Origin of the sequence: Paenibacillus sp. FSL W7-1279, from assembly GCF_037969845.1 — a bacterium.
Taxonomy (GTDB): Bacteria; Bacillota; Bacilli; order Paenibacillales; family Paenibacillaceae; genus Paenibacillus_AQ.
Map to the genome: position 1 here is coordinate 7033187 of NZ_CP150215.1, position 57671 is coordinate 7090857.

General features: G+C 51.2%; 49 protein-coding genes (1 of these 49 cut by a window edge). 14 read left to right on the forward strand and 35 right to left on the reverse strand.

What is annotated here, in order from left to right; all coding sequences use genetic code 11:
* From MKY82_RS31880 to MKY82_RS31895, 4 genes are all read right to left on the reverse strand, one after another.
* A protein-coding gene (locus tag MKY82_RS31880; RefSeq protein WP_220687275.1) for a TetR/AcrR family transcriptional regulator crosses the window boundary here: on the reverse strand, positions 1–87 show its 5' end (the start). Its footprint begins 507 nt before the window's first position; only the first 87 of its 594 coding nucleotides appear in the window; it begins with the start codon at positions 85–87; its stop codon lies off the left edge, out of view.
* Between the two features lie 248 nt (positions 88–335).
* A complete protein-coding gene (locus MKY82_RS31885) occupies positions 336–929 on the reverse strand; it encodes a DUF4352 domain-containing protein (protein ID WP_339295062.1) in 594 nt (197 codons plus the stop codon).
* Between the two features lie 131 nt (positions 930–1060).
* Positions 1061–2422: an FAD-dependent oxidoreductase gene (locus MKY82_RS31890; RefSeq protein ID WP_071218829.1), complete on the reverse strand. Its 1362-nt coding sequence runs from the start codon at positions 2420–2422 to the stop codon at positions 1061–1063.
* Positions 2423–2910: 488 nt separating this feature from the next.
* Complete coding sequence (locus MKY82_RS31895; RefSeq protein WP_194539976.1) at positions 2911–3390, reverse strand: glutathione peroxidase; 480 nt, start codon at positions 3388–3390, stop codon at positions 2911–2913.
* Positions 3391–3681: 291 nt separating this feature from the next.
* Between MKY82_RS31895 and MKY82_RS31900 the strand changes: the two genes are divergently transcribed.
* Positions 3682–4218: a hypothetical protein gene (locus tag MKY82_RS31900; protein ID WP_220687273.1), complete on the forward strand. Its 537-nt coding sequence runs from the start codon at positions 3682–3684 to the stop codon at positions 4216–4218.
* Between the two features lie 24 nt (positions 4219–4242).
* Here MKY82_RS31900 and MKY82_RS31905 read toward each other — a convergent pair whose 3' ends face one another.
* The 3 genes from MKY82_RS31905 to MKY82_RS31915 form a co-directional block, all read right to left on the reverse strand.
* Positions 4243–5496 carry a hypothetical protein gene (locus MKY82_RS31905; RefSeq protein WP_339295063.1) on the reverse strand — a complete coding sequence of 418 codons (1254 nt, stop codon included), beginning with the start codon at positions 5494–5496 and terminating at the stop codon, positions 4243–4245.
* 933 nt (positions 5497–6429) lie between these two features.
* Positions 6430–6780, reverse strand: coding sequence for a DUF3243 domain-containing protein (locus MKY82_RS31910; RefSeq protein WP_339295064.1), 351 nt, complete (start codon positions 6778–6780; stop codon positions 6430–6432).
* 94 nt (positions 6781–6874) lie between these two features.
* Positions 6875–8569, reverse strand: a complete 1695-nt coding sequence (locus tag MKY82_RS31915; protein WP_194539980.1) for a DEAD/DEAH box helicase — start codon at positions 8567–8569, stop codon at positions 6875–6877.
* Positions 8570–8762: 193 nt separating this feature from the next.
* On the opposite strand from MKY82_RS31915, the gene MKY82_RS31920 reads away from it, so the two are divergent.
* Complete coding sequence (locus MKY82_RS31920) at positions 8763–9329, forward strand: hypothetical protein (RefSeq protein ID WP_194539981.1); 567 nt, start codon at positions 8763–8765, stop codon at positions 9327–9329.
* On the opposite strand, the gene MKY82_RS31925 is transcribed toward MKY82_RS31920, so the two are convergent.
* The 12 genes from MKY82_RS31925 to MKY82_RS31980 all read right to left on the reverse strand — a co-directional run bounded on the left by MKY82_RS31925 (position 9326) and on the right by MKY82_RS31980 (position 22073).
* On the reverse strand, positions 9326–10996 hold the full coding sequence (locus MKY82_RS31925; protein ID WP_220687269.1) for an AarF/ABC1/UbiB kinase family protein: 1671 nt from the start codon (positions 10994–10996) through the stop codon (positions 9326–9328). The genes MKY82_RS31920 and MKY82_RS31925 overlap by 4 nt on opposite strands.
* Positions 10997–11314 (reverse strand): phasin family protein, encoded by a 318-nt coding sequence (locus MKY82_RS31930; RefSeq protein WP_071218823.1) that lies wholly within the window; start codon positions 11312–11314, stop codon positions 10997–10999. It abuts the gene before it with no gap.
* 274 nt (positions 11315–11588) lie between these two features.
* On the reverse strand, positions 11589–12254 hold the full coding sequence (locus MKY82_RS31935) for a PepSY domain-containing protein (RefSeq protein WP_339295065.1): 666 nt from the start codon (positions 12252–12254) through the stop codon (positions 11589–11591).
* 121 nt (positions 12255–12375) lie between these two features.
* On the reverse strand, positions 12376–13038 hold the full coding sequence (locus MKY82_RS31940; protein WP_194539983.1) for a PepSY domain-containing protein: 663 nt from the start codon (positions 13036–13038) through the stop codon (positions 12376–12378).
* 88 nt (positions 13039–13126) lie between these two features.
* Positions 13127–14479: a HAMP domain-containing sensor histidine kinase gene (locus tag MKY82_RS31945; protein ID WP_339295066.1), complete on the reverse strand. Its 1353-nt coding sequence runs from the start codon at positions 14477–14479 to the stop codon at positions 13127–13129.
* Positions 14476–15174, reverse strand: a complete 699-nt coding sequence (locus MKY82_RS31950) for a response regulator transcription factor (protein ID WP_194539985.1) — start codon at positions 15172–15174, stop codon at positions 14476–14478. The genes MKY82_RS31945 and MKY82_RS31950 overlap by 4 nt, the downstream gene beginning before the upstream one ends.
* Before the next feature lie 36 nt (positions 15175–15210).
* A complete protein-coding gene (locus MKY82_RS31955; protein ID WP_071218819.1) occupies positions 15211–15849 on the reverse strand; it encodes a ThuA domain-containing protein in 639 nt (212 codons plus the stop codon).
* A 110-nt stretch (positions 15850–15959) separates the two neighbouring features.
* Positions 15960–16775, reverse strand: a complete 816-nt coding sequence (locus tag MKY82_RS31960; protein WP_339295067.1) for a uroporphyrinogen-III synthase — start codon at positions 16773–16775, stop codon at positions 15960–15962.
* 227 nt (positions 16776–17002) lie between these two features.
* Positions 17003–18985 carry a methyl-accepting chemotaxis protein gene (locus MKY82_RS31965; protein ID WP_220687263.1) on the reverse strand — a complete coding sequence of 661 codons (1983 nt, stop codon included), beginning with the start codon at positions 18983–18985 and terminating at the stop codon, positions 17003–17005.
* A 248-nt stretch (positions 18986–19233) separates the two neighbouring features.
* Positions 19234–20694 carry a catalase gene (locus MKY82_RS31970; RefSeq protein ID WP_220687262.1) on the reverse strand — a complete coding sequence of 487 codons (1461 nt, stop codon included), beginning with the start codon at positions 20692–20694 and terminating at the stop codon, positions 19234–19236.
* A gap of 189 nt (positions 20695–20883) precedes the next feature.
* Positions 20884–21702: a winged helix family transcriptional regulator gene (locus MKY82_RS31975; protein ID WP_194539989.1), complete on the reverse strand. Its 819-nt coding sequence runs from the start codon at positions 21700–21702 to the stop codon at positions 20884–20886.
* On the reverse strand, positions 21678–22073 hold the full coding sequence (locus MKY82_RS31980) for a transcriptional repressor (protein WP_071218814.1): 396 nt from the start codon (positions 22071–22073) through the stop codon (positions 21678–21680). Before MKY82_RS31980 ends, MKY82_RS31975 begins: the two co-directional genes overlap by 25 nt.
* A 201-nt stretch (positions 22074–22274) precedes the next feature.
* On the opposite strand from MKY82_RS31980, the gene MKY82_RS31985 reads away from it, so the two are divergent.
* From MKY82_RS31985 to MKY82_RS32000, 4 genes are all read left to right on the forward strand, one after another.
* Positions 22275–23288 (forward strand): D-alanyl-D-alanine carboxypeptidase family protein, encoded by a 1014-nt coding sequence (locus MKY82_RS31985; RefSeq protein ID WP_220687261.1) that lies wholly within the window; start codon positions 22275–22277, stop codon positions 23286–23288.
* A 114-nt stretch (positions 23289–23402) separates the two neighbouring features.
* Entirely contained in the window at positions 23403–24098 is a 696-nt protein-coding gene (locus MKY82_RS31990; protein ID WP_071218812.1) for a response regulator transcription factor, read from the forward strand.
* Positions 24091–25188: a HAMP domain-containing sensor histidine kinase gene (locus MKY82_RS31995; RefSeq protein ID WP_194539991.1), complete on the forward strand. Its 1098-nt coding sequence runs from the start codon at positions 24091–24093 to the stop codon at positions 25186–25188. Before MKY82_RS31990 ends, MKY82_RS31995 begins: the two co-directional genes overlap by 8 nt.
* Positions 25189–25302: 114 nt before the next feature.
* Positions 25303–26415 carry a diguanylate cyclase gene (locus MKY82_RS32000; RefSeq protein ID WP_194539992.1) on the forward strand — a complete coding sequence of 371 codons (1113 nt, stop codon included), beginning with the start codon at positions 25303–25305 and terminating at the stop codon, positions 26413–26415.
* On the opposite strand, the gene MKY82_RS32005 is transcribed toward MKY82_RS32000, so the two are convergent.
* From MKY82_RS32005 to MKY82_RS32020, 4 genes are all read right to left on the reverse strand, one after another.
* Complete coding sequence (locus tag MKY82_RS32005; protein ID WP_194539993.1) at positions 26412–27362, reverse strand: aldo/keto reductase family protein; 951 nt, start codon at positions 27360–27362, stop codon at positions 26412–26414. The two genes, MKY82_RS32000 and MKY82_RS32005, sit on opposite strands and share 4 nt — an antisense overlap.
* Before the next feature lie 80 nt (positions 27363–27442).
* A complete protein-coding gene (locus MKY82_RS32010) occupies positions 27443–28552 on the reverse strand; it encodes a Ger(x)C family spore germination protein (protein WP_339220419.1) in 1110 nt (369 codons plus the stop codon).
* Complete coding sequence (locus MKY82_RS32015) at positions 28549–29658, reverse strand: GerAB/ArcD/ProY family transporter (RefSeq protein WP_194539994.1); 1110 nt, start codon at positions 29656–29658, stop codon at positions 28549–28551. The genes MKY82_RS32010 and MKY82_RS32015 overlap by 4 nt, the downstream gene beginning before the upstream one ends.
* Positions 29651–31012: a spore germination protein gene (locus MKY82_RS32020; RefSeq protein WP_339220421.1), complete on the reverse strand. Its 1362-nt coding sequence runs from the start codon at positions 31010–31012 to the stop codon at positions 29651–29653. Before MKY82_RS32020 ends, MKY82_RS32015 begins: the two co-directional genes overlap by 8 nt.
* Before the next feature lie 209 nt (positions 31013–31221).
* Here MKY82_RS32020 and MKY82_RS32025 point away from each other — a divergent pair, with 209 nt between their 5' ends.
* Positions 31222–32775 carry an FAD-dependent oxidoreductase gene (locus MKY82_RS32025; RefSeq protein ID WP_194539996.1) on the forward strand — a complete coding sequence of 518 codons (1554 nt, stop codon included), beginning with the start codon at positions 31222–31224 and terminating at the stop codon, positions 32773–32775.
* A 173-nt stretch (positions 32776–32948) separates the two neighbouring features.
* A complete protein-coding gene (locus tag MKY82_RS32030) occupies positions 32949–33137 on the forward strand; it encodes a hypothetical protein (protein ID WP_071218804.1) in 189 nt (62 codons plus the stop codon).
* Between the two features lie 125 nt (positions 33138–33262).
* Here MKY82_RS32030 and MKY82_RS32035 read toward each other — a convergent pair whose 3' ends face one another.
* The 10 genes from MKY82_RS32035 to MKY82_RS32080 all read right to left on the reverse strand — a co-directional run bounded on the left by MKY82_RS32035 (position 33263) and on the right by MKY82_RS32080 (position 46944).
* Entirely contained in the window at positions 33263–33715 is a 453-nt protein-coding gene (locus tag MKY82_RS32035) for a hypothetical protein (protein WP_194539997.1), read from the reverse strand.
* Between the two features lie 189 nt (positions 33716–33904).
* Positions 33905–35776, reverse strand: a complete 1872-nt coding sequence (locus MKY82_RS32040; protein WP_339295068.1) for an ABC transporter ATP-binding protein — start codon at positions 35774–35776, stop codon at positions 33905–33907.
* Positions 35773–37500, reverse strand: a complete 1728-nt coding sequence (locus tag MKY82_RS32045) for an ABC transporter ATP-binding protein (RefSeq protein ID WP_339295069.1) — start codon at positions 37498–37500, stop codon at positions 35773–35775. The genes MKY82_RS32040 and MKY82_RS32045 overlap by 4 nt, the downstream gene beginning before the upstream one ends.
* An 11-nt stretch (positions 37501–37511) precedes the next feature.
* A complete protein-coding gene (locus MKY82_RS32050; RefSeq protein WP_071218800.1) occupies positions 37512–38072 on the reverse strand; it encodes a MarR family transcriptional regulator in 561 nt (186 codons plus the stop codon).
* Positions 38073–38194: 122 nt separating this feature from the next.
* The gene (rsgA, locus tag MKY82_RS32055) at positions 38195–39307 is read right to left on the reverse strand and encodes a ribosome small subunit-dependent GTPase A (RefSeq protein WP_339295070.1); all 1113 of its coding nucleotides are present in this window, start codon (positions 39305–39307) and stop codon (positions 38195–38197) included.
* A 398-nt stretch (positions 39308–39705) separates the two neighbouring features.
* The gene (locus MKY82_RS32060; protein WP_339295071.1) at positions 39706–41994 is read right to left on the reverse strand and encodes an ATP-dependent DNA helicase; all 2289 of its coding nucleotides are present in this window, start codon (positions 41992–41994) and stop codon (positions 39706–39708) included.
* Between the two features lie 147 nt (positions 41995–42141).
* Positions 42142–42936, reverse strand: a complete 795-nt coding sequence (gene pdaA, locus MKY82_RS32065) for a delta-lactam-biosynthetic de-N-acetylase (RefSeq protein WP_339295072.1) — start codon at positions 42934–42936, stop codon at positions 42142–42144.
* A 146-nt stretch (positions 42937–43082) separates the two neighbouring features.
* Complete coding sequence (locus tag MKY82_RS32070) at positions 43083–44126, reverse strand: oxidoreductase (RefSeq protein WP_339295073.1); 1044 nt, start codon at positions 44124–44126, stop codon at positions 43083–43085.
* Between the two features lie 196 nt (positions 44127–44322).
* Entirely contained in the window at positions 44323–45912 is a 1590-nt protein-coding gene (locus tag MKY82_RS32075; protein ID WP_339296731.1) for a catalase, read from the reverse strand.
* Positions 45913–46053: 141 nt separating this feature from the next.
* Positions 46054–46944 (reverse strand): LysR family transcriptional regulator, encoded by an 891-nt coding sequence (locus MKY82_RS32080; protein ID WP_071218794.1) that lies wholly within the window; start codon positions 46942–46944, stop codon positions 46054–46056.
* A gap of 126 nt (positions 46945–47070) precedes the next feature.
* Here MKY82_RS32080 and MKY82_RS32085 point away from each other — a divergent pair, with 126 nt between their 5' ends.
* The 6 genes from MKY82_RS32085 to MKY82_RS32110 all read left to right on the forward strand — a co-directional run bounded on the left by MKY82_RS32085 (position 47071) and on the right by MKY82_RS32110 (position 54842).
* A complete protein-coding gene (locus tag MKY82_RS32085) occupies positions 47071–47442 on the forward strand; it encodes a CidA/LrgA family holin-like protein (RefSeq protein WP_100541038.1) in 372 nt (123 codons plus the stop codon).
* Positions 47439–48128, forward strand: a complete 690-nt coding sequence (locus MKY82_RS32090) for a CidB/LrgB family autolysis modulator (protein ID WP_071218792.1) — start codon at positions 47439–47441, stop codon at positions 48126–48128. Before MKY82_RS32085 ends, MKY82_RS32090 begins: the two co-directional genes overlap by 4 nt.
* Before the next feature lie 269 nt (positions 48129–48397).
* Positions 48398–50257 carry an LTA synthase family protein gene (locus tag MKY82_RS32095; protein ID WP_339295074.1) on the forward strand — a complete coding sequence of 620 codons (1860 nt, stop codon included), beginning with the start codon at positions 48398–48400 and terminating at the stop codon, positions 50255–50257.
* A gap of 814 nt (positions 50258–51071) precedes the next feature.
* Positions 51072–52424: a hemolysin family protein gene (locus MKY82_RS32100; protein ID WP_194540006.1), complete on the forward strand. Its 1353-nt coding sequence runs from the start codon at positions 51072–51074 to the stop codon at positions 52422–52424.
* A gap of 150 nt (positions 52425–52574) precedes the next feature.
* A complete protein-coding gene (locus MKY82_RS32105; RefSeq protein WP_194540007.1) occupies positions 52575–54164 on the forward strand; it encodes a PTS sugar transporter in 1590 nt (529 codons plus the stop codon).
* A 123-nt stretch (positions 54165–54287) separates the two neighbouring features.
* Positions 54288–54842: a hypothetical protein gene (locus MKY82_RS32110; protein ID WP_339296732.1), complete on the forward strand. Its 555-nt coding sequence runs from the start codon at positions 54288–54290 to the stop codon at positions 54840–54842.
* Between the two features lie 110 nt (positions 54843–54952).
* Here the strand turns inward: MKY82_RS32110 and MKY82_RS32115 are convergent, their stop codons facing one another.
* A complete protein-coding gene (locus MKY82_RS32115) occupies positions 54953–55987 on the reverse strand; it encodes a hypothetical protein (protein ID WP_339295075.1) in 1035 nt (344 codons plus the stop codon).
* A gap of 182 nt (positions 55988–56169) precedes the next feature.
* The gene (gene fumC / locus MKY82_RS32120; RefSeq protein ID WP_194540010.1) at positions 56170–57558 is read right to left on the reverse strand and encodes a class II fumarate hydratase; all 1389 of its coding nucleotides are present in this window, start codon (positions 57556–57558) and stop codon (positions 56170–56172) included.
* Positions 57559–57671 lie beyond the last annotated feature (113 nt).

Below are 57671 nucleotides of genomic sequence, written 5' to 3' on the forward strand. Positions count from 1 at the left end.
TGTTGCCGCATACCCGCGCTGGATGAACAGTTCCTTCGCTTTATCCAGAATCATGTCGCGCTTTCGCTGCGCTTTTTCTGAAGACATCGATGTAAGCACTCCTTGCTTGGAAATAATAGTGCGGAATTCACGTACCAAAACCTGGTTCTCTTAATAAAAATGAATCTGTGAAGATGATGAACACCATTCACAGCAATAAAACCGACTGTACGGTTTAATCATACTGAAAACATTCCCGCATGTAAAGCAGCATCTTCACAATCACATAGAAAAAAGGACCTTGCCTAAGCAAAATCCTCTCATCATTCGTACATCCGAAACCAATATTATTTTTTTTATTCCACTGCCCAAATGGCTCTTCCTTCTTTCATCGGATCGCCATAACTCAGCTGCAGTCCCTTAACCCCCTGCTTCACTTCGTACGGTATTTCACCTGTCAGCTCGCCGCCTGGGGCAACGGTGCCGTCCAGCATTTTCACGTCATCCGTAATGGGAACCGTATAGTTAAGATCGCTCGAATCCGTCAGGGAAAAAGACAGCGCGGAAGAGATGACCAGCGGCTCCTGGCCATTGTTCTTCACGGTAATGTCAACCACCTTAAACGTATGGCCGGGCTGGGGCTTCAAATATTCATCACCCTCGGATTCACGTACGCCGTTTAGCGTAATGACCGTGCCGTGATAATCCACCGTATCGCCCACTGCGGCAGGTTCGCCGATCGGCTTCACCTCTGCGTTGTCGGCCGGTTGGTCCTCACCTTGGGGTTCTGCAGTCGGCTGTTCTTCAGACGTCCCCGTCTGATCTGTCCCCCCACTGTCCACAACAGCCGGCGGAGTCTCTGCAGGCGGATCAGCCTGATCATTGGAACAAGCCGCCGTCAGCAGCATGGAGAACAATGCAGCTGTGGCCAGCATTACTTTTTTATTCATACTTTATCCTACCTCCTGAAAGTCGAAATCTACATGTCCGGATATTTTCCAATTCGCTGTCAAAATCCATAATCCTTCAAAAACAAGAAAAAGACCCCCAAATCAGGGAGTCTTCTTGGTGAATCGATTACTTACGAATGCACCGGTGTTTTTGTTTCGACCGCCGGCAATGCCTGCAGTCCAGCCGTGTTAAGGAAATTCCACGGTTTATTGTAATGCGGCTGGAAGAAGAAGTCGATGAAGGCCAATTGATCAATCGTCATTCGATTCTGTATGCATACCGACAGCGTGTTAATGGATTGCGTCATATCCACTTTGGAAATAACCTGTGCACCAAGCATCCGGCGGCTGTCTTGCTCATATACCACCTTCAGCGTAACCTCTTCGAAGGTAGGCATGAATTCCGGACGGTAATGATCCGTAATGGTGACCGTCTCCACCTTCAAGCCTTCGTCCTTGGCGGCTCCTTCGGTTAATCCCGTCGACGCAATGTTGTGTTCGTATATTTTCAATCCCGACGTACCTTGCGTTCCCATATATGGGGTTGTTGGCGACACAAGATTGCGTGCAACGAGCGTACCCATCCGGACTGCGTTCGTAGCCAGTGGAATGTACATCATTTTACCGGTCGGGTTATAGTGCACGGAGCAGCAATCGCCTGCTGCATATACATCCTGCTTGCTGCTTTGCATATATTGATCCACAACGATGGCGCCATTTTTCAGCATTTCCACCTGCCCCTTCACCAGCTCCGTATTCGGACGGAAGCCGATGCAGAGGATCACGAGATCCGTGTCGATCTCACCTTTGTCGGTGATGACCTTGTTCACCTTGCCATCCTTGCCTTGGAAAGAAGTCACGGTCTGGCCCAGAGCCATCTCAATCCCTTTTTCACGGAAGGATTCCTCGATCTTGCCGCTAAATTCAGGATCCAGATATTTGTTCAGAATGCGGTCGGCACTATCAATCAGGGTAACCTGCTTGCCGTTCTGTTGGAAGGCTTCGACCAGTTCTACGCCGATGTAACCGGCGCCGACAACCGTAATGTGTTTCGCTTCCTGCGCTTTTTCAATGATCGCATTGGAATGATTATAGTTTTTGCAGAGCAGAATATTATTCAGATCGATGCCTTCAAGCTTCGGTACGATTGGCCATGATCCGGTTGTGATAATCAGTTTGTCATAGGCATCATCAAAAATTTCTTCTGTAACCAGGTTCCGAACTTTCAAGCTTTTCTTATCCGTATCCACCGAAATGATCTCATGCTTCATCTTGGTTTCAACGCCCAGCTCGTCGAGCTTTTGAGGTGAAGAGTAGAACAGACCGTCAGGGTCTTTTACAACGCCTCCGACGTAAAGCGCGATGCCGCAGGACAGGAATGAGATGTTATCATTGCGTTCATAAACGGTGATCTGTGCTTCCGGGTAAAGTTTGGCGGTATTCACGATGGCGGACGTTCCTGCATGGGTACAACCGATAACTGCTACTTTCATGGTTTTTCCTCCTCCAAGTATGAAGCTGTATATTTGATTAAGATGAGCACTTTTGCCTGGATTCATGCTTGGTAACGCTTGTTGAGCATGAATGTGATGACTGGTAATATTATTTGTGAATGTTTTCACTTCATGCTTTTATTATAATGTGATTAATTTCACAGTTCAATAGGTAATTGCGTTATTCACACATTGTTCATATTTTCACATAATTGGAATGATAAAAGAGGTTGACCTAAAGAACATGATGTTCTCATCGCCAATACTCAAGATTAGATCAAGAATACAGGTTCCGTATCAGGGTAAGCTATAAGGGTCCAGCCTCATGAAATTCAAGCGCGTTCCCCCTATCCTATACGTTCTGCCTTGGAGGATCTTGCTTGGACTGTTCTAACGGAATGTGCCATGAAAATAAAAAAAGACTGTTCTCCCCAGCGGAATATCCCCGAAGAAAACAGCCCTGTTGATGTAATCGTTACTTTCTGCCACTAGCCAAGCAGAGATTCAATGGCGCCCTTCATCGATTCCGGCGTATCTCGCGGTTCGAATCGCTGAACCACCTTGCCCTCGCGGTCTACCAGAAACTTTGTGAAATTCCAAGCGATCTCTCCGCCTTCGTTCGGTCCTGGCTGCTCGGATTTCAAATATTGAAATAACGGATGCGTTTCTTCCCCGTTCACGTCAATCTTCGCAAAGATTGGGAAATTCACGCCATAATTCAATTGACAGAATGATTCGGCCTCTTCACTTGTACCCGGCTCCTGTCCGCCAAACTGATTGCACGGGAAACCAAGAACCTGCAGTCCTTGCTGGCTATATTGGTCATACAGCTGCTGAAGCTCTCCATATTGCGGCGTAAGTCCGCACTGACTTGCCGTATTTGCAATAATCAGAACCTTGCCCGCATACTGATCGAGCGAGACTTCCTGACCCTTGGTATTTGTTGCATGATATTCGTAAACTGACATCTTCGAATCCCTCCCGGCTTGTTTTGAATGGATGGCATGCTTCCAAGCTCTACAGCCTAGCCAATCTCCTTCCATCATATCGAATAAATCGCCTTAAACCAAATTTTAGTCCAACGCCTCTACCCCACAGCCCGGAAATCCATTATGATGAATGTATGTATAACCTCTTCAATCAAAATTTGCATAGGCTAATAACAGCTGTTTAATCAGCAAGTTAGCAGGGTAATGATTTAAGGTTTGGAGACATATTGCAATATTCCGTATTTCAACAATTGTAAGTGAGGAAAAGAAATGAAACTGTATCCCGAAATGTTTATATCCCCATGGCATCTCATTGTGATTGTGCTGGCACTGATTGCCTTCATCGGCTTAATCAAAGGGGGGTATGACCGAAAGACCGTGCTTCGCAGCACAGGGTTATCGACGCTGGCCTTCTATTTTATACTGACGATCCCCATTGGTCTTATCACCCAGGAATCGCTTTACAAAGAAGAAACGATGCTGACCGATTTGGATCAGAATTTTGAGGACAAGAAGGCGGGTTCCGAGCTCCAAAGCTTTGAAGACTACATCGTGGTCCATGCTGGCGCCTATAAAAACGAGGATGATGCGGACATTGAGATCTATGCCGGCAACTACCATGATAGCCAAACATTTCATGGTCACATCACCCTTTACGTGTACGATAAGAACGATGATGAAGTCTTTACCGAGATGTACAAGAACGTGACCCTCGCCCCCGGCGAGAAGAAGAAGCTCGACACCGCCTTTACCAGCCAGCCTATGGAAACCTACAGATACCGATACGAAACGCACCCCCAAATGTGAAAGGTGCGTTTTCTCGTTTTCGTATTAAGTTGACAGATGGTCTCCGGGCTGGATCCCCGGCTTATCGTTTTCAGGAAGAGGCTGATACGCCCCCGGCATCGGCGGCAGATTCTTCGCATCCCGACCTTTACGCACATGCCGTATGCCCAAATAGAAGAGACCGACCACAGGCAGTGACAGCATCGCTATAGCAAGGAGTATGCTGGACATTTGGTACGAGGGATCCGTTTCGATCTCGGAGAAATCCAAAAACATAAACGATATAAAGGTAATCAACGAGAACATGATGATCTGTAGCCAGCACATCCATTTCACCAGGAAGAAGAACAGGATCGCGGAGATTGCAACAAGTAAAATGGGAACTAACGGCTGTTCCGGGTCCGCGTTACCCAGCTCTGCCTGGCGCGTCAGCCAATAACCGATAGCGAACTGAACCGGAAAAATCAGCCAAGCCAGCAAACCGGTTCCACGGAAAGCCGATCTTCGCTTTTGCAGCGCCTCTTCGTATTCGAGGAGTTTCATCTCGTATTCCAGCTGATTAAGCTCCTCTTCCGTCAATTCCCGGTCTTTCTCCTCATTTTCCTGTACCAGACGGTCCAGGTAAGGCCGGAATTGCCGCTCCATATTGCCATCAAATTCGGCACGCTCTAAATCCTCGTCCTCGCGAAGCAAAGACGCAATCGTTTCATCCCCAAGATCATGAATGATGATAGAAGTCAGATATAAAGGAATGTCCCTTCTGCCGATAACCTCCAGCCACCGGTTGGCCTCCATCGGATCCGTGAAAGGAATGGCCACGGCCCGTTCCGTCTGCCCTTCTCCCGCGACCAAATATATAATCGGCATTAACTCCGCCATAGGCACGGATTCGGTCATTTTGCTCTTCTTATAAGCATAACTGAATTGAAAGATGTATCGCCCATAGTATATTTCCTTGATGTCACCGATCCTAAGGCTGCCCTTCAGGGAGTCTTTCGTTTCCGGGTCCCATCTCTCATATTCAATAACATCTTCGTATAACAAATACTCGTCCAGATGCGTATTGTTCCAGATATGCCCTTTCAGGCTTCTGGACAGACGAATCATCATGAAGATACCGGCGGGTATGGCAACCAGACTCATCCAGGTCCAGACATTGGCCCAGAGGTACAGCAGCATCAAGGGACCCAGTGTCAGCGCCAGGCCAAGCAGTATTCCCAGCACGTGCATTTCAAATGTAATCACCCAATAAAAAGGCTGCATTTTGGGCTTTCTCTGCTCATGAATCACCAGAGACATTCAGGCAACTCCCTCCTACTATTCTTTCATTTGTTTCTATGGCTCACATGTAACGAGGACATTGGAGATCAAGATGGAGCAGTTCGCAGGATGTACCAAATAGTATGTTAGGCCAACGGTTGAGCGTGCGTCCGGCAGCTCGACAAAAGAGCTGTAATTGTAAGTCTTGCCGGGCGATGGATCAGCTTCCCGCGTTTACTCGCAGTCTAACCTAACGGACTCAGGAGACCTTATTTCGCAAAAAATGGGGTTTTAAGCGAATCGAACGGACAGGAGATCCGTTATTCATCTGGAAAGACGATATTTTGGCTGTTTTCAGGCCAAATAACGGCTCTGGTGTCCGCTATAACGATAAATGGACCTCATTACAGGGAAATAACGTATCTGATGTCCGTTAGCCTCGGCGTTCAGTGGGGTTCTGGTCATCGTCATAGCGATTTCGTTGCACCTGAGTACCATTTCATTGCACCAAGATACCACATCGTTTCACCTGGATACCATATCATTGCACCTAGATACCATATCATTGCACTTAGATACCATATCGTAGCACCTAGGTACCTACCATATCGTTGCATCTAGATACCTACCATATCGTTTGCACCTAGATACCATAACATTGCCCCAGATACCATTTCATTGCACCTACCTAGATACGTCGCACCCAATACCACATCATTGCACCTAGATACCATAACGTTGCCCTAGATACCATATCGTTGGACTTAGATACCATATCGTTGCACCGCACCTCGATATGATACCGAAGGCGGAGGCGAATCAGCACGTCTAGCTTGCATGCATATTATGTATTGAAGTTAATATCCACCCCTACATCCCTACATCCTTATAAGTATGTTAATTACTACTCTTGAACCCAAAAATCCTTCCACGGCAAGTCAGCCGGGAAGGATTTCCATCTCACGCTTTGCCTTATTGAGCCGTTCGTTTCTGAGCCAGCTTCACAAGCAGATGAGCCAGCTGATGCTGCTCCGCTTGGGTTCCGACCTTCCATAACTCCTGAAGAAGCTTCTCTTCGGAATTACGGGGCTCCTCGTTTGCAGCCAGATAACCAGCCACCTTTTCTGCTGCCCGCGCCAGCTGCTCTTCATTCAACCCAATGCTCTCGGCAAGCTGAATTCGCTTGTTCAAATAGGATTGGAAGGCATCAAAATCGGCCAGGATTCTCTCCTTCTCCCCATAATCAATCCGGTCCATTGCGTCACTGACCTTACTCACATCCAGCTCACCTTGCTTGTTCACTACATGATTATGTTCAGACATGGTAACGCCTCCTTGTCATTGACTGGGTAACGCTCTCTACTTAAACGGGATCTTCCGGATTGAAACAGATGCTTCCTAAAATTCTCTGGACCTTCTAGCGGCTGCGTCCACCGCGCCGGCCACCACTCTGGCCTCTTGCAGCGCGGCCTTCAGAGGATCGGGTACCGCCCTGTCCGCCGCGACCGCCTTGATTTCCACGCCCCTCGGTTCTGGACGGTCCACGGCTGCTGCCGCCGCGTGTTCCGGCCTGTGATCCACGGCCTTCGCCTGCATTTCCGCCGTCACGACTGCCACTGCTGCGACCTCCAGCCGATAATGGTCCGCGGCCTTCGCCTGCACGCCCACCGTCACGACTACCGCTGCTGCGGCCTCCAGCCGCAGATTGTCCGCGTCCCTCGCCTGCACGGCCGTCACGGCTTCCTGCCCGTCCGGATCCACGTTCATCTCTGCGTGACGATCCGGCCCTTCCTCTGCTCTGCTCGCTTCCGCGGCTCCGCCCGGAACCCGTACCGCGATCCGCCCGGCTTCTGCCTTGGCCGCGTTCTTGATCGGATTCAAGTGAAGAGATATTTCTAGCTTTTCCCGCTCTGCCCGTATCCCTGCCTGAGCCGCCGGTGCTTTCCCGAAGGCCTCCAGCACTGGAATCATAGCGGACTCGCTTCAAGCGCAGGGAAATTCCTTCCTCGATGCGCTGTAGATCGTTAAGATCCTTACCGGCAGCAAACGTGATAGCCATCCCGTTCCCACCGGCCCGTCCGGTCCGTCCGATACGATGGATGTAACTTTCAACATCATGAGGCATATCGTAGTTAAAGACATGCGTCACGCCCTCGACGTCAAGCCCTCTCGCAGCAACGTCCGTTGCCACCAGCAGCTGCAGCTTGGCTTCCCGGAATCGCTTCATGACCGCTTCCCGCTTCGCTTGGGACAGGTCGCCGTGCAGCTCGTCCGATTGATACCCATGTGCCAGCAGCGCCTCATTCAATGTTGTTGCTCTGCGCTTTGTCCGGCAGAAGATAATCGCGAGAAAAGGGTTATGCTCCTCAATCATCGCACGCAGGGCATCCTGCTTGGAACGGTCTGTACACTCGACCACAACCTGCTGGATCTGCTCCAGCGGAATCGGGGAAGCCCCCTTAATGACAATATCGACGGGGTCTTTCATATAGTTGCCGGCAAGCTGCTTCACGCCGGCAGGCATCGTGGCCGAGAAGAGCATCGTCTGGCGCCGATACGGAAGCGCGTGCATCAGTGCCTCCACCTCATCCAGAAAGCCCATGTGCAGCATCTGGTCGGCTTCGTCCAGTACCAGCTGTTTCACGCCGCCCAGCTCAAGCGTGCCCCGGCGTAAATGGTCCAGCAACCGGCCCGGTGTTCCGATGATCAAATGTCGGCCGCCTTCGAGCTTGCGCAGCTGTTTCTCCACGTCCTGACCGCCATAGACCGCCAGAATTTTGATCCCGTCCGGCTCGCCGGCCGTCAGCTTCTTGGCTTCTTCCGTAATCTGCAATGCCAATTCCCGTGTCGGCGCAATAATGAGCGCCTGCGGGTACGCCCGCTTAGGATCGAGTTGCTGCAGAATCGGCAGCATGAAAGCCAGCGTTTTACCTGTGCCGGTCTTTGCCCGGGCGATAACGTCCTTTCCTTGCAGCAGCAGCGGGATACTCTCTTGCTGTACCGGAGTCGGCACCGCAATCCCCTGCTCCTTCAGTTTCCGTACTCTTTGTTCGTCAATGCCCAGCTGTTGAAAGTTCGGCAAACGTTCCACCTCATTTAAATTATTTAGCATCTGTTGCGTCAAATCGATTGGATTTAGCAAACAAACATACTTACATATAAGTCCGACAAAATGTCGATCGAATTCGTTCTAAGAAGAACGAGCGTTGTCGTTGTATTTCTTTTCAACTGACAAAAGACCCTGACTTTGGTAATGTCTATGATATAGAAATCCAGTTTACACCAGCTAAGGAGGTGTCCCCGACATGCATACCATGCAGATCATTCTGTCAGTACTCATCCTGATGATTCTGTTCGGCCTTATCAATCTGATGATGAATTATATTTCAAGACGCGACGGGGAGCCTACCGTACCCTTACGAAAGAAGCTGTGGCTTATCCCGCTGTTGTCGGCCTTTATTATTATACCGTTAGAACTCTTTGCGATGTTATATGCCCGGTGGTTCCCCGTATCAGATCCATCCGGATCAGGTGAAATCCTGGCTTACGGCGGTCAGGGCGTATGGCTCGGCTTCTCGCTCACCATCCTGATCGGGTTCCTGATCTTCGAAGGCATCCTTCATCCTTTGGTGATCACCCTGCTAAGACTGCTGCTTCGCAAGGATAGCTCCATCTATATCAAACAGGCGGTTACCGTTGTGACCGACACGGTTCTGCTGTACATAGCCTCTCTGATCGTGCCCGGCATTCCTGTCGGCGGCTGGCTGCAAGCGCTTCTCATTGCCCTATTCTTTCACCTCATAGAATGGATCCTCATCGGAGTCCAGACTTGGGTGCAGCAGCGCAAGCGGGCAAGAGCCGAATCTGCCTAGAACCTGCCGGATTTGAAAATGGCATATAACAGCCATGCAACCATGAGCAAGGCCACAATGAACCCGACTTCAATCACGGGGAAACTCCACAGCATCATCGGCTCTCGACTGAGCGACGAACCGATAATCAGACCCACCATGATGATGCTGAAAGCCAGAAGCACAATGCTGAAGGAGAGCCGGTTACTGATCTGATCCAGCTTGCGCATCAGGGTTTGCAGTTCGGGAACACTGATCTCCACCCGCAGTTTCCCCTTGCTGATCAGGGCCGACAGCTGCCTGGCCTGTCCGGGCAGATCAAGCAGGCTCTCGGCAAGTCCGCTTACCCCGTCCAGCACCTTCCTGCTGATCCGGCGGGTATTATACCGCTTCTTCAACAGCTTTCGGCCAAAAGGCTCCGCCATATCGATAATACTCAGACTAGGGTCCAGCATCTCGATGACCCCTTCGAGCGTCAGCAATGATTTGCCAAGCAGCGTCATATCCGGTGGCAGCATAATCCGGTGCCGCTGGGCAACGGCAAACAGATCCGTCAATGCCTTACCGATACGCACTTGAGCGAAAGGCACATCATAATACTCTCCCCGCAGCCGGTCCATGTCTGACCGGAGTGCATCCATGTCGCAGTCGTCCGGAATCAAACCCATTCTGGAAATCGCCCGGATCATCCCTTCCGAATTCCGCCGCATCAAGGCAATAATGAGTCCGGACAGATGGTCCTTCATATCTTCGCTGAGGTGACCCACCAGCCCAAAATCCAGAAAGACCAGCTTGCCGTCCTCTCTGACAAGTAAATTCCCCGGATGAGGGTCGGCATGAAAAAATCCCTCAATAAAAATCTGCTGCAGCATGCCATCGATCAAATGTTCAGCGATCGCCTTCAGATCATGTCCCTTGTCCACGATCTCCTGCCTCCGGCTTAAGGTGAGGCCATCGACATACTCCATCATCAGAACTTTAGATGACGTGTACTCCCAATAAATCCGCGGAATGCGGATAAATTCATGATCCGGCATCTGGGAGGCTATCTTCTCTGCGTTTCGGGCTTCATGGCTGTAATCCAGCTCGGCCATCATCGCTCTGGCAAATTCGTCAACGATCCGGTCCACACGGTACTGCTTCACCCATTCCCAGTGGCGCTCGGCAATCGAGATTAAATCCCGCAATATTTCCAAGTCACGACCGATCATCCGGGCTACCCCGGGCCGCTGAACCTTGATCGCTACATGCTCTCCGGATTTCAGCTTCCCGGCATGGACCTGCCCAATCGAGGCGGCAGCCAGCGGTTTGTCTTCAAACTCACTCAACACTTCATCGATCGGCATACCCCACTCTTGCTCTATCAGCTCCCTTGCGCTCGTAGAAGAAAATGGAGGCACCCGTTCCTGCAGCTTCACCAATTCCTGGATAATATGGTCAGGCAGCAGGTCCGATCTTGTACTCGCCAACTGTCCGAGCTTCACAAAGGCGGGGCCAAGATCCTCAAGCACTCGCCGGATGCGTTCCCCGAGCGTAATCGTCTCCGGCTGTTCCCTGGAACTCCAGCGGACAGGCAGCGACAGAACATGAAACAGTCCCATCTCCTCCACCATATAGCCAAAGCCATGACGCATGAGCGCCATGGCGATTTCCCGGTAACGTCCGGCATGTCGAATTCGGACCGCCATCTATTCCTGCCGCGATCCTTCCAGTTCTACAACCTTCTTCTCCAGAGTAGCAATGCGCTGTTCCAGGCTGGCGACATCACTCTCTTTGGGAACATCCAGATCGGACAATACACGCTGCACCTGTTCATAAATATAGTTCTTGATCTGCGACTGCTCCTCTTCGCCGCGTTCGACGAGACGGTTCACAAGCGCTTTGGACTCCGCAGGAGCAAGCTCCCCGCGTTTGACCAGATCATCCACGATTTTCTCTACTTTTTCCTTGCTGACCACGGTAAGGCCCAATCCTAACGAGATGGCTTTCTTAAAAAGATCACTCACGGTATATCCCTCCCGGTCGTTGTCTGGTTCCATTATAACCTTTAACGCTGGTAAAAACATCTATCCTTGGACTTGCTTTCTTAAGTATAGAGAAGCTGCCTTATCAATTTCCCCTGATTTCACATGAAATATGAGGGAATCCGGAATCGGATAACAAGAAATTGCATTCCAGCCATGCTTATTATGTAAAATACAATAAAAAAGCGAACAGGCGGGAAAATAAATGATCCCGCTTGTTCGCTTATGGTGTCATCTCATAAGATGAAGAAATGGCTTAGTCGTCATCCCCGTCATGATCATCGCGATCATCATGATCCCCATCGTGATGGTCATCATAGCCATCATCATGTTCGTCATCGTCGTCATCATGGTCGTCGTATTTCTCATACTCCGCCTTGATCACTTTACCGCTGATCGCATGGACTTCTACGTCAGATGATCCGTTTGCTGTCTTCACTTCGACGTCATACACCCATCTGCCGTCATCTTGGTCCAGATCCACTTCTACAGCCGTACCGCCCTTAGCGTGTTTTACAGCGATAGCGGATGCCTTGCCGGCACCGATCAGATTGCCTGGAAGTTTATCACGATCATCATCATCGTCATCCCGGTCCACTCTTACACCAAGGGATTTGCCGTTATAAGCATCAATCCATACATCCACGTCCCGGTTATTCTGCTGGATCTCCACATCGTATACCAGCTTGCCCTTTTTCCGGTCTATATCAATGCTCTCCACTTTGCCGCTGGCAGCAGCCAGTGCCAATTGTTCCGCTTTTTCCATTCCGATCAACTGCTGCTGTTGCTTCGCTGCTGCCTGTGTTCCCGCTGCAGTCGTATGTCCTGATCCTGCCGCCTGTACAGCGTTATAACCGTATACTCCACTTGCCGCGATAGCTACGGACAGTGCGCCTGCCCACCATATTTTCTTCTTCATCATCTTACGCCTCCTCATTATTCTCTCCTGTTGATTTCTACAAACCCAATATACCCTCTCAACATGAGAGCTTTCGGAGAGAAAGATTAGAAAACGATGAGAAAACGCGGACAAGACCTCTCATTTATTCATCGTCGTCCTCATCATCCCAAGTCACTGTCATGATCTTACCGGTAATGGCATGGACTTGAATGGTCGCTTCGCGCCCGTCCGCTCTCTCAATCTCCACCAGATAGTAACGGCTGCTCTTACTCTCGCGATATTCCACATCTTCCACCGTTCCCGGTACCTTCTCTAAAGAAAGCTTGATCGCGTATTCTTTGGTAATCATCGTTGCAGGTGGTTCCGAAGTGCCGCTTCCATTTCCACTTTCCCCGTCCCCAGCTCCCTCCGCTGCTCCCTTGCCACCGTTATCCGCTGGCTCGGAAGGAGGATTGTCTGGATCCGGTTCCGTTGGCTGATCCGGCTCCCTTGGCCCACCCGGTTCAGGATCTGGCTTCACAGCGGTCTTATCCCGCTGCTCTATGGACACGATATCACCTTGACGAGCATCCACCGTCATCTCATATGTTCCGGTAGCCGACTGAAGTTCTAATCGATACACCCCGCCGTCCAGCGCGGTCTTCGTTATTTCGCCGCCAGGATATTGGGAGAGCACCTCCTCCACCACTTCATCCATTGACATAGCGGAAGTAGAACGGCTAAAAGGACTCCATACCGCATTCACAATAATCATAACCGCTACCAGCATCACGATACCCAACAGCAGACTGACTTTTTTACGCATCGAATCACCTCGGATACAATCTGTCTTTACCGTCAGTATAGCGCAGCATGGTTAGAATACGATGAGAAAAAGGAATGTTTTTGGCCTTTTATTTCGATTCTTGCAGCCGGATTGTGGCGGTTGTACCGACACCCGGCAGGCTATCCAGCTCGATCGAAGCCGAGATGGCCTCAGCGATATCCTTAGCCAAGGACAGACCAAGACCAGCCCCCCCGCCCCGGCGGGTACGAGCCTCGTCCACCCGGTAGAAACGGTCGAACACATGCTCCAGCTCCTCCTTGGCAATGCCGATTCCGCGGTCGATGACCCGAATATAAACCTCCGATGGCTTCCTGCCAACCTGAATGACAATATGTTCGTCACTGTACTTGCGCGCATTATCCAGCAGAATGAACAAGAGCTGTTTGAGCCTGCGGCCGTCCGTCCAGCCGAGAACCTCGCCATCGGTTTCAACCTCCACCGTGCGGTTATAGGCATCGCGGAAGGCACGCGCGGAAGACTCCGATAATGCCACGAGATCCACCTGCTCCATCTCGACCTGCCACTGATCCTGATTGCGGGCAAGCAGCAGCAGCTGCTCCGTCATCTCCTTCATCCGGATCGCTTCCGAATGGATCGCTTCCACGGACTCCATGAACAGCTCCGGCCGGTCCAGACCTCGCCGCTTTAACAAACTTGCGTAGCTCTCGATGATGGTAAGGGGCGTCTTTAACTCATGGGAAGCGTTGGACACGAATTGCTCCTGCCTCGCATGATTGCTCTCCAGCAGCGTTATCATGTCGTTGAACGCAGCCCCCATCTCCACCAATTCATCCTTGGATTTCTCCTTCAGCTCGATTCGCCGGAACCGCCCGCTTTGCCGGATCTCCCGCATCGTACGGATCAAAGCCGTAATCGGCTGGACGATCAAACGTCCCAGTATCCGCGTCGAAAGGATGACCGGAACCAAGGCAATCGCGGTTACGGCAACCAGTACGATTCGCAGCACTTGGAGCGTCTCCATCGTAGCGGCAAGACTGCGGGCCACCTGTATATTAACCACGATCCCGTCTCTCCAAATGATAGGCAGGGAAACCATCGTATACCGGATATTATCATACTCAACGACCTTCACCTGCTTCTGCGTATCGTACGGCAGCTTAAGCTCATCCATATCCTCACCGGAGGAAGTCACTGAAGTGGACGGATAGCTTTCATCCGGCCCGAGCAATTGAATCTTCCCGTCCAGAGGGACATAGCTTCGTAGAAGATCGCTCGTCGGGATACTATCCGCGGCTTTGGCCATTTCCCGCGAGATTCTGGAGTCCTCCGCTTCCGCTTGCTCCAGCTGGCTGTCCACCGTCATTTTGCTAAACACATAGTACACGGATAAGTTCATGACTATCAGAATGGCCGCCATCAGCACCGACGAATAGAGGTGGATTTTACTGCTCAGCTTCATGGGGTCTCTTTGAGCACGTAGCCGACGCCGCGGACGGTGTGAATGAGCTCATATGCGCTATCATGATCGATTTTTTTGCGGACGTATCGTATATATACATCGACGACGTTGGTGTCGCCATAATAATCGTATCCCCATACGGCAGCGAGTATCTGCTCGCGGTTCAGCACCTGCCGTTTGTTCTTCAGTAAATAGACGAGCAAGTCAAATTCACGCGGCGTCAGATCGATCCTTCTGCCATCGCGAATGACTTCCCGCGTGCCTTCGTTCAATTTCAAATCCGCTGCCGTAAGCCACTCTCCTGCCGCCTGCTCTTCCGGATCCTGCTTACCCTGAAGCCGCAGCGCAGCACGAATCCGCGCCAGCAGCTCTTCGATCTGAAACGGCTTCGTTATATAATCATTGGCTCCTAGATCAAGCCCCGATACTTTATCCTCAACGGAGCTTTTGGCTGTCAGCAGCAGCACGGCTGTGTGGGAGTCATGGGCACGGATGCGCCGCAGCAGCTCAATTCCGCTCATCCCGGGGAGCATGACATCCAGCAGAATTAAATCCACGTCCTGACTGCGGTATGCCTCCAGCGCATCCAGCCCGTTGTCTGCCTTGGTCACCTGATATCCTTCACTCTCCAGCTCGATTTCAAGCAATCGGGATATTTTCGCTTCATCCTCAACAATTAATATCTTCCCGCTCAAGCGCGTCCCTCCTACCGATCCTATCGAAATGGCTTCTTAACCCGGAACGCGTGCAGCCCACTTGGCCGCTTGCGTAATCATCAAACGCAGCTGAGGCTGAAGAAATGACGGCTCATGGTGGCCCGGCATCAAGAAAACCACGCGTCCGATGCCATACGTATGGCACCAGGCGGCAGGCCACTGCTTCCCTTCATATTCATAATGCAGCAGCACGGTTTTTTCCGTAAACGGACTGAATATGAAACGGTAAGGCTCCTCATCGAGCACAAAAGGCTCAACGCCTTCCGTAATATCGTGATCGGTCTCCCCTGGAACGAAATACAGCTTCTCCATGGGCGGGTGTCCGTCAAAACGGGCGCCGATCAGCTGCGCAAGCTCATAACGATTGGCCAGCGTAACGCCGTTATGAATCACGAGCAAGCCGCCGCCGCCGCTTACGTAAGACAACAGGCCTGCGGTCTGGCGAGGCGAGACGCGCTCATCCCATAGGTCGCTGTAGGCGATGCAGAGCTCGTAAGGGTAGAGATTGCTTTCATGCAGCATTTTATGATTTTCCGTGCACTGCACGGTGAACATGTCGTTCAGCAGGTGTGTCACTTGTTTGTCGATGCCTTGCAGCGGATGAAACTTCGGGTGGGTGTAGCTGCCAAGCAGCAATGCTTTTCTCTTATCCATCGGTCATCCTCCTATTTACTACTCAATATTTCACATGATCCTTATGAACATGCATGAAGAAGCTGGCATGGAATGAAATCTCCCCAACTTTATTACGTTATATCATGACATTATTCTTGGTTTTGAGCAAAGTAGCGGCCAAGCGCCACCATCATGCTGCCCATTCGCTCTTCCTCGGGAACCACCATGCGTTCAATGCCTTCTTCGCGGAGTCCCTGTGCCGTAACCTTGCCGACAGCGGCGGCCAGGACCGGTCCGCGGAATGCCTCAAGCACAGCCTCCAGCTTGCCGTGGGCACGTGCATAATCCGCAAGAAAACGGAACTGGGGCGCGCTTGTAAAAGCAACCGCATCAACCTTGCCGCCCACAATTTCGTCCACGAGCTGCGAAACATCCTCCTCCAGCGGCGGAATGTGCTTATACGGCAGGATCTGCTCTACTACCGCCCCGCGACTCTCCAGCCACTCCACCAGCTTAGGGGCAGATTCGCCGTGCAGCTGCAGAATGACGCGCTTGCCCGACAAGTCATGCGGCGCAAGTGACCGGATCAGCCCCGATGTACTGCCGTCATCATCTCTTACGACCGGCACCAGCCCGCGTTTTTTCAGCGCATTTGCCGTTTTGTACCCTCTTGCCGCAATCGAGGTGCGCTGCAGCGTTTCATTTAATGTATCCAAAAGGCCCATCTGTTCGGCCGTATCATAAATGGCCTCCAGGCCGATTCCCGTCGTAAATATCGCCCACGGTGCAGGCGCTTTGAGCCAAGCTTCGATCGAACGACGCAATACTTCATCATCCAAAAATACGGTTCCCTGGGCCGGACGAAGCAGCGCGGTTCCTCCCATCTTCTCCACCAGCTTAGCCATGTCTGCCGCCTTGCGCGGACCAGCCAAAGCGACGATCCGATCTTTCATATGCTGTGCCATGTTATATGCCCCACTCTCATCATTTCTAGCTTGTAGATCCGTTAATCTTACGCTTCTAGCAGTTGACTCCAGTATAAAGGCCCTGCTCCTATAGATAAAGTCACTTTGGTCTTATTCTTCAAAAAGCCCCCCTTTCCTGCCACAAACCAAAAAGCAGCAAAGGAATATAAGTTCCCTTGCTGCTTCAACATGAAATATTCGAGACATACTGCACGCCCCGGAAACTCTTAAATCTTGAAGCGTTTCACCATCTCCTGCAGTTCTTCGGCTAACCGGCTTAAATCTGCAGCAGACGCGCTCACCTCTTCCATGGAAGCAAGCTGTTCCTCAGAGGCAGCCGATATCGTCTGAGTCTGGCTGGACGTTTGCTCAGACACCCCGCGGATATCTTCAACGGACTTTTTCGTGGAGGCCGTATCTTGTGCCAATTCCTTAGCCGCTTTCGAAGTGGTTCTTACCTGGCCGGACACCGTATTCACGGCCTTTTTGATACGGGAGAAGGAGCGTCCGGTCAGATCCGCTGCGTCAACGCCGTCCGACACCTTCTGCCTGGCGGCTTCCGTCACCTCCATGGTTCGTTCCACTTCTGCAAGTATCCCTGCAATCAGCCCTGATATATAATCCGCTGAGCTTTCCGACCTTTGCGCAAGCTTACGGATTTCGGCGGCCACAACCGCAAATCCTTTGCCCTGCTCCCCGGCTCTCGCAGCCTCGATCGAGGCATTCAGCGACAGTAGGCTTGTCTCCTTGGCAATGTCGGTAATGGCCGAAGCGATACCGCCGATCTCCTCGGTCCGCTCAGACAGCTGATGGATAACCCCATTCAAATCGTTCATCGCATGATCGATATCCTGCATCGTCGCTGCTGCGGTAATCACCGTCTTGTTCCCTTCCTGAGCTAATTCCTCCGTCTGGTTCATGGCATCTGTAACCTTCTCCAACACTTCTGCAATCTCATCGGCATGCCTGGATACTTGAAGGATGCGCTTCAGAATCTCCTCCGCGGCGTTCAACTGGCGTTCGCTGCCGGCGGCCACCTCCTGAATGGAAGATGTGACATGCTCGACGGCGCTTGTATTTTGCAGGGCGCTTGCGGACAATTCCTCGGAAGATGCGGAAACATTCTCCGTCATCGCCTTAACCCCGTGAACCATGTCTCTGAGACTATCCACCATCTGCTGGAAGTGATCGGCCAATTCTCCAATCTCATCTCGCTTGAAGCCTTTCATGCGAAGCGTCAGATCCCCCCCGCTAATGACCTCGGTCGCTTGGCGCATACGGCGGATCGGCTTGATCACTGAGCTTACATTCCAAGTCACCAGAATTAAGGCGGTTAGCAGCGACACGGTCATGACCACAATCATCGTGTGGCGGATGCCATTAACGGCGTCGGCGACTTCCTGAACATACATGGTCCCGGCAATTTTCCAGCCGGTTCGTTCATTTGTAATGTAATTCAATTGTTTCTCCATGCCTTCATGAACATAGTGAAAATGACCGGTCGGCTGCTCATACATCTTGGAGATCCAGGTTTCCTCAGCCAACGCGTCCGTCCCTGCTTCATAATCGGGGTGAAACAAATATTTGTGGTTTTGATCCAGCACCATCGTGTAGCCTTCTTTACCTACCTGCACCTCGACCAGACTCTGGATGCTGCCGAGGTTGAGATCAATGCCCACGACGCCTTTGCCGTCAGGCAGCATCTGGGCGATCGTTACAACAATCAGTGAGCCTGCATTCGAAGCATAAGGGGCTGTAATAATCGGTTGGCCCGATGCATTCATTGCCTCCTGGTACCAGCCGGTTTGTCTAGGGTCATAGCCCGGCGGCAGCTTTTCACTCGATGCCTTGATAATTCCAGCCTGCGCCGTACCGATAAATACGTCTACCGTATCCGGATGAAGTCCCAAGTACTGCTTCAGTGCATGGATAGTTGAACCTGCTTGCGCTTTAAGTTCCTTGTCGATTTCCGCGGACTTCATCGTGGTGCTTAAATAATTCAGGTCATCAAACTTGGATTGCAGCGTGTGGTTAATGATCTCATTCGCCGTATCAACACTCAGCGATGCACTGCGGAGAATTTCATCCTCGATCGTTCCCTTGGCGTCACGGTAGGTGATAAAACCGATGGCGCAGCTGGGCACAAGGAGCACGAGGAGAAATGTGAGGATCAGATTTCTTCGAATACGATTAGCACTTTTTTTCTTCATGGGTTTCTTTCCTTTCTAAACTGCAGTGAATCTCGCCTGTCTTCTATAAAAATACTCCCTTCAACTTATCGGCATCTCCTGAACCATTCATTATGCAGTAGGTATAGGTAATTAATTCCATAAAAAGAGGGATACCCTGTTAAACGGGTACCCCTCTTGTCGGCAATCCTAGATCACCGTTTATATAAAGGCCATCCATCCTGCACTGCGGAAACCAAGATGGCTGGCTCTTATACGTTTAAACTACATTACTTCTGCTGATTGGAAGGTATGAATGCGCTTAGGTCTACACCAAGCCCGGCAGCCAGTCGTGCGCCGTATTCCGCGTCCGCACGGAAGAAATTGCATACAGCACGGAGCTGGATATCGGATTTGACCTGACTCAAGTCATCAACCAGATTGCGGATCAGATGATCCTTCTCCTGCTCGGTAAATGAACGATACAACTCTCCGGCCTGTGTGAAATCATCCGTTTTCTCGATACGCTGGCGAACGACACGCCCGATGAGCGGTGCCTCGCTTTCACTTACAGACGGATCTTCCACAGGTCCTGTTGTATAGCTGTTCGGCTCATAGTTTACCGGGGACGGATCTTGATTCACGTTCATCAAGCCATCGCGTTGATGATTACGCACAGGAGCATATGGGCAGTTAATCGGAATCTGCAAATAATTCGCACCCAGTCGATGACGCTGCGTATCCGGATAAGAGAATAACCGGCCTTGCAGCAATTTATCCTCCGACGGCTCGATACCAGGCACCAACGCACTTGGGGAGAAAGCGACCTGCTCCACTTCGGCAAAGAAGTTCTGCGGATTGCGATTCAAAGTCATGGTGCCGACCGTTACGAACGGGAAGCGATCCTCCGGCCAGGTCTTTGTAGGGTCCAGCGGATCAAAGGACAATTCATCCATCTCCTCCGGGGACATCAGCTGCACCTGCAGGCGCCATTTCGGGAAATTCCCGTTTGAAATGTGCTCATGAAGATCACGGGTGGCGTGATTGAAATCCTTGCCCTGGACTTCGACCACTTCGTCTGCATTCAGCGTATTCACGCCCTGTGCGGACTCCCACTTGTATTTAATGTAGGTCACTTTGCCTTCGCTATTCACCCACTTGAAGGCGTGAACACTGAAGCCATCCAACTCGCGATAGTTCGCCGGTGTGCCGTGATCGGAGAACACCCAGGTCATCATATGCGTGGATTCCGGGGATAGCGTCATGAAGTCCCAGTACCGGCCGGGCTCCTGGATATTGGTCTCCGGCGAAGGTTTCAAGGAATGCACCATATCGGGGAATTTGATTGCGTCCCGAATAAAGAAGACAGGGATATGGTTCCCTACAATGTCATAGTTGCCTTCCTCCGTATAGAACTTCACGGCAAATCCGCGCGGGTCGCGTGCCGTTTCGGGTGACCCCGTTCCATGAATAACCGTGGAGAAGCGAACGAACACAGGAGTTTCCTGACCGATTTCCTGCAGGAATGCCGCTTTCGTATAAGGCTTCATGTCATTCTCCACAACAAATGTACCGTGCGCACCTGCCCCGCGGGCATGAACGACGCGCTCCGGTATCCGTTCACGGTCGAAGTGGGCGATTTTTTCGATCAGATGATAATCCTCAAGCAGCGTCGGTCCGCGGCGTCCTGCCGTTTTGGAGTTTTGGTTATCTCCGACCGGAGCCCCTTGATTGGTTGTCATTCTATCCATATATGAACCCTCCATCATTTCTATAATTGATTTTAGACTGAATCTAAATTTATGAATTGATTGTATCATTGGAGAATCCATCGGATCATGATTGTCGCATGAGTGTTATATGACCCTTTTATGATCGTAATATGAAGTTCGGATGAACCTTCTAGAGTGCGGTGAATGAACAAAAAAAAGGGAGGGGGATTAGTCCGCCAGGCGGTATCCCACTCCTCTAACCGTTGCAATATAGCGCGGGGCACCCGCGTTGTCGCTCAGCTTTTTACGCAAGCTTTTGATATGGACGTCGACTACGTTGCTGCCGCCCATAAAATCCGTATCCCAAATTTTGCACATCAGATCCTCACGCGTGCATACGGCTCCTTCGCTGTCCAGCAGGAGCATCAGCAAATGATACTCTGTCTTGGTCAAATGGATCGGAGTGCTGCCCCGGTGGATCGTCATTTTATCCCGATCAATGGACAAGTCTTTATAAACGAGGCCTCGCATGACCTCTTCTCCACCTGACAACCCGGCGGCCGGTGAGAACAATCGGATGGTTCGCTGCACCTGATACATCATCGTATCTTTGGAACGGGCAGGCCATACCATGAGCTCTTCGTTCAACAGGCTTGAGCCCGCATTGCTCATTAATTCTTCCCCTACAAGATACAGAATCGGAATAGAGGAATGCTCAGGCAGCAGGAGTTCCTTCTCCTTGTTGAACGCCGTCATATTCCGGCAGCCCGTCATATCGGCAATAATCAATCCTGTATTGAGTGCCGACTGAAGACGCGGTTCCCATTTGCGGAACATCATCACCTCGAAGCAGTTCTCGGTCAAGGTAATGAACATTTCATTCACCCGTCCGGGCGAACGGCTTAATAACGCAGCCCGCAGCGTTGTGGGACAAGCATCCCCTATCGCCATCGGCGTCGTCGGACGAACATACAGGTTGCCGGACTGGAAATCAGGAAACGAATAGACCGTTCCCAGTGCCGTCATTTCTTCCGTTTGGTTTGACATTCTGGACACACCCCCCCGAATACGACGTGAGCATGATGGATGACGTAATTGGTTTCACCGGCTACCGTAGCAGCCCAATCCTCTGGCACCTCCGTCATGACCTCGTCCACTTTACCGCATACTTCACAAATAATATGTTGATGATCGTCCGTACGGGCGTCGTACCGACTCGCGCTCTCGCCCAGCTTCAATTCTCGAATCAACTGCTTATCCGTCAAATAACGAAGGGAATTATAAACCGTCCCGTACGCCAAATTATATCCTTTCTCCACCAGCCGGTTCATGATGTCCGCAGCAGTCGGATGATCATGCGATTCCCGAAGGACATCGTACACCGCTTGGCGTTGTGTCGTCAGATTTAAAGATTTCAAGGTATTCACCCTTTTAATTTATTTTTAGATCAAGTATAAATCCTATTCTTCGCAAGGTCAACATCCATTGCCGAAATTGCCGCTGGTAATCTTTAAGATTTCTTTAGATTCAATTAAAAATTCCTTTAGCTTGTATGGTTAGAATTAGAACATACATAAACGATGAAACGTATAACCCGCCAAAGGAGGCGATCGACCGTCATGGAATCCATAGGCGAGTATCCCAATCAAGTACCGTCATCCCCCGAACGATCCCGTCAGCAAACCGGCACGATTCGAAGCAAACGAATGAAGCGGCGCAAGGGACGAGCACGTTTAAGTCTGCTCCTTCTGCTGTTTCTCGTCATTCTGTTGGTCGTGTTCATCGCGAAGATATTTATTCCGCCTCCCATCAAAGCGAGCTCGGCCATCCTGATTCATGCAGATACCGGCCGTGTGCTTTATGCGATGCATGCCGATCTCCCCCTTCCTCCCGCAAGCATGTCCAAAATGATGACGGAGCTGCTGGTGCTGGATGCCGTTCGTTCCGGGCAGCATGCTTGGGACGAGAAGGTGCCGATTAGCCGATATGCCGCAGAGGTGCCCGGTTCGGCCATCGGCATGCATGAAGACGAACATTATACGCTGAGGCAGCTGTTCGAAGCGCTCATTATTCATTCGGCCAATGATGCTGCTGTAGCTATAGCAGAGCATCTCAGCGGGTCGGAAGCCCGCTTCGTGGAAACCATGAATGCCCGGGCGAAGGAAATCGGCCTTTCTGATCGGACCGTATTCGCCAATGCATCTGGTTTGCCTGCCGCCGACCTGGTTCCTTTTGCCGAAGCGGCCTCCGAAGGAGATACCGTCATGACGGCCAGGGATTCGGCCATGCTGGCCAGATGGCTGGTGAACAAACATCCCGATCTGCTCGAGGTAACCAGCCAGCGCGATTTGCCTGTACCGCAGAAGAAGCTTTCCCTGCATACCACCAATCTCATGCTTCCTGGCGAGCCATTTTCTTACGAGGGTAATGACGGATTTAAGACCGGGTATACCCGCTCTGCCGGTTATTGCTTTACTGGAACGGCGTCGCGTGGTGGGAACCGACTGATATCCGTCGTGATGGGGACCGGGGATGCCGATCAGCGGTTTAAGGAAACACGGAAGCTGATGGATTACGGATTCGATCGTCAAGGCATTTTATCGAATCTCGTCGCCGGCCTTTTTAAACGATAATTGCACAAAAACTCGCTATTTTGAAGGCAAATCTGCACTTTATGCGGTTGATTTAGGGTACACTGTTCGTATGGAATCATCGTTTCCAATGGATGTTTTACTGGAGGATATACAATGAGAAGCGTATTAATCGTAGATGACGATAAAGAAATATCCGGGCTGATCTCCATTTATCTGGAGAATGAGGGTTACCGCGTAATCCAAGCCCATGACGGGGAGGAAGCACTGCTGGCGATGGCCACGCACGGTGGTACGGTGGATCTCGTGATTCTCGATGTCATGATGCCAAAGCTGAACGGGATTGACACCTGCCGCAGAATCCGGGAAACCTCGTCCATACCCATCCTGATGCTGAGCGCCAAGAGTGAGGACATGGATAAAATCCTGGGGCTGATGACCGGCGCGGATGACTATATGATCAAACCGTTCAATCCGCTGGAGCTGACGACTCGCGTCAAAACACTGCTGCGGCGCTCCACCCTGTACAATGCCGAACTGCTTCGGGAGGACAGCGACCGGATCCAGATCGACGGACTCGACATTAACCGGACAACGCATGAGGTAACGGCCAATGGCAAAGCGATCTCTTTGACGGCAAGAGAATTCGAGATTCTGTATTTACTTGCCCGCCAACCGGGGAGAATCTTCAGCGCCGAGGATATCTTCCAGCAGGTCTGGAAGGAGAAATATTACGTCTCCAATAATACGGTCATGGTGCACATCAGCAACCTGCGGGACAAGCTCGAGAAGGAGCTGGGTTATAAGCTCATTCAAACGGTATGGGGCGTCGGGTACAAAATCCATGCGTAAGCTGCAATGGAAAATCATCACGCTGTTTTTTGTCGGTGGAGCCCTGACCCTGTCCATACTGTTCCTCGCGCAGCAGATCATCCGATTGATCGGCCGGGAATACTGGAAGGAGCCCTGGGTAAACACCCTATTCAGAGTTGATCGTATTCTGGAGGATTTCTTCGGTTTTCCCATCATCCCTACGATCATCGGCATCGTGCTGTTTATCTGCATGGTATTGCTCCTGAGCCAGGGCACCATTCGTCAAATCAATCACTTAATGGAGGGTACAAAGCGTTTGGCAAAGGGCGAATTGGATCAAGAGATTATCGTCAGCTCGAATGACGAACTGGGCCAGATGGCAACGCAAATCAATCAAATGGCCAAGCAGCTGAAGCTATCGCTGGCAGAGGAGCGGATGGCGGTCCAGTCCAAGAACGAGCTGATCAGCAACGTATCGCATGATCTGCGTACCCCCCTCACCTCCATCATCGGGTACTTGCGGCTGGTCAATGAAGACCATTACAAGGATGAAGTCGAACTCCGGTATTATACCGATATCGCGTACGATAAGTCGCTGCGCCTGGGCGGACTCGTGAACGATTTGTTTGAATACACCCGGATGGGGTACTCCCCGATAAACCGGGTTGACATTAATTTGGTGGAGCTGCTCGCACAATTGGCCGTGGACTTTTCACTCACCGGGCAGCAGGAAGGAGTACAAGTCATCTTCACGCCTGAATCGGAGAAAATCATGATCTCCTCGGACGGGGATAAGCTGATGCGCACCTTCGAGAATCTGCTGTCCAATGCGGTACGGCACGGGCGAGAAGCCGGGGTGGTGGATTTGAAGGTATCAAGTGATGCGAAGTTTGCCGTCGTACAGGTAATCAATTACGGTCCCCCGATCCCCCCATATGCAATCCCCTATCTGTTCGAGCGGTTCTACCGGGCGGATGAATCCCGTACCGATCAAACCGGCGGCTCCGGCCTTGGTTTGGCTATCGTCAAAACCATCGTGGATGCCCATCATGGCACGATTCAGGTGACCAGTAATACGGAACGAACGATGTTTGAAGTTCTCCTGCCTTTAGAGGCTCCTCAAAATTAACAAAATAAAGCATTTAATATTCGACATACAATTCCATTTTCCGATAAAATAGGGGGTGAATGTCTTCATCGCCTTGCCGACCTTGTGCAAGGTACATGAAAGGAATGATCCCCCATGACTAATATACTATTTACCAACTTTTGTATATTTGTGACTTTCTTATACTTATCCGGACTGCTGTCCAAAAAATATGTAACAGGCGTTGTGACACCGTCCATCAACGTTAAGATCAACGCCGGACTCCTCTTTGGCATTTACGGGATCATCTTGATGTATTATTCTTTTCCGATTGACCCCCGGTTTTTTGCGGATTTGCGGCATCTGGCCATTGTCGTGATCGCCAGCTACCTGGGCTGGCTTCCGTCCCTAATTGCCGGCGTGCTGATTGCGCTCGGGCGGCTGATCCTGTTCGGCATGTCCGCTTCCTCTGCCATTGCGGGAGCCGGCATGCTGTTGATCGGGATCATCTGCGGGACGCTTTCTCGTACCCATTGGAATCGTTTAAGCAAAATGCTGCTCATGAGCGTATTGAGCATGCTGGTGCTCCTATGTATTATGTGGATGAATATCCCGGACCACCACAAGGTGTATACCATCTTTACGCAGCACCTCATCATATCCATGCTCGCCACGGTGGTCATTTACATGCTGACCGAGTATATCAACACGTCCAATCAACTATTTCTGCAGTTGAAGAAAAATGCGGAGACGGATTACCTGACTAGCCTTCACAATTTGCGCCAGTTCGAGCAGCTGTTGTCGGAACGTTTTCTCGAAGCCCAGCATTTCAGCGAACGGCTGGGTGTTCTTGTCGTGGACATTGATCACTTCAAAAAAATAAACGACACCTACGGCCATGCGGCCGGAGATGCCGTTTTGCAGCAGCTCAGCAAAGTGATGAGGGAGCATTCCCGTTCTTTTGACGAAGTGTCCCGCAACGGCGGGGAAGAATTCTCAGTGCTGGTTCCAGAAGCGACCATCGACGAGACGGCCGCTATTGCGGAACGAATCCGGGCTGCCGTAGCGGACCATATCTTTGTCCTGGAAGACGGAACCAAGATTCGGATCACCGTGTCGATTGGAGTTGCTGTGCACCCCGATACGATTCGGTCAAAAAATGCCAAGGAGCTGCTTCAGCAAGCGGACCGCGAGCTGTACCGAGCAAAGGACAGCGGGCGCAACCGCGTATGCTCCGCCCCCGAAATCAATGATTTGATTCTTTCTTAATTCGAATCTGCCTTCAGTATTTCATCAATGGCAGTCAGCGTATCCGAAGACAGCTTCATACCGGAAGCCTTCACATTCTCTTCCACCTGTTCCGGACGGCTGGCGCCCACCAGCGCACTGGCTACGTTGTTCTGACGCAGAATCCAGGCCAAGGCCAATTGGCCGACGGTCATACCCAGCTCGCTTGCAACGAGATCCAGAGCCTGCACCTTCTGAATGCGGTCTTCACTCATTTTGAGCCGGTCTGCTCCAATCTTCGATGCGCGGCTGTTCTCCGGCACGGCTTGCTTGGAGGCGTACTTGCCAGTCAGAAGCCCTTGAGCTAGAGGAGAATAGACCACTTGTCCAATGCCCTTCTTCTCGCCTAAAGGAATGATCTCCTCCTCGATCTTGCGCTCGAACATGTTGTACAGCGGCTGATTCACCACGATGCGATCCAGCAAATAGCGGTCCGCAACCGCCAATGCCGCTTCCATCTGGGCAGCGGTCCACATACTGACGCCGATATAAAGCACCTTGCCTTGGCGGACAAGGTCATCCAGCGCCCGCAGCGTTTCCTCTAGCGGTGTTTCTTCATGATATCGATGGCAGTAATAGATGTCGACGTAATCGGTACCCAGCCGCTTCAGACTCGCATCGCACTGCTCTCTGATATGTTTGCGGGAAAGGCCCTGATCATTGGGTCCGTCCCCCATCTTGCCGAATACCTTCGTGGCCAGGACATAGGATTCTCGTGGGAAAGCTCTCAAGGTTTCCCCGACGACCACCTCAGCCGCCCCCTGCGCATACACATTCGCCGTATCAAAAAAATTAACGCCGAGCCCATACGCGGTCTGAATCGACTTCACGGCATTCTCCCGTTCCACATATCCCCCGTACGTCAGCCAGCTCCCGAGACTGATATCGCTAACCTTCAGTCCGCTTCCGCCCAATCTTCTAAATTCCATATGTGAAACCTCCTTCATACAAGATAGATGCTTATTCTTTATTGTAACATCTTCCTGTACGATAGACAGTTGTACCTTGTCTAACGTTTATAACCGGTCGACTTTATCCTTAACCTGACCGATACATTAAACTTGACATGGGGGTAAATGGCACGCCATTCCTCCATCTCCGTCTGATTGTTCCAGTGCGTGCCTCCATATCGGAGGCCGAAACCCAGCGGGTCCAGGCCTGTTTTTTGAATCTTCTCCAGCAGTTTTTTTACCGATTGGGATATTTCCTTGCTAAATTGCTCTTCGATCTTACGCAGATCCTTCGGATCCAGTTGTTCGGGATCCTCCTTCTCCTCCAGAATGGCCGTTATCCGAATCTTGTAGTCAATGGTTTCTTCCCCTGCTTTATCCGTTATGATCTTATATCTAGCCCGGGTCCTGTCCGTGTTCACTTCAAGCAATTGGCCCTCAACCCTCGTCCCGAAATTGGTGCTTAAGTTCCGGAGATCGAGCAGGTTATACAGCCTGGTTTCCTCCTGATTCAGAATCACCTTCACCTTGCTCTTATCCATCAAGGCTACCTTGTTGATATTCAGAACTTGGTCTTCGGTCGTTTCCACGACGGGCATAACCGGATCTTCTCCTTCCTCCGTCATTCGGCGGGTCAGATCGAAGGAGTATGTCTTGGTAATGAACGGGGATTCCGTCCCATCCTCACTGAGCGCCAGAAATATCGCGTTTCCGGCGATCCGCTCGGTTGGGGGTTCAGCCTTTAATACGGCTTCCGCTGTAGGAACAGCAACTCCTGGATACATCAGCAGCTGCATGTCTCGCCTCCGAACGGTCCAGTCTTGAATTTTACCGATATTTTCCCGGGCATATGCTTCCCCATACATAACTCCCTTGCAATGTCCGAAGTCAAGCTCCTTATCTACTTTCGATTTAACCTCCCTGATCGCTTCAGCGATGCTTGTCGCTTCCTGCGTAATAAGCAATGACTTCTTATCCCCGGTCTTCGGGTCTCCCGAAGGAATCGCGATTTTGAAGCTGAATCGGTTCATGCCGGGATTTTCCTTCGAGACATCAATGCCAATGGACACAACAAAAAGTCTGAGATCGATATCTCTAAAATCACATCCCGACAGAAACAAAAAAGAGCAGCACATGAGCCAGACCAGCCATCGTTTCAGGTCTTTCATGCCTTCTTCCTCCTTTTCCTCCATACCGCATAGAATAACAGGGCAATGAGCAGGAATTCCCCCGCGAACCGAACATCCAGAAAGACAACCGCCATATCATTTAATATGTATTGATTCACGATAAACGATGTGCCGAAGGTAATCAGGGAAAAGAGGAGAATCACCCACCATTCGATTTTCCTCCTTTTTGTCATCGCTTTGCCCTTATCGACCTTTAATCCGAAGCTTCCCAGGATCAGTTCCTTACCTACATGCCAGTGGATGATAGAGTTCACGAGGGAGAGGCACATATACACCACGTAGAAGACATAAATCATCCGTTCAATGATGAAATAACGAATCCGAAGCGCATCCACCGTCGAGAAGGCAGGATATACGTGTTGTCCGGCGCCCGCAGCGCCCAATATGCCAATGGGTGCAAAGATCGAAACCAGAAGGGTAAGCATACTGACCACCACAATCGCCCAAACATGGCGTACTCGGAACCGGTGAAATATTCGGTTGAATACCACCATGTTCACGTAGCCCGTAAAAATAAAAGTTGCCGCCGCCACCGTTTCATAATTGGGCATATTCCATGCATAGGTTATGATTTGCCTTACGGAATCCCAGCTGAAATAGGGATTGCTGAAGACACGCCATGACATGTAGGCGATGATAGGCACACAGATGTACAGAATCATCTCCAGTGCATAAATAATGGACTCGGAATCCAGCCTCGCGCTAAGTCCAACCACCACCAGAAATCCCACCAGAACAATATAGGGAGACACATCCGGACTGATGTAGCGAGAGGTAATATCAACGAAACTGACCAAGGTAATCACGCTGGAGAAAAACCACGCGAGTCCGTATAAAAAAAGCAGGATGCCGGATACCCACTTGGACATAACCGAGTGAAAAATCTCCGGCAGCCCTTGCCCCGGAAATTTTTGAATCAGCTTTACGAAAGTAAACAATAACAATGTGCCGATTGGAATGGACACAAGAATCGACATCAGCGCACCGTCAAAGCGATCCGTAATCAAGATGCGGGGGACATAATTAATCAGGTTGATGGTTGCATTGAGCAGGAAGAGGTAATAAAAATATTTATTTCTAACCACTTCGCTGATCTCCTTTCTTGTTCCAGTCCACAGCAAACATCTTCAGGTATGGTTTGCCGAAGGACCTGAGGCTCGTAAGGTACATAATCATGGCCACCATCCCCAACACGATACCGACTAAGCCGAATAAGGTGGCCAGTACAATGAACAAATACTTCGTGACACGGATGCCTGAGCTCATCATCGTTATCGGGATCACAAAATTTGTTATCGCTACGGCGGAAACCAGGATGATCATGATGTTACTAACCAAGCCCGCCTCCGTGGCTGCGGTTCCCAGAATGAGACCCCCTACCGTGGTAGCGGTCTGACCAATCGCTTTGGGCAGCCGAACACTCGCCTCCGTCAGAAATTCCATCGCCAGCAGCATGAAAATCACTTCAAAGAAGGACGGATACGGCACCGTAGCCCGGCTTCCGGCAATAAGCAGCGTAACCTGCATCCTCAATATTTCAGGATTATAAGAGGTGAAGGCCACATAAAGGCTTGGCATCAGCACGGTGACAAACAAGGCGATATACCGGATTCCCTTGAGAAACCAGCCGATCGGGGGAAGCTGGATTTTGTCATCCATCGCCGTAAAGAAATCATTGAATATGGCCGGCAGGAGAAGCGCATACCCCGTTGAATCCATCAATACTGCAATCTTTCCTTGGGAGATATTCAGTACGGCCCGGTCAGGTCGTTCGGTTAGCATAAGCGTCGGATACAAACGAAATTTAGGATGCATCGTATGTCTCTCGATTTCGGACGCCGATTGCACAATATCCGCTTTGAGCTCGGACAATCGCTTTTTAAGCTCCTGTAACACCGTTTCCTCCACTTTGCAGGCATCGTACATAATGATGATTCGGGTCTGCGATAGTTTGCCGACGGTCATGAATTCCGTCTTTAAATTCGCGGTTTGGTAACGGTGGCGAATCAGGTTCAGGTTCACCTCGATATTTTCCGTAAACGAATCGTCGGGACCCTGAATGACATTCTCCGTACTGGCAGGCTGAATGGTGCCTGCATTAACCAATACGGCGTCAAACAGGAGCACGCTGTGCCGGAGAAATACGGCAACGCAGCCCCTTAGTATATTCCTGAGCAACTCCTGCTCATCTTTCGGCTCCACGGTTGAGGGAAAGGACCGGAGGAATTGGTCATATAGATCCAAGGATTTCAGTTCATAAAAACGGTTAATCAAATTTTCGTTGACCATGATGGGATCGCACATGCTCTTTAGATAAATCAATAACGTGTGCTCCCCTTCATTCTTCAGCTCGCGCTGCTCGATATCTGCGATATTACGTAGATGTTCTTGCAGACACTTCTTGGCATCCTCTGCCTTTAAATATGGTTCGCTGGTCATGTTACCACCCCTCATTTCACTAAATTCCGAATCTCACGCTCGTTTCCTTAGGTTCTGCACAAATGTCCCAAATTATTTACAATCATCCAGAAAACGCAAGAAAACAGCGAAACGAAATCAGCTCGTTTCTAATCATTCCCATGTGGTAATAATGAAGACAGAGGCAGAGTTTAAGGGCAAGACCCCTAGAAACTGAGGAGGAATCGTGAATGAACCCATCCAATTCATCGTACCAAGGACTGCCGCAATACCCGGTGTCGCTGTGGAGAGCCACTACCGAACTGCCCGACTTCCCACGCTTGGCCGAGGATATCGAAGCGGATGTGGCCATCGTCGGAGCCGGCATAACCGGAATCACCACAGCCTATCTGCTGGCGAAGGCAGGTAAAGATGTGGTCGTCGTCGATGCAGGCCGCATACTGAACGGAACAACAGGTTTTACAACCGCGAAGGTAACGGCACAGCATGGGCTGATTTATCATGAATTTATGAACCATTTTGGAGAGGAGAAGACAAGGCTCTACTACGAAGGAAATCGCGAAGCGATCGAATTCATTAGGGATATTATTGGCGGAGACGAAGGGAAATTCGGGCTGAAGCTGGAGGATGCCTATATCTACGCTCAACAGGAGGACAAGTATCTCACAAAGCTCGAGGATGAAATCAAAGCTTATGAGAAGCTCGGCATTCCGGGAGAATGGCAGGACAGTCTTCCTCTGCCTATGCCGATTCGGGGAGCCATTAAGATGCCCGGGCAGTATCGGTTCCATCCTCTGAAGTATTTGAAACATCTGACGGAACAATTTCTGAAACTCGGAGGGCGGATCTATGAGAACACGACCATGGATGAAAAGGCCGAAACCGATGGACCTATTACGCTGCTGACCAAACGTGGCGGACATCGGATCACGTGCAATCACGCCGTGTCGGCATCTCATTTTCCGTTCGTTGACGAGAAGGGATTGTTCTTTACGCGGCTGCATGTGGAGCGCTCGTACGCCATTGCTGTCAAACCCGAAACCGCCTATCCGGGAGGGATGTATCTAAGCGTGGATCAGCCAACCCGTTCCTTGCGGTCAGCTTCTTATGACGGTGAGGAGCTGGTTATCGTCGGAGGCGAGAATCACCCGACGGGCCGCAGCATCTGTACCCATCAGCATTACGAAAATCTGGAGCTTTTTGCAGGAAAGCTGCTGGGCGCTTCTTCCATTCCATATCGCTGGTCGACTCAGGACCTGATCACACTGGACAATATGCCTTATATCGGGCCGATCACGTCCAGTCAAGACCGGATCTTTGTTGCGACTGGCTTCCGGAAATGGGGAATGACGACAGGCACTCTAGCCGCGAAGATCATTAGCGATCAAATTCTGGAGAAAGAGAACCGTTACTCCGAGGTATACAGCCCGTCCCGCTTCAAAGCGGATCCGAGCATCAAAACATTCGTCGTTCAAAATGCCTTGGTTGCGAAGGATTTTGTGTCCGGCAAGGTGGAAATGTCCCACGCCGATATAACCGAGCTAAAAGCCGGCGAAGGCGCAGTCGTCCGCCATAACGGTCAGCGCGCCGGGGCTTACAAGGATGATCAGGGGAATCTCCATCTCGTGGATACGACCTGTACCCATCTCGGCTGCGAGGTGGAATGGAACGAGGGCGAACGCTCATGGGATTGCCCATGTCACGGATCACGCTATCGCTATAACGGCGAGGTGCTTGAAGGGCCGGCCATTGAGCCGTTGAAGCAGCTGGACCCGGAGAGCTGAACGGACGCCGCGATCCCTCTAGTGACGCCTTGTCTAAAAGAAGTGAAGCCCATGCGAGCTTCACTTCTTTTTTTATAACATGGGACTACATACCGGTTATGACCTAAATCCAACCAATAATAACATATTTCTGGTATAATGAGCTTACACATCGTTTACGGGAGGGACAGCCCATGGTTCTAGGCCCTGAGTATTTGGATCGAATTAAAGAGGACGTCTCGGAGAAAAAAGCGCAGGAGAAGCTGCGCGGTATCCGGCAGCAAAGCCTGCTTAGTGATTTTTTAATGACCCTTGCCGCTGCAGGTGCCTTCATTGTGGTGGCTGCCATCTTTGGTTTTATCTTGTATAACATACGATATTAGAGACCCTTCAACGGTGCCTCCAAGGTAGTAAATACTGAAGCTTATAGTTTCTTACCATTCCAAAAAGGCACCCTGACGGGTGCCTGTGTTATGTTATGACCTGGACCTGGATTACCTATGCAGGCCTAAGCGATTTCTGGTGCCGGTTCCTCGCGGTATGCCTCAAGCGAACGGTCCACGATGATCCGTATGAATTCCGGATCCATATCCTGAAGCCATGGCATGGCGTTATTCCAAGCATTTTCCTCGATTTGAAGCGCGATCTGCTTCTGCTCCCATTCATCCCCCGTTCGATCCATCCTGTCGCAGAGTTCTGTCAGCGTCAGGTCCATCGAATGGCCCAGCTCATGTGCAAATACCACCGCAAAATAGGCAGAAAACAGCTCAAGTGTGCCAAACAGCTGCAGACACTGCTGGCGTATGACTTCGGTATACATCGTCACGCTGTGCGAATTCATGACATATTTCCCGCCGATTAACCGGCCCCCTGGAAAATACGCCTCCATCTCCACGGTGACACTGCTGCCCGACCGACGTAGAAGCTCTTGCGTAATTCGGTTCAGTTCGGACTTATTCAATAATGATCATGGCTCCCTTTAAAGATATAAACATAAACATCATTATAAAAGAACCATATGAAAATGCAATAACAAATATGCCTGCCAGCTTGCTCTCAACCTACTAAAACCTATGATTAATAACCCCAAAAAAAGACCCACTCCGCACGCGGATGGGTCTCTTCTCTTATTATTACATTCTTTGCCTCGCTATCCAGCTTCATGCTGGTCACTGAATTGACTGTTATACAGGTCCGCATAGAAGCCGCCTTGAGACAGCAGCTCTTCATGGGTTCCCTGCTCAATAATGCTGCCCTTGTTCATGACCAGAATCAGGTCCGCATCCCGGATCGTGGACAGTCGATGCGCGATGACAAAGCTGGTGCGGTCCTTCATCAGCTCATTCATCGCTTTCTGGATATAGAGCTCCGTTCGGGTATCCACGCTGCTGGTTGCCTCGTCGAGGATCAGAATCGATGGATTAGCCAGAATGGCACGCGCAATCGTAAGAAGCTGCTTCTGCCCCTGCGATATGTTAGAGGCCTCCTCGTTCAGAACGGTATCGTAGCCGTCCGGCAGCGTCCGGATGAAATGATCCGCGTGAGCCGCTTCCGCCGCTCGGATGATCTCTTGTTCCGTGGCGCCTTCGCGTCCATATCCGATATTATCCCGGATGGTCCCGTTAAAGAGCCATGTATCCTGCAGCACCATTCCAAACAGGCTGCGGAGTTCGCCGCGCCGAAGAGCGGTAATATCCGTGCCGTCTATCGTAATCTTGCCCTTATTCAGCTCATAGAACCGCATCAGCAGATTAATGAGCGTGGTTTTCCCGGCACCGGTCGGTCCGACGATGGCGACCGTCTGCCCGTGCTTCACGTCCACATTCATTTCCTCGATCAGAAGCTGGTCCGCTTTATAGCCGAAACTCACGTTCTCGAAAGACACATCGCCAAGCGGCTTCTTGAGCGCTGCCGGAGCTGTATGCTCTGATACTTCTTCTTCCTCATCCAGCACTTCAAATACGCGCTCTGCCGATGCGACGGTGGATTGAATGACGTTCGCGATATTGGCAAGCTGGGTAATCGGCTGCGTGAATTGGCGTGAATATTGGATGAATGCCTGAATATCCCCGATCTCAATCGCTCTGCGGGTAACGAGCACGCCGCCGACGACACTGACGATCACATAACCGATATTTCCGACAAAACCCATCAGCGGCATAATGGTACCCGATATAAACTGGGCTCTCCACCCGGCATCATAGAGCTTGTCGTTGACCTCATCAAATTGCTCCATGGATTGTCGTTCCCGGCCAAAGGCCTTCACGACCTTATGACCCGTGTACATTTCTTCCACATGTCCGTTCAGCTCACCCAAATGCTTCTGCTGAGCCACAAAATGCTTCTGCGAACGCTTGGCAACCACAATGGTGACCACCACGCTAAGCGGCAAGGTCAGAATAACCACCAACGTCAGCAGTGGACTGATCGTGAGCATCATGACGATGACGCCGACCAGCGTGACAACGGAGGTAATCATCTGCGTCAGGCTCTGCTGCAGCGTACTGCTGATATTGTCCATATCGTTGGTCACCCGGCTCAGCGTTTCCCCATGCGTCCGAGCGTCAAAATATTTCAGCGGCAAACGGCCGAGTTTGTTGTAAACATCCTTACGCAAATCATACACGGTCCGCTGGGCCACGCCAGCCATAACATATTGCTGGATGTATGCAAATAGAGAGCTTAAGAGATATAAGCCTGCAAGCCAGAGCATGATCGTCCGAATAGCGTCAAAGTCGATCCCGGCCCCCGGCACGCCTTGCATCTTGGCCATGAAGCCCTTGAACAGGATCGTGGTCGCATCCCCCAATATTTTCGGGCTCACGATGCTGAATATCGTACTGAGAATAGCTGCAATCAAAACGATCATCAGCTTGCCGGTATGCGGTTTAAGATATCGCGTTAACCGGCGAAACGTGCCTTTGAAATCCTTGGCTTTCTCCCCCGCCATTCCGGGCCCGTGCGGGCCGCCAAAGGGACCGCCAGGTCCCCGGGGATGTCCTCCCCGTTTCTTCTCACTCATGCGATCTCCTCCTCTGACAGCTGCGAGGTAACGATTTCGCGGTACACATCGCTGGAAGCCATGAGCTCCTCGTGCGTGCCGATGCCGGCAATGCGTCCCTCATCCAGCACGATAATCCGGTCAGCGTCCATGACGGTGCTTACCCGCTGAGCGACAATCAGAACGGTAGCTTCCGTCGTTTCCTCGCGGAGCGCTGCCCGAAGATTGGCATCCGTCTTGAAATCCAGCGCCGAGAAGCTGTCATCAAACACATAAATCTCGGGCCGTCGAACCAGCGCCCTTGCAATCGAGAGCCGCTGCTTCTGACCGCCGGATACGTTGCTGCCGCCTTGCGAAATCTCGGCATCGTATCCGCCCTCCATGGAGGAGATGAAATCGGCGGCCTGAGCAACCTTCGCTGCATGCCGGATCTCCTCGTCTGTTGCATCTTCTTTACCGTAGCGGATATTCTCCGCAATGGTACCGGTGAAGAGCAGCGCCTTCTGCGGCACGAATCCGATCCGGCCCCGCAGGTCCTCCTGCATCATGTCCCGGATATCCGTACCGTTGACGAGAATCCGCCCCGATGTCACGTCATAGAAGCGAGGGATCAAGCTGATCAGCGTCGATTTACCCGAGCCGGTTCCGCCGATGATCGCCGTGACTTCACCCGGCCCGGCATGGAAGGAAATATCCGAAATGGCGGGTTCCTCCGCACCCGGATAATAGAAGGTTACATCCTGAAATTCAATCGATCCGTGCTCCACGCCGGCATCGCTCGGCTGTTTCGGATCATGGATCTCCGGCATCATGTTCAACACCTCATTGATCCGAACCGCCGATGCCTGTGCACGCGGAATCATGACAAACATAACGGATAACATGATGAGCGAGAACATGATCATCATCGCGTATTGGAGAAATGCCATAAGGTCGCCGACCTTCATATATTCGCCCTCTATGCGGTGGGCTCCGAACCAGACAATCGCCAGCGTGGCAAAGTTCATAACCAGCATCATGACAGGCATCATCGCCCCCATGATTTTATTGACTTTGATCGAGGTGGCCGTCAGGTCCTCGTTCGCGTCGTTAAAGCGGACGGTTTCATGGTCCATCCGGTTGAAGGAACGGATGACCCGGATTCCGGTCAGATTCTCCCGCAGCACGCGGCTCAGCGTATCAATCTTCACCTGGATCGCTTTGAAGAGCGGAATCCCTTTTTTCGCGATAAGAAAAATAGCCAGTGCCAGAATCGGCAGGACGATCAGAAGCACCGTCGTCAGTCCCGGGTCTCTCGACACGGCCATCACAATGCCCCCGATACACATCATCGGTGCTATCGCCATCATGCGAAGGATCATGATCGTGACCTGCTGTACCTGCGTAATATCGTTCGTTGTACGGGTAATCAAGGATGCCGTACCAATCTTGTCGAATTCCTGCAGCGTGAAATTCTCTACATGGGAAAAGACGCGTCCCCGAACAATCTTCCCGAATCCCGTAGCGGATTTGGAAGCCAAATAACTCGCGGCAATAGAGCACACCATGCCCCCTGCTGCTACCAGGAGCATAAAGCCGCCCACACGCCAAATGTAAGGCACATCTCCCTCAACGATGCCATAATCCACAATGTCTGCCATCAAAGTCGGCAGGTACAGATCAGACAGACATTGGAAAAATGTGAACAGCAGGACAAAAATGACCGCGGTCCGGTACGGTTTCATGTAATGAAACAGTTTTAACAAATCCCCCACCCCTACTCGTTGTCTGATGTCGTTTCATTCGTTTTGCGTTTTTGCTCGTGAAAATGATACACCTTCGTTAACAGCTCCGTCAGTTTGACGCTGTCCTCTTCGCCTAGAAAATCCACCAGCTCGTTAAAATTGTTCTTGACGTTCTGATAGGTTTCCTGGACAACGCGGTGCCCTTCCTCGGTAAGCTGTACGCGAACCGCACGTCGATCCTGCACATCCATCACCCGCTCCACCAGACCCTTGCTCTCGAGAGCGTTAATAAATTGGGTGATCGTCGGTGACGTAACATTCATCATGCTGCTGATTTCGGACACTTTCATGCCAGGACCATCAGGCTCGATATGATGTTTGAGTCCCATCAGAACGCGGATCTCGCCGGGCGTATAGCCGGAAATCAAGTGCTGGTCCCATTCCTGCTTGTGGAACATGCGAATGCTGTATAAGAGCCTGCCGGCGACGCTATCTTCTCGGCTGCCACCCTTCATGCACAGCCCTGCTCGCGATTCCTTTTCCTCTTTCCCGTTGTTCTCATGATGTAAATCTGGATGCTTATCCTCTGCCATGGTCCACCTCTTTTCTGCAACCGCTTCAATAAATAGATAGTCTGCCAATTTATTTGGTTACCTAACTATATACCCGAAAGAAGGCCGAAGTCAAATCGACTCCGGACCTCCCGTAACATCCATTATTCGTCATCGTACAGGAGCTGCTGGTACGTACCCTTGCGGTCTCTGTCGCTCTTCCGTGAGGTCTTGCCTGAACTCTTATTCTGACGGCGAGTGCTGACCCTCTCTTTACGGGCGATATGGGCGAGCTCCCGCTCCGTCTTCTTGTAATTCGCGTATCGTTTCGCATCCAGTGTTCCGTCCTGCAGTGCTTCCCGGACCGCACAGCCGGCCTCCGTCTCATGACGGCAATCATAGAACCGGCACTGCTGGGCGAGCGTGGCAATGTCCGCAAAGGTTGCCTCAAACCCTTCTTCCGAATCCCACAGCTGCAGCTCCCGCATGCCCGGCGTATCCACCATAATCGCGCCTCCCGGCAGCACAAAGAGCTCTCGATGCGTCGTCGTGTGCCGTCCCCTTGCGTCCTCCTCACGTATCCCTTGAACCCGCTGCATTTCCTGACCGGACAGCCAGTTCAGCAGCGTCGATTTGCCGGCACCGGAGGTACCCGTAATGGCGATTGTTTTCCCTTGCACCAGATACTCCCCAAGCTGCTCCTTCCCTTGATCCATCAAGGAGCTCACCGCATGAACCGGCACGCCCGGTGCAACAGCCTCTACCTGCGCGACATAATCTTCCGGCGATTCACATAAATCCGCCTTCGTAAGGAGCACGACGGGTGCGGCTCCGCTCTCCAAGACCGCAATCAGATAGCGTTCAATCCGGCGGACATTAAAATCCTTGTTCAGCGCATTAATGATAAACACGGTATCCATGTTTGCGGCAATGATCTGCTCATCCGGGATGCTTCCCGCTTCCCTGCGCGTCACCGCGGACTTTCGGGGGAGCAGTTGATGAATGACGGCACGGGATTCTCCTTGCAGCGGCTCCACCATGACCCAATCGCCAACAGCGGGAAAATCGCTTTTGCTGGTCGCTTCGTATTCGTATTTGCCCGTGACTATCGCGGATTGCTCTCCATCTTGCGTAATAATGCGGTACTGCTTCGAGAATTGGGCTGTGATGCGTGCAGGTACCAGCGCTTTATCCTGCTGCGGGATCTGCCCGGCCATCAAACTCCAATGTTCATTCCATCCATAGGCTTGCAGCATGGTCATGTCTTGTTTAGTCAAATTCGTTATATCCCCTTATCTTTATTGGATTGGTTGTTATCAAACACAAAAAAACCGCAGATTTGTATCCGCGGCTAATCTGAATATATACAAGAAGAAGGCATCAAACCCCGTACGGCCAAGCCGATAAAGGTCATACCAAGCCCTTGCATAGACACAAAAAACCCGCAGGATACCAAGCACGGTCTCCTGCGGGCTCTTTCAGTATGGAGTTAAAGACAAGTATAGCTACATGCCTTATACCCCTATACCATTAGAATTTCCCGTCCAAAGAGACCAACGTCAATGCGACCCATCCACTATGCATCATAACCATTTGACATCAGCCTCCTTCAGCTTAATTAATATATCCGTATTATAGGTGCCCAATTTCCAGGTGTCAACATCTCATGAAAAAATTAGATGCGCCTGTAATGCCTCCACTCCTCCGGCAGCAGCATCCTGTACTGTCGATTCAGAAAGCGGTCATCGACGAGCGTCAGCGTCCCGCTGTCCTGCTCCGATCGGATCAAGCGCCCTCCGGCCTGCAGCACTTTGTTCATGCCGGGGTACACGTAGGCGTAATCGTATCCCCGCTTGCCGGTACGATCAAAATAATCCTTGATGATATCATTCTCGAAAGATAGCTGCGGCAGTCCTACCCCGATGACCACGACGCTCGAAAGCCGTTCTCCCTTCAAATCGATGCCTTCGGAGAAAATACCGCCCATCACGGCAAAGCCGATCAGCGGATCTTCCGCATCCGCCTGGAAGGCATTCAGGAATGCCTCCCGCTCCTCTTCGCTCATCCCATGCCCCTGGAGCAAAGTACGGGCTCCCGGATTCATTCTGGCAAACGCCTCATGAATGTCCTGCATGTAGGGATAAGACGGCAAGAAGATCAAGGTGTTTACCGGCTTTTCCTGAACCAGCGCACTCAGCATCCGGACGATGGCCTCGCTGTTGCGCTCCCGATCCTTGAAGCGCGTCGATAACGGCAAAATTCGAACATCCAATTGCTCGGAGGAGAAGGGAGAGGGAATCGAGAGGCTGTAGTCCTCTTCCTCTGCTCCCAGCATGTCGCGATAATATCCGAGCGGCATGAGTGTTGCCGAGAAAAATACGCTGGAGCGGTAGTTTTTACCCGCCTGCTGGAGCAAATAGGAGGGGTCCAGACAAAACAGCTTGAGAAACACCTCGCTCTGACTCATCTCCGCATACGTGACAAATCGGTCGTCATACAGCTTGGAGATGCGCAGGTACCCCTGCACCGCAAAATAGCACTCCAGGAGCGCATCGGCCTCATCCCCGCTCTTGCCGGTCATCAGTTCAGCCTCCGCCTGGAGCGAGAAATCCTCAAGCAGCTCAACCATCATCTCCGGCTGCTGGGACCCGACAATCCGCTCTTCCTCCTCACTGACCTTACGCAGCACTTTAAAGCGGTTATTCACCCGCTTCGCCGCGTTGTAAAGCGCGGGATTGCTCTCTTTGTAAGCCCGTTGCAGTTCCAGAAAAGCCGATTTATTCAGCTCGGCCGAGAACATTCCCCGCGCACGGTCTACCAGATTATGCGCCTCGTCAATGAGCAGCACGCTGCGTTTCTTCACGTCCTCCGGCATCCGCTTAAAGGATACGCGCGGATCAAACACATAGTTGTAATCGCAGATGACGGCATCGGCTGCATACGCGGCATCCAGTGAGAACTCAAACGGGCACACCGTATGCTTCCGGGCGTACTCTTCAATAACGGGTCTCGTGATCAATGTTTCATTCGAGAGCAGGTCCAGTATGGCGCCGTTAATCCGGTCGTAGTAACCCTCCGAGAAGGCGCAGCCCATCTGACTGCAGCCTTCCGCTTCACGGAAACAAATCTTGTCCTTTGCCGTCAGCGTGACCGTGTGCATGCAGAGTCCTTGACGCTCCATACGCGCCATAGCTTCCTCCGCGGTGGTTCGGGTGATCGTCTTGGCCGTCAGATAAAAAATCCGCGACAACAGGCCCTCGCCGATCGCTTTAACCGAAGGAAACAGCGTGGATATGGTTTTCCCTATGCCCGTCGGCGCTTTGGCAAACAATCTTCGTCCTTCCCCGATGCTTTTATAAACGGCCCCGGCGAGCTTTCGCTGTCCCTCGCGGTAAGCGGGGAACGGAAACTTCAATTCGCGGATGCTCAGGTCCCTCCGCTCGCCATGCTCCCGCAGCAGGTTGGCATAAGGCGCATAAGCCGCCACGACCTCCAAGACAAAGGATTCCAGCTGATCCAAGCTCCATTCCTGTACAAACTGCTTCCGCTCTCCGCTCGGGACCTGGAAGTAGGTTAATCTCACCGCCATCTTCGGAATCTCATGCTGCTTGGCGTACATATAGGCGTACATTTGGGCCTGTGCCCAATGAACGGGGTACGTGTGCTCCGTAATCACGCCCAAATCGCCGGAAGTCGACTTGATCTCGTCAATCATGATCCGCTCTTCCTCATGAATCAGACCGTCGCAGCGACCTTCCACGACAAACATGAGATCCTCGTAAGGAATCTCGACTTCAAGCTGAACTTCCTTCTGATCATTCTCACCATAGTCGCGCTGCACCTGTTGATGCGCCCGGGTTCCCTCGGTCAGGGATGTCGCCGTGCGAAAACCCGAGGTAATGCTGCCGCTGCGAAAGACGTATTCCACCAGCGGCCTGACGGATATTTGGATAGTATGAGGCATGATGGTCTCCTTCGTTCATGTTCTATGAAGGGTATTATACCAAACATTCGTTCCTGAAAGCGAAGCATCCGAATTCATTCGAAACAAAAAAACGTGCAGAAGGCATCCTGACAGGATGGCGTTCTGCACGCTGTATGCAACATATGCTTACGGGGCTTTCTTCTGCATCTGATCCAAACTCTTGAACTCGTACCCCCGATTCCTGGCTTCGTCAATGATCCGCCCAAGCGCCTCGGTGTTGTCCTTGGAGATCGAGTGCAGCAGGATCACGGCGCCCGGGTGGAGCTGCGCGGTTACCTTATCATAAGCATACTGCGCACCGCGCTGGGACTTCACGTCCCAATCCATATACGCGAGCGACCAGAAGACATTGGTGTAACCCAGCTGCTTGCTGGTCGCCAGCGACCGCTCATCGAAAATACCCCGCGGCGTACGCAAATATTTCATATCCGGCTGACCTGTTATGCGAATAACCTCCTTCTTCACCCGTTCCAACTCCTCGGTCAGCTTCTCTGCCGAGATCGTGGTCACATCCGGATGATTCCAGGAATGGTTGCCGATAATATGGCCTTCCGCCGTCATCCGCTTCAGCAGATCTTCCTGCGTCTTCACGTAGTGTCCGGTCACGAAAAAGGTGGCAGGCACCTTCTTCTCTTTGAGCGTATCCAGGATACGGGAAGTATATCCGTTCTCATATCCGTTATCAAACGTAAGATAGAGCTCCTTCTGCTCAGCATCGCCCATGAAGATCGCATCGTATTTTTTCAGGAGCTCCTTAAAACCCTCCTCGTTGATGGAGGGCAGCTGGCCATTGACGCTTTTTTTGAACCCAAAATGAAACGGACCGCTTCCGCCCGCCATAGCCGCTCCGGCGATGGACAGCATCACCGCCAAGCTCATAAGAAGCATAAGGGCCGGACGAAGGATACCACGTTGCTTCATATCCGTTCTCTCTCCTTCATTGGTGTGATATGGATCGACTCCCCTGATGAAATACCTACCAAGGGTAGCATCACCTAATATCCCACAAATCGGAGCAAACTATGTGTTAGCCAACCAGGACTACAATACCGTGATCCAGCGGCATCTCACGTGATCTTGATCAATCGGCCCTTCTGATGACTCTGCAATGCATACTCGATCATGCGAATAACATTGTGGGCTTCTTCAGGCTGGACGGGTAACGGGCCATCCTTCTGAATCGCTTCGGCTAGTCCCTGATAAAAGGCCTGGTAGCGGCCGGGCAGCGTCTCAATCTCGCCCTGAACCGCAAGCCCGCTCAGCTCGGTAGCAAGCTCCCCGTACTGGTCCGGCTGGTCTTCACCCCAGCCCGCATCCCCCGGGTGCATCCCCTGCTTCAGCTGTCCTTCCTGTGGGTCTGTTCCATACTTCAGGAAGCTTCCCTTATCCCCGTGCAGCTCGAATTTCGGGCCGGCTTGCCGGACCAGCGAACCGGAATGCAGAATAACGCGAAACGTTTTATAACCCAGCACCAGATGAAAATAATCATGGGTTTTGGACCCTTTGCGCTCCTTTCTCAAATCCGCCCACAGCGTCTCTGGCAGACCGAACAGGAACAGCGCCTGATCAAGCAGATGCGAACCTAAATCGTACAGAATGCCGGACCCGGGATTTCCCTGTTCCCTCCACCGCTCCGATTGCACCTCCGGACGGTAGCGGCTGAACTGTGCCTGATAAATGGAAAGCTTGCCGAGCGCCCCCGTCTCCAGCAGATTGCGGACGGTCAGAAAGTCATTGTCCCAGCGGCGGTTGTGATATACCGTCAGCAGGACTCCCTTCTGCTTGGCAAGATCAATCAGCTGATCCGCTTCGGCGGATGTTACGGTAAACGGCTTCTCGACGACCACGTGCTTACCAGCCTCGATGGCTAACCGGGTATATTCGTAATGCGTTGCATTCGGACTCGTAATGATGACAACATCAATATCCGGATTAGACAAAAGCTCATCCACGCTATCGACAACTGCCGTATCAGGCAAATCCTTATGAACCTTGTCCGGATCTGATGACACAACCGTGTGGACTTCGTAATCCGGCACGCTTCTCAGGATAGGTGCATGAAACACCGACCCGGACAGGCCGTAGCCGATGATTCCCGCTTGTATTGCCATAAAGCAAGCCTCCTCTTCCCATGGTTCTATGTTGATTCGATATGTATCGTTTTGATTCCTTGCAACATCTTAACATTCCGCAAATATTTTACAACCTCAAATGGTAAAGCCGCCTGCACATTAATCACTGTGCAGGCGGCTTTCTTTATTGCCATAGCAAATCATAACCTGGAGACCGCTCTCGGCCTAGCGAATTTTAGTAAGGATCCGCCTCATGGCCCATGCGGTTTGCATCCTCTACCGCCTGCTCCCGTACGTTCTCGTTCGAGCCCTTTCTGGCCTGCTCGAGTCCTTCCCGCACGCGGCGTCCATAATCCTCATCCGCATTCGTGAAATATTCCACCATCTTGTCTTGAATCCGAATATCGCATTGGATAAGCGCACCCACCAGGTTGCTAATCAATTCGTTTCGCTCCCAATCCTCAAAGGCTCTATACGTATCCCCGGCCTGCTTGAAGTCCAGCGTGCGATCCAGCTTCTGCCGGACGAGGTTGGCATTATAATGGGGTTGATGCGGCTTCGCTGTCTGCGCGGCTTCCACCAGACCGTCGGTCATGGACGGCTCGTAATCCACATGCGGGCTTTGCCCTGGTGCCTTATCCACGTAATAAGACATCTGCCCGCCGCGCTGATTGGTAGCGACCCGCTTCTTCGGCGCATTGATCGGCAGCTGCAGATAGTTGGTGCCCACCCGATGCCGCTGGGTATCCGAGTAAGAAAATGTGCGACCTTGGAGCATCTTGTCGTCCGAGAAATCGAGACCATCCACCAGCACGCCCGTGCCGAAGGCCGCTTGCTCCACTTCGTTATAGTAGTTCTCCGGATTGCGGTTCAGCACCATTTTGCCTACCTTCAGGAACGGGAATTGATCTTCCGGCCACAGCTTGGTTGCATCAAGCGGATCGAATTCCAGCTCCGGATGCTCATCATCGCTCATAATCTGAACGCATAGCTCCCATTCCGGATAATCCCCGCGTTCAATGGCCTCATATAAATCCTGTGTCGCATGGCTGTCATTCATGGCTTGGATCTTGTTTGCTTCTTCCTGCGTAAGGTTCTTAATGCCTTGCTTAAGCGGCTCCCAGTGATATTTGATCAGCACACTGTTGCCCTCTGCATTGACCCATTTGTATGTATTCACACCAGAGCCCTGCATTTGGCGGTAGTTAGCCGGAATGCCCCATGGGGAGAAGACAAACGTGATCATATGCGTCGCTTCCGGGGAACGGGATACAAAGTCGAACATGCCGACTGGACCCGGAACGTTGGATACTGGATCCGGTTTGAACGCATGGACCATATCCGGAAATTTGAGCGGATCACGGATAAAAAATATTTTCAGGTTGTTGCCGACCAGATCCCAGTTGCCTTCTTCGGTGTAAAATTTCACGGCAAACCCGCGCGGATCCCGAAGCGTTTCCGGTGAGCCGGCGCCGTGGATAACGGTGGAGAACCGGACAAACACCGGTGTGCGCTTGCCTTCAACCTGAAACAGCTTGGCCCGGGTATATTTCGAAACAGGCTCATCGCCCACTTTCCCGTAAGCTTCAAAGTAACCGTGAGCTCCAGCCCCCCTTGCATGCACAACGCGCTCCGGAATACGTTCACGGTCAAAATGCGTGATTTTCTCCAGATAATGATAATTCTCCAGGGTCATCGGACCCCGATTCCCTACCGTTCTCACATTCTGATTATCCGAAATAGGATGTCCCTGGCGGTTCGTCAGCGTATCCTCCCGCTCCGTCTCGCCGCGGTTTTGGGCAAATCCTGCCCGTTCTTGGTTTATTCCGTTATTAGCATCATGATCTTGGCCACTCACGAATGTCATTCCTCCTTGGATATAAGGCTTGTAAAATGGGTTCTCTTACTATGGATATTATGTCCAAGGAGTGAAAATGTATGAAATGTCCTTTAATTTAAAACAAACTTAATCATGCTCACCCAACAGTGCGCGTGTAAAGCTGATCCATTCCCTGACGGCAAAGGACAGGTACCGGTCCTTCCTCCAGATCATCCCGAGCTGCCAGGGGATCGAGGGATTATCCAGCGGCAGTATCGTCACGCGCGAAGAATCGATTTCCTTACAGATCGTCTCTGGCAGCAGTGCGATGCCCAGATTCGCGGCCACCATGCCGCTGATGAGATCCCACTGCGAGCTTTCATAGACCACCCTTGGCTCGAAGCCCGCGCTGACGCATTCGCGGATAATCCGGTCATGCAGCGTAAAGTCCTCTCGAAACAATACAAACGCCTCATCAGCAAGCTCATTCAGGTGCACATGATCTCTGTCTGCGAGCCGGTGAGAAGGATGGACGAGCAAATTCAGCTTCTCTTTGACAAAGGAATAATAATGGAATACATCCTCATTGACCGGCAGCACCGCAACGCCGATATCCGTCTGACCGCTTTCCACATCCGCTTCGACCTTCTTCGCCCCATCTTCAATCAGCTGAATGGTAATCTTCGGATATTCCCGGTGGAACTGCCCGATCACTTCCGGGAAAAAGCTTGAACCTACCATAGGCGGAAGCCCAATACGGAGATGTCCGCGCTTCAGGTTCATAAGATCCTCCAGCTCGGCCGATACCCGCTGAAAGGAATCCACCATTTGCTGAGCCTGCTGATACATGATATGACCCGCGTCCGTCAGCTCAATCCGCTTGCCCTGCCGATAAAACAAGGTTACGCCCCACTCGTCCTCCATGTTGCGAATCGTTTTGCTGATCGTTGGCTGCGTAATATACAGCTTCTCGGCGGCCTTGGTGAAGCTCTGGTTCCTCGCTACCTCAAGAAAATACTCCAGGTGTCGTATATCCATCCGATACTCCCTCCGGTTTCTTCTATGTATAGATAAATGGAATGCATATCATTCGATATATGCATTTTACCTATGAAAATTATCGTTGTAAAATTTCATTACCAATGAAAATAAAGGAGGCCGGTCATGATCAACATGCTGAAAGGAACGCTCCAAGTGGCCGGTTTCATGCTTCTTTCCTTAGGGATGGATCAACTGGCCGCTTGGCTGAATATAGGAATTCCGGGCAGCATTCTCGGAATCGTTGTAGTATTCATACTTCTCGAAACCAAAGTCCTCCGCCTAGAGTGGATCGAACTTGGCGCTAATTGGCTGCTCGCCGAATTGCTGCTGTTCTTTATTCCTGCTGCAGTTGGCATCATGAAATATTTCCCGATGCTGGAGGCCGAAGGGCTCCAGATTCTAGCCGTGGTTTTGTTTAGCACCGTCATTGTGATGGTCAGCTCAGGACTAACCGCCGGCTTCATCTCATCCAGAAAGGAGCGAAAAACACCATGAACATCCTGTTGACGGTAATTCTCGGCTTATTGTTAACGATCGGGATTTATGGGGGGGCCAAAAAACTGTATCGCCGCCTGCCAAAGGTCTATTTGTCACCGCTCCTCATTACTCCTGTACTAATTGTTGTGATATTGACACAAACAGGCGTATCCTATGAATCATACAATGAAGGGGCGCAGTGGATCAGCAAGCTGCTTGGACCGGCTACAATCGCTTTTGCCGTGCCTTTGTACAAAAACTTCCAAACCCTTAAAAAGCATGCGGCCGAGATTATGCTCAGCGTGCTGACCGGATCGGTACTTGCGATGATATCCTCCGCATTTCTCGCAAAATGGATGCACCTGAACAGTTCGCTCGCCACCAGTCTCGTGCCGCGCTCCATAACAACGCCGATTGCCATGAACGTCTCGGAGGTCATTGGAGGGGTGCCGAACATGACCGCCGTTTTTGTCATTATGACCGGGATTCTAGGCTCCATGATCGGACCGGCCGTCATGCGGATCTTCCGGATTCGGGGCGATATCGCAAGAGGTGTGCTGTTTGGAACCAGCGCCCATGGAACCGGCACCTCCAAGGCATTCGAATTCAGCTCCCTTTCGGGGACGATCTCCAGCATTTCGATGATCGTTGCCGCTCTCTTCACCCTAGGAACCGCACCACTGATTATGTCCTTTCTTTATTAATATTGCTGAGACCCTGACAAAACCGGCGATGGCCGGTTTTTTTGGCTGTCTATTTTATGTTGTTATAAGAAGCTTGGGGACTTACTTTAACTCTTTGACAACCTCCTCCGAAGAGGTCATAATAAGTTCTGTTCATTAGTTTTGTAAAATAAACGGTATACGGAATGTATATCAACAGTAAGAATAACGTCTATCGATTCTTAAATAACGAATGGCCGCTGGAGTTCTAGAATTAGGTATACCGCGGCATTGAAAGGAAGGCGATACAGGTGTTTTCCACCTCGCGGTTTCGGTTAACGATTACGAAGCCTTTTATATTTTTCTCTGTCATTATGCTGCTCAAAAGCTACCTGGCCTGGATGGTCATTTTTGATGATGTCATGCCATGGAAGCCGCTCATTACGGAAATTCCTTTTATTTGGCTTGCATTCAGCTTAATCGAATGGTTCGCTTCCAAGCGAAAGCTCGCCGCCTATATGAGTGTTAACTTATTGCTGACCGCCATATTCTTCGCAGCCATTATGTATTATAAATATTACGGTGTCATTGTTACGTATCACGCGCTGGAGCAGGTCAATCAGGTAACCGCGGTAAGCAATAGCGTATTCTCCTTGATGGACCCTTACTATCTGCTGATCTTCACGGATATCATCGGTATGTTTTTTCTATTATGGCGAAGTGACCGCGTCAAAAAATGGAAGATTCGGCATGCCAAGAAGGAAAAGCGCAAGATTATCCCTATTGTTTTCGTTGTCTCTTTAATGCTGTGCCTGTTCCAGATTATGCCGAACCGCGCAAGCATGAACGAAATCGTGAAGGCGCAGGAGATGGGCATTCTTAACTATGAGGCCTATACGATTTTCCAGCAGGAAAACAAAGAGCTTGTGGATGCCAAGACCATCACGCAGGCTAAAGTCAACGGATTGAAGGGCCTCAAGGCGGCTGATCAGGAAGCCCTGCTCTCAGGTGTCGCCAAAGGGAAGAACCTGATCATTATCCAGATGGAGTCCTTCCAGGAGTTCCTGGTCGACCTCAAGATTGACGGCAAGGAAATTACCCCTAACATCAACAAGCTGGCCCGCGAGAGCCAATACTTCCCGAACTTCTACCAGAATGTCGGCCAAGGTAATACCTCGGATGCCGAGTTTGTGGTGAATACATCCTTCTACATTCCACCGCGGGGAGCGGCAACGCAGCATTATGCCGACAGAGTTCTGCCAAGCCTGCCGAGATTGCTGCAAGGGGAAGGTTATGATACCGCCACTTTCCACACCAATGTGGTGGAATTCTGGAATCGTGGAGAGCTGTACAAGGCGCTCGGTTTCAACCGTTATTACGATAAAGCATTCTTCGGCGATGAAGATAAGCTGTTCTTCGGTGCCTCGGATGATGCCCTGTATTCCAAAACCGCAGCCGAGCTGAAGAAGATGAACGAAGCCGATAAACCGTTCTATAGCCATGTCATTTCCATGTCGGCTCACCATCCGTTCACGATTCCTGAAGATAAATATCGGATGACGCTGCCGGAGCGTTATGAAGGCACCTTCGTCGGCGACTACATCCGTTCGCAGAATTACGCCGATGATGCGCTTGGTAAATTCATTGAGCAGCTGAAGAAAGACGGCGTGTGGGATAACAGCCTGATTGTTCTCTACGGAGACCACCTCGGACTGCCGATTTATTCCTTGGACAACAAGGATAAAGAGCTGATGCACGAAATTTATGGCCGTGATTATAACTCCGGCGATATGATCAATATCCCGCTTATGATCCATGGAAAAGGCCTTCAGCCGGAAGTCAAGGAGCAAGTCGGCGGGCAGATCGACCTCTTGCCAACGGTCGCTAACCTGCTCGGCGTATCGATGGACAATCAGCTTCATTTCGGCCAGGATCTGTTAAACAACACCGATAATAACTTGCTGCCGGAACGGTATTACCTTCCTTCCGGTACCTTTATTAACAATACGACCCTGTACATCCCGGGAATCGGCTTTGAGGATGGAACCAAGCATCCGCTTCCGAACGCGGACGAGAAGAGGACCCAGGCGACCAAGGAAGAATTCGAACGCGCGCTGCAGCTGCTCCATCTGTCGGACAGCTATATCAAACAGCTGCCATACCATAAATAGCCCGTTGCTTAATAGGACAACTCTTTCGATAAATCGAATGGGATGTCCTTTTTTGTGTTTGGAAGAGAATCGCCGGCATCCCTTGATGCATAAGGTTTTTTAACCCGAGGGCGACGGTTATTTGACATAGTGGCTTACTTTTTCTTATGATTAATAAAATAGCCCCACAAAGTGGAGCCTATGCTTCGATGCTTATTCCAAATACTTTGCGGGGACCCCAAAACTATAAATGCGATTAAAGAGTTGCTTACGCTTCGCTGAAAACTATAAATTTTATAATCTTAGCAATATACCTTGTTTTGAAACCCGCATTCGTGGTGAAATTACGTACAACAACTTAAATGACTCATACTCATACGCTGACAATTAAGCCATATATTTTTTATGAACAAATCGATTATGAATTGTAGGAGTGACGATCCGACTTGGACCCCATACGAAGGATAAACAGAATTATATGTTCAACACTTGGCCTTCTTCTGATTGCTTCCTTTACGCATGTCCCCCTGGTGGACATTTCCGATTCCGCTGCTGCTACGCAGGGAATGGAAGCGTCTGAAGGGACTCTTCCATCGCCAACGCCGGTGCCCAAGAGCCCGGAACCCGTTCGGTTGATGCTGGAGTCAAAATTCCATGTGTCTCTGCTTTCCTTGCATAACGTTACATGCCGCACGGATACCGATATGTTTCTGCTCCTAAAGCACATGAAACTAGACCCTTTAAAATTCCGGTCGAATTATGTTGACAGCCATGTATAGTAAGTGATGGTTAATAAAAAACTAATTCGGATCAGATAAAAAAGGATGTGTTTTGTTTGGATGACAGTATAGGCTTAAATTTATTCTTAGTCGCTGTGCTTATCGCAGCTACCGCTTTTTTCGTTATGACGGAATTTGCTATCATAAGACTTCGCCCCAGCCGGGTAGACCAATTGGTAATGGAAGGGCGCAAAGGCGCGCTTGCCGTCAAAAAGGTAACTTCGAATCTGGATGGATATCTGTCCGCGTGTCAGCTGGGAATTACCATCACGGCGCTCGGTCTTGGTTGGCTCGGGGAACCGACCATCGAGAAAATTCTTCACCCGGTGTTTGATAGCTTTGCAATTCCTGCGGCCATCGGATCGCTAATCTCGTTTTTGCTTGCATTTATTATCATGACTTATATTCACGTCGTTATCGGTGAACTTGCGCCAAAGACGATTGCTATTAATAAAGCGGAAGCCGTGTCGTTCCTCTGTGCGACACCTATTATCTGGTTTAACCGGATCATGTACCCGTTCATCTGGTTGCTGAACGGATCCGCCAACAAAATCGTTCGTCTGTTCGGCATGCATCCCGCCAGTGAGCACGAGGAAGCTCACTCGGAAGAAGAACTCCGCATGATTCTGAGCGACAGTTATGAGAGCGGAAAGATCAACCAAGCTGAATACGGTTATGTAAGCCGAATTTTTGCTTTTGATGATATGCTTGCCAAAGAAATTATGGTACCCCGTACCGATATGATCTGCCTGTATGTCGATAAGCCGCTTGCCACTAATCTGCAGATCATCAAGCGCGAGCAGTACACCCGTTTTCCGGTTGTACGCGGTGACAAGGACCAGATCGTCGGCATGGTGAACACCAAGCAGTTCTTTCTGGAGTTTGATGACAATTCCAACATCGACTTGACCAAGCTGATTCATCCGGCCATGACGGTATCCGAAGCGATACCGATCAAGAAATTGCTTCGGAAAATGCAGCAGGAAGGCACGCATATGGCCATCCTGATCGATGAATACGGCGGCACCTCGGGGATGATCACGATCGAGGATATTCTCGAGGAGATCGTCGGCGAAATCCGCGACGAATTCGACGAGGATGAAGAACGCGAGTTGACCCAGCCTGAGCCGAACCGCATTATTGCCGACGGCAAGGTATCCATTAACCGGATCAACGATCTGCTTCACATCGACCTGAGCACCGATGACCTGGATACGATCGGCGGCTGGCTGTACGGACATAACTCCGAGCTTGCCAAAGGCGATACATGGACTTACGGTGAACTGACGTTTACCATCATCGAGAAGAAGACCCACCGCTACACGAAGCTGCAAATTGTTAAAGAAACAGCCGAAACAGCAGCGGAAGAGGCAGCTGCCGTCGCAGCTGCAAGCGAAAACAACGAATAGATAACAGATAGCCAAGCCGCCATGCAGCCTTACCGGGTTATGCATGGCGGCTTTTCGTATACCGGAATGGCATTTTAACACTTTAACAAGTTATAACTCTGCTGTAATATAGAAATAATCGAATTTTATACATATGGGGGGCAGCAAGTCATGAATCGTCAAATCGCTATCATTGGGAGCAGCGGGGGCAATCTGTACAATCTCGGCGGCAAAGACCCGCGCAAGCTGCTGGATGAGATATTGATGCAGCTGGAGAGCGCAGGCCTGTCCTGCGGGGCGCTGCAGTTTATTGCTGCCCAGGTCTCCATGGATGCAGCCAAGGATACAACGCCCGCCGCGCTTTACAGCTGGAGCATTTCTCAAGGGGAGCCCATCGTTATTGCCGAGGGCACTCTTAAGCAGGTCAATCAGGCGGCTGAACGGCTGGACCGGGAGATTGCCGAGCAGATTGAACTCGGCGAGATTGACGGCATCATCGTTATGAGTGCCGACCCTGAGGGCAGCAACCGGCACGCCATTGAGGCTGCTGCCAAGTTCCGATTGCCAGTGACCGGTACTGGCGGAGCTTCCATGGCCATCATCCAAACCAAAGGCGCGCATGTCATCGCCGCTTCGGGTACCACCGGAACCACCAACCGAACCCGCGCGGTCACCTTTGTTACTTCCCTCAGCAAGCATTGGCGACTAACGTATCGGCCGGTCATCGGAAATGCAGCCGCGAACCTTCACGGAGCGTCCGGAAGCTCGTCGCCATGGCGGCGCATCAATATTCGGGGCATTATGATGGCATCCCTCCCCGGGTTTATCGGCATGGCCCTGATTCTCGCAGTCAGCAAAATCCCGGGGTTATCCTCGCTGACCGAAGTGTTTGATCTATTGATTAAGGCGCTGCCGGTCATCGTTGCTGTGATCGCTGCCAAACAGGTATCCGAACTGGACGAGGTATCCATCGTGGCAGGCATCGTGGCAGGTGTCCTCTCCGTCGAGGGGGGCATTATCGGAGGCATCATTGGCGGAATTGGCGCAGGTATCATCGTCCATTACATATTCCGTCAGTGCGTGGAGTGGCGTTTCCCCGCAACCACGGTCAACATTGTTGCAGGCGGTATATCGGGACTGATTGCCGGTCTGCTGGTTTACTTCCTCATTGCACCGATTGCGCTGAGTGCAGGGCAAGGCATCCGCTTCCTGATCGAAACGCTTGTCTCCTGGAGCCCGGCTATAGCCGGATTGATTGCAGGCCTGCTGATCTGGCCCGCGATCATTGGCGGCGTTTATCATGCGGCCATCCTGCCAATTGTACTGCTGGAGATGGAGACAACAAGCAACAGCTTCCTCGGCGCGGTGGATATGGTCGGTCTGGTGATGGTGTCCGCAGGAATCACGCTGGCCAACATTATCGCCCCGCGGGATAAGGGAGAAGCGGCCGTAGCGGCTCCCGGGTTTGCTATCAATATGGGTTTTGGCACCTTCGTTGAAGCCGCCTATCCCTTCATGTTTTCGAACAAACTCGTGTTTGCTGGAGCGATTGCTTCCGCAGGTCTTGGCGGCATGCTCGTCGGTTTATTCGGCGTTCGGGGAACCGCCTACGTGCCTTCCTTTATCGGTCCCATCACATCGAATAACACCATTGGCTTCCTGATCTCCATGGCAGCCAGCATGCTCTGCTCGTTCCTGATTACGTTCTTCGTAAACAAACTGTCCGGTTATCGGGATGCGAAAAACACCGTGAGCATGTAGGATATGGTCAGCTCCAATAAGCAGGATTTTAACTAACCAAATGTCCTGAAAAAGGGTTTATATTATAGATAGGCCCCTAGATTTGGATGCCTATACCCATTCGAAAAACGGAAGGAGGTTATGATGATCGTGAAATTCAGAAGAATATCGCTGTTCGCGCTGACAAGTGTCCTGCTGGCCGCTTCGCTAATCTGGAACAGCGAACAAGCAGCCGCTAACGATGCAGAGAACTATTCCGTGAAGGCAGCAGGCACCCCCATGACTAGCGTTCTTGTTCACAAAGGCAAAGCGTACGTCCCGCTCAAGTCCTTAGCCGATGCAATGGGGTATGAAATTTCCTATACGCTGAAGGAGGAGTTGGACAACTTTCATCAATATGACGTGAAGGCTGCGAACAGCCCCCCGGTATCGATATGGGGCAACGACAGATGGGGGTATACGATCGTTCGGCGGGCAACGCAAGAGATGAACGTGAACGATATCGATATTTATAAGCCGGCCAAGCTATGCCCCGAGGAATCGGATCATTGCAAGCTTGATGAGAGCAAGTACAACGGCCCTCTTTTCATCAAGAATACCCTCTACGTACCTGTCCGAGACATGGCCACAGCCTTAAATCTGAAGCTGACCATGATGCAGACCCAGAAAGGGCGCATCATTCATCTGTCCCAGCGCTGAAGCTCCCATTTCCCCTAACGAATACTTGAAAAAGCCAGGCAGAGTCACGAACTCCGCCTGGCTTTTAATCGGAATAGAGGCAATCCAATCCTTCAATTTTTCCATACTTCTCAATCTAGTCCTCTGATTTCAATGTCATCCGTGGACGTGATTTTCGAAATATCAAACTCTCTGAAAATATGGGTGCTCTGCTTCCCATTCATATCAAAATCCTGCTCTAGCTTCTTCACACGGTCCGGCGTCTTCAAATCCGCCCCATAATATTCAATGTGAAGGTCCGTCTCCCCCGGTACCGCCACCGAAGGCAGCCGCCGAATCAGCTCCAGCACCCGTTGCTTCTCTTGCGCCAGATTGTCTGCCGTCAGATCCGCGAATACGATTAAACTGATATTCTGACTGATATCCCCGTCGGTATTTGCGAGTTGGTTATAATCACGCTCGATGGTGTCGATATCGGAGTTAACATAAGCATTCGCAAACGCCTGGTCCGGATAAAGTTCAGCCAGCAGTGGTTTCAGCCGGTCTCTCAGCTGCTGTCCCCACAGCAGATTCAAATATGTATCATTCGATATGCTGGGAGGGCTGGCTTCATTGCTGCTAAGCGTGAATTCCAGCTCAGGCGACTGTACCGGATGGGCTCTCAGATTGTATGAGCCGATGGCCCAGGTATAGTCCACGTTCGTAACTTTAAAGGGTTCGTTGTACTTCTGTTCCAAATAGGACTCTGCCGCCTCCTGGACCTCTCGTTTCTCGGCGGCCGTCTTCATGAACGGAGCCGATCCCCAGGTATACCCCGCGTAGATGGACCCGGCGAACAGGGCAAGTCCAATCACCGTCCGCAAGACGATTTTCCAAGGAGAGGCGAGTTGGCGCTTCCGCTTCTCGTCGAACATCGGTTTCTTTGGTGATCGGTAGTTGAAATAAATAACCGGTATAATCAGACCTATAATATGTAGTCCAATAGCGAGCGGACCAATAATCAGGCCCAAAAATCCCAATGTCATGAAAAAAATAAACAAAGCCGCTCCCTGAAACGCCATAAGCATCGTTCCGCCTATAATCATACCCGGCGTCCCGATATAAAACATCCCGAGCCCGGTGCATATCAGAGAGAGCAGCGTGGCGATCCACTGATGTTTCTTCAAGTTATCATCCGTCCTTCATGCAAATGGTTTATCAATCATGGTCAATATCCTGACACCCTATTATAACCGCTGCGGAGCTTGGGAAAAGAAAAAATCTAAAAACCAAAACCCATTTCACCGTGGTGAAATGGGTTTTGGGTCAACCGAGGCATGTTTTCCGATCAAGCTCCAAACATACGCCCTTACTCCTTCGGATGGATCATTTCTTCCGGACGAACGATCCGGTCAAAATCCTCTCCGCTTAACAGCCCGCTTGCCAGAGCCGCCTCGCGAAGCGTTGTCCCTTCTTTATGCGCTTTTTTTGCGATGGCCGCTGCATTCTCATATCCGATATGCGGATTCAGCGCTGTCACCAGCATCAGCGACCGCTCCATGTTCGTACGGAGAACGTCAAGGTTGGCTTCGATGCCGACCGCGCAATTCTGGTCGAATGAATCCATCGCATCCGACAGCAGGCGTACGGACTGCAAGAAGTTATAGATGATGACCGGTTTAAAGACGTTTAGCTCAAAATTACCCTGGCTTGCTGCAAAACCGATCGTGGCATCGTTGCCCATCACTTGGCAGACTACCATCGTCAGTGCCTCGCTCTGGGTTGGGTTCACTTTCCCCGGCATGATCGAGCTACCCGGTTCGTTGGCAGGGATCGAGATCTCGCCAATCCCGGAACGGGGACCGCTTGCCAGCCAGCGAACGTCGTTGGCGATCTTCATCAGATCGGCAGCCAGCGCCTTCAGCGCCCCATGGGCAAATACAATCTCGTCATGACTGGTCAGCGAATGGAACTTGTTGCTGGCTGACGTGTAGCTTTTTCCAATTTGCATGCTGATTTCAGCAGCCGTCATTTCTCCGAATTTCGGATGTGCGTTAATGCCGGTGCCGACGGCAGTACCGCCAATAGCCAGCTCACGCAGCGGTTCTACGGCGGAAGCCAGCATCAATTCACACTTCTCGAGCATCCGGTGCCAGCCGCTGATTTCCTGTCCGAGGGTCAGCGGTGTGGCATCTTGAAGATGCGTGCGGCCGATTTTGATCAGATCCTTATATTCATCGCTTTTCTTCTCGAGCGTTTTCTTCAAGCGGCGCAGCGCGGGCAGCACATGATCTTCCACGGCCACGACCGCGGCCATGTGCATCGCTGTCGGAAACGTATCGTTAGAGCTTTGGGATTTGTTGACGTCGTCGTTGGGATGAACGCGCAGGGCGCTGTCTTTTTGCTCAAGCAGCTGATTGGCCCGATTCGCAATGACTTCGTTCACGTTCATATTGGACTGCGTGCCGCTGCCGGTCTGCCAAACCACCAGCGGAAAGTGCTCATCCCACTTGCCGGCCACAATCTCATCGGCGGCGGTCGTAATGGCATCGACCTTGTCTGCTTCCAGCTTGCCGAGCTTGCCATTCACGATAGCCGCGCTTTTCTTCAATATCGCAAACGCCCGAATGATTTCCTTCGGCATCGTTTCGGTTCCAATCCGGAAATTCTCGGAACTGCGCTGTGTCTGCGCTGCCCATAGCTTATCCGCAGGCACTTTAACCTCACCCAGGGTATCCTTCTCAATACGATAATCCATCCCAACTTCCTCCTTTGGCTTCCTTGAATTTAAGCGCTTATTATTCCATCTCCCCTATTATGACATAGACTTGCCCAAGAAAAAAACAGACCGGATGAACAGCTGCGACTTCC

Excerpts from the sequence above, each read along its gene's own strand:
- MKY82_RS31915 (WP_194539980.1), bottom strand. The coding sequence starts at position 8,569 with ATGCTAAATAATTTAAATGAGGTGGAACGTTTGCCGAACTTTCAACAG.
- MKY82_RS32110 (WP_339296732.1), top strand. The coding sequence starts at position 54,288 with ATGATCGTGAAATTCAGAAGAATATCGCTGTTCGCGCTGACAAGTGTC.
- MKY82_RS31970 (WP_220687262.1), bottom strand. The coding sequence starts at position 20,694 with ATGGATAGAATGACAACCAATCAAGGGGCTCCGGTCGGAGATAACCAA.
- MKY82_RS31990 (WP_071218812.1), top strand. The coding sequence starts at position 23,403 with ATGAGAAGCGTATTAATCGTAGATGACGATAAAGAAATATCCGGGCTG.
- MKY82_RS32060 (WP_339295071.1), bottom strand. The coding sequence starts at position 41,994 with ATGCCTCATACTATCCAAATATCCGTCAGGCCGCTGGTGGAATACGTC.
- MKY82_RS32050 (WP_071218800.1), bottom strand. The coding sequence starts at position 38,072 with ATGGCAGAGGATAAGCATCCAGATTTACATCATGAGAACAACGGGAAA.
- MKY82_RS31925 (WP_220687269.1), bottom strand. The coding sequence starts at position 10,996 with ATGGCGGTCCGAATTCGACATGCCGGACGTTACCGGGAAATCGCCATG.
- MKY82_RS31900 (WP_220687273.1), top strand. The coding sequence starts at position 3,682 with ATGAAACTGTATCCCGAAATGTTTATATCCCCATGGCATCTCATTGTG.
- MKY82_RS32005 (WP_194539993.1), bottom strand. The coding sequence starts at position 27,362 with ATGGAATTTAGAAGATTGGGCGGAAGCGGACTGAAGGTTAGCGATATC.
- MKY82_RS31895 (WP_194539976.1), bottom strand. The coding sequence starts at position 3,390 with ATGTCAGTTTACGAATATCATGCAACAAATACCAAGGGTCAGGAAGTC.
- MKY82_RS31945 (WP_339295066.1), bottom strand. The coding sequence starts at position 14,479 with ATGAAGCTGAGCAGTAAAATCCACCTCTATTCGTCGGTGCTGATGGCG.
- MKY82_RS32030 (WP_071218804.1), top strand. The coding sequence starts at position 32,949 with ATGGTTCTAGGCCCTGAGTATTTGGATCGAATTAAAGAGGACGTCTCG.
- fumC (WP_194540010.1), bottom strand. The coding sequence starts at position 57,558 with ATGGATTATCGTATTGAGAAGGATACCCTGGGTGAGGTTAAAGTGCCT.
- MKY82_RS31975 (WP_194539989.1), bottom strand. The coding sequence starts at position 21,702 with ATGTCAAACCAAACGGAAGAAATGACGGCACTGGGAACGGTCTATTCG.
- MKY82_RS31965 (WP_220687263.1), bottom strand. The coding sequence starts at position 18,985 with ATGAAGAAAAAAAGTGCTAATCGTATTCGAAGAAATCTGATCCTCACA.
- MKY82_RS31935 (WP_339295065.1), bottom strand. The coding sequence starts at position 12,254 with ATGATGAAGAAGAAAATATGGTGGGCAGGCGCACTGTCCGTAGCTATC.
- MKY82_RS31955 (WP_071218819.1), bottom strand. The coding sequence starts at position 15,849 with ATGGATAAGAGAAAAGCATTGCTGCTTGGCAGCTACACCCACCCGAAG.
- MKY82_RS32025 (WP_194539996.1), top strand. The coding sequence starts at position 31,222 with ATGAACCCATCCAATTCATCGTACCAAGGACTGCCGCAATACCCGGTG.
- MKY82_RS32070 (WP_339295073.1), bottom strand. The coding sequence starts at position 44,126 with ATGGCAATACAAGCGGGAATCATCGGCTACGGCCTGTCCGGGTCGGTG.
- MKY82_RS32105 (WP_194540007.1), top strand. The coding sequence starts at position 52,575 with ATGAATCGTCAAATCGCTATCATTGGGAGCAGCGGGGGCAATCTGTAC.
- MKY82_RS32085 (WP_100541038.1), top strand. The coding sequence starts at position 47,071 with ATGATCAACATGCTGAAAGGAACGCTCCAAGTGGCCGGTTTCATGCTT.
- MKY82_RS31910 (WP_339295064.1), bottom strand. The coding sequence starts at position 6,780 with ATGTCTGAACATAATCATGTAGTGAACAAGCAAGGTGAGCTGGATGTG.
- MKY82_RS32080 (WP_071218794.1), bottom strand. The coding sequence starts at position 46,944 with ATGGATATACGACACCTGGAGTATTTTCTTGAGGTAGCGAGGAACCAG.
- MKY82_RS31940 (WP_194539983.1), bottom strand. The coding sequence starts at position 13,038 with ATGCGTAAAAAAGTCAGTCTGCTGTTGGGTATCGTGATGCTGGTAGCG.
- MKY82_RS31920 (WP_194539981.1), top strand. The coding sequence starts at position 8,763 with ATGCATACCATGCAGATCATTCTGTCAGTACTCATCCTGATGATTCTG.
- MKY82_RS32090 (WP_071218792.1), top strand. The coding sequence starts at position 47,439 with ATGAACATCCTGTTGACGGTAATTCTCGGCTTATTGTTAACGATCGGG.
- MKY82_RS32000 (WP_194539992.1), top strand. The coding sequence starts at position 25,303 with ATGACTAATATACTATTTACCAACTTTTGTATATTTGTGACTTTCTTA.
- pdaA (WP_339295072.1), bottom strand. The coding sequence starts at position 42,936 with ATGAAGCAACGTGGTATCCTTCGTCCGGCCCTTATGCTTCTTATGAGC.
- MKY82_RS31905 (WP_339295063.1), bottom strand. The coding sequence starts at position 5,496 with ATGTCTCTGGTGATTCATGAGCAGAGAAAGCCCAAAATGCAGCCTTTT.
- MKY82_RS31985 (WP_220687261.1), top strand. The coding sequence starts at position 22,275 with ATGGAATCCATAGGCGAGTATCCCAATCAAGTACCGTCATCCCCCGAA.
- MKY82_RS32010 (WP_339220419.1), bottom strand. The coding sequence starts at position 28,552 with ATGAAAGACCTGAAACGATGGCTGGTCTGGCTCATGTGCTGCTCTTTT.
- MKY82_RS31885 (WP_339295062.1), bottom strand. The coding sequence starts at position 929 with ATGAATAAAAAAGTAATGCTGGCCACAGCTGCATTGTTCTCCATGCTG.
- MKY82_RS31890 (WP_071218829.1), bottom strand. The coding sequence starts at position 2,422 with ATGAAAGTAGCAGTTATCGGTTGTACCCATGCAGGAACGTCCGCCATC.
- MKY82_RS32040 (WP_339295068.1), bottom strand. The coding sequence starts at position 35,776 with ATGAGTGAGAAGAAACGGGGAGGACATCCCCGGGGACCTGGCGGTCCC.
- MKY82_RS32020 (WP_339220421.1), bottom strand. The coding sequence starts at position 31,012 with ATGACCAGCGAACCATATTTAAAGGCAGAGGATGCCAAGAAGTGTCTG.
- MKY82_RS31960 (WP_339295067.1), bottom strand. The coding sequence starts at position 16,775 with ATGGCACAGCATATGAAAGATCGGATCGTCGCTTTGGCTGGTCCGCGC.
- MKY82_RS31995 (WP_194539991.1), top strand. The coding sequence starts at position 24,091 with ATGCGTAAGCTGCAATGGAAAATCATCACGCTGTTTTTTGTCGGTGGA.